Raw genomic sequence first — 40,588 nt, 5'->3', positions numbered from 1 at the left:
TTGGCCTCCCGGGGCGAGATCAAGGGCATTTTTGCCTTTGATTCGGCCGGTTTGGCCTCGCGGAGCGAGATCAAGGGCACTTTTGCCTTTGATTCGGCCGGTTTGGCCTCGCGGGGCGAGATCAAGGGCATTTTTGCCTTTGATTTGGGCGATTTGGCCTCGCGGGGCGAGATCAAGGGCATTTTTGCCTTTGATTCGGGCGTCCGGCTGTAGATGCGACAGCGCTACGGGCAAGCCGACGAGGCGGGCCATAAAAAAAGCGCCCCACAAAAGGCGCTGAAGTAAGGACGATTGTACTCGTTCTTAGCTTGTTCTTTGCTTGTTCTTTACTCGTTCTTTGCTCGTTCTTTGCTCGTTCTTTGCTCGTTCTTTTCTTGTTCTTTGCTCATTCTTTGCTCATTCTTTGCTCGTTCTTCACTTACTCTTCAATTACTCGTTAATTGCTCCTCATTACTCTCCCGCAACTAAAAGGAATATCCCGCGTACTTCTCCGCATTGCTGATACTGGTCCAGATATCCGGGCTCTCCCCGCCGATATGCCAGTAGGCGATGCCGGCCAGCTTTTGCTCTGCGGCCAGATTAAACTTGGCGGTCAGCGAACGGCCATCCTCGATCCAAACCGTATGCTTCAGTGACTGCCGGGTATAGCTGGCTACATACTGTCCAAGCGTGCTGTTCCAGACCGGACGCAGGCCGTAGCTGCTGATGAGCTGATTCTGCCCGGTAAGGGAGAGCTCGACCGAAGAGGGCTTCACGGAGCCCTGCTTAAGCGTCCAGTCCCGGGTATAGAGCGGCATGGCCAAAATGGCTTTTGAAGCCGGCACAGCCTGCAGCAGCCTGGTCACCGCCTGGCGGACATACGGCAGCGAAGCATTTGAGCCGGGGCTCATACTCCCGCTGTAGTGCTCATCATAGCCCATCATCACCATGTAATCAGCCTGCTTGCCAAGCGCCGCATAGTCAAACGCCTCTGTCCAGTCAGTCCCGAGATCCGGGGACACATCCACCGACAGTACAGCACCCAGCGTATGCAGCTTACTAGCCAGCTGTGTGACGAAGGTAGTCAATCCCGCCTTGTCAGCTGCGGCCACATTCTCAAAATCCAGATTCAGCCCGTCAAGGCCATGCTTGCTGACAAGCGCTCCCAGCTGATTAACAGCTGCCGTTCTCGCTGCCGGGCTGGACAGCAGCTGATGCGTCGCAGCCTGATCAAAGCGGTTACCGACCAGCGGCCATATGCGCTTGCCGTTGTTCTTGGCCCAGGTAACCATTGAGGCAGCTGTCGAGTCCGAGACGGTTCCGGTGCCCCCTACAAAGTACCAGCGGGGCGATAAGACATTCACATTGGACTGCATAACGCTTGCCTGATACTCCGCCACTGTCTGGCCGTACTGCCAGCCTATTACAATCCGCTCGTCCTTGTCCCCCTCCAGCTCTGCTGCCCACTTCTGCTGCTGGAGCACCCGGTAGATCAGCACTGCCGTCTCCTGCCTTGTGATAGGCGAAAAAGGCCGGAACGCTCCCCCGTCATCTCCCTTCATTAAGCCCAGGCGGTTAACAGCGGCTACAGCACTGCCGGCCCAGGCAGCAATACTGCCGCTATCCCTGAAAGCAGCCTGCAGTCCGGCGGTATTCCCCGTCTGCTTAAACGCCCGGGCCAGCCAGACGGCAGCCTCCTGCCGGGTCACCGGCTGTGCCGGGGCGAAGGCCGCAGCCGAGGTACCGCCCGCCAGCTCCAGCTGAACTGCAGCCTGAACCCAGCCGTAGTACCAGGCGTTCCGTGCCACATCCTTAAAGGGTGAGACGGGACTCCCTACCGGCTCAAGCTTCAGCAGGCGGCCCAGCATCGTAATGAGCTCCGCCCGGGTCACTGTCCCCTGCGGGGAGAAGCTGTTCTCCGAAGTACCGGTTACTATTTGCCGGTTATATAAGTCTATGATTTCTTCTCTCGCATAGCTGGCTCCTATATCATCAAAAGGCTGCTTACCCCCGGCAGATACAGCTGCGGCCGACGAGTAAGGTATGTACATAACCGCTGCGCATAAGACAGCTGCTGCTCCGGCCGCTACTCTTCCCCATATTCTCTTCACGTGTTAAAAGACGCTCCCTCCAGTATCATTTTGCCGAAGTATACCAGAGCCAGAGTCTATTAGCACCGCTAAAATATTGGTAGAACACAAAAATGTAACAGTTTTCCAAGTCATAAAGCCCGGCAGGAGTTTAATTAGAAACGTGCGTGGTTATGAATGGGATATAGCATCTAAAGACCGTAATGACCACCCTTAGGAGGGACGCGTACATGAAAGAGTCTGATTCACCCGACCGCATAGCCGCAGCAGGCGATTCCGATCTGGCCGCAGAGGCGGTTGATGCCATTGAAGACTTGTCCGGCGTTCATCCGGGCTACCGCCGCGCCCACGCCAGGGGCATCTGCTGCCGGGCGTTCTTCCGGCCCAACGGACTGGCTGCTGCCTTTACCTCCGCACCGCATCTGCAGCAGCAGGAGACAGCGGCGGTTGTCCGCTTCTCCGGGAGCTCCACCGACCCGGCGCTGGCCGATCTTCTATCTCCGGCTAAAGGCATGGCCGTACAGTTCTGTCTTCCCGGCGGCGGCACCGCAAGTCTGGTAGGGGCAACACTGCCGGTCTTTTTCGCCCGTACTCCCGAGTCATTCATCGATATCATCCGCACCGCACACAAGGCGCGTGAAGGAAATCTTGGCCCTCTTGAGCTCATCAAAGAGATTACAACGCACTTCAGCGAGAGTAGGGAGAGCTTTCTCAGCCTTAACAGGCTGAAGCCGCCCGCCAGCTATGCCGAGGCCCGTTACTACTGCATTCACGCCTATTACTTTATTGATCCCGAAGGGATCAGGCGGCCGGTGAAATTTGAATGGGCCCCTGACGCAGGTGTCCGTACTCTTTCTCTTACAGAGGCCAGACAGCAGCCGGACCGCTATCTGGAAGACGAGCTGGAGCTGCGGCTGAAGGCAGAGCCGGCGGTCTTCCAGCTCCATGTTATTTTTGGCGAAAAGGATGATCCCACCGATGACCCGACCCGAGCGTGGCCGGAGGACCGGCGGCGGATCGAGATCGGACGCTTGTATCTGACAGAGACTATATCAGAACCGGCAGGCCTGCTCATGGACCCGGCGGCCGTTACAGAGGGCATTGCCCTGTCGGATGATCCTATTCTTCAATTTCGCCACACAGCCTATAGAGAGTCTTTTTACAGGCGCAGTGCAGAACTATAACCTATGCAAGGAAGGACGAGGTTACTGATGGAGCAGGCTATGATTATTGTAAATCCCACCTCAGGTAAGGAAGAGGGTACGGGCTATGTCCGGATGGCGCAGGAGATACTGGAAGGTCAGGGATATGTAATTACGGTAAAGGAGACACAGCAGGAAGGCGATGCTGCCCGATTCAGCACTGCGGCATGCGAGGAAGGCTACGGAATGGTTGTATCTATCGGCGGCGACGGTACACTGCACGAGGTAATTAACGGGCTGACCGGGCGGCAGCAATGCCCGAAGCTGGGCATTATTCCGCTTGGAACGGTGAATGATTTTGCCCGGGCCATCGGGCTTTCGCTGATTCCCGAGGAAGCCATCCGTACACTGGCCTCCCCGGCCACCCGTGCAGTCGATGTCGGCCAGCTGAATGAACGGCTGTTCATTAATGTCGTAGCTGCCGGTGCCCTTGCGGAATCGGTCTCCTCGGTAACCTCAGAGGACAAATCAAAATTCGGCTCGCTGGCTTATTTCAGGGAGGGGCTGAAGGAGCTTACAGGCAATACACCCAATCACCTGCTGATCAACCATGACGGTGAGGTATGGGAGGGAGATTCGCCGCTGTTTATTGCCGCCCTGACGAATTCAGTCGGCGGCTTTGAGCGGCTGGCTCCGGGAGCGGCAGTAGATGACGGCCTGATCCATTGCTTTATTATTAAGGATCTTACGATTCTAAGCACACTGACCGCCAGCATCTCCCTGCTGCTGGGCAACTTGAAGGACCATAAGGGAGTCGAGTACTTTTCCGCCCGCAGCGTAACGGTACAATCTGCGGCCCCGATGCGGACCAATGTGGACGGCGAGGAAGGACCCGCTCTGCCGGTACGGCTCAGCGTGCTGCCCCGCCATGTCCGGGTTGTCGTACCGGAGGGGGAAAGCCGCTAGACAGCAGATGCTTCATTACTGCCGCAAGCGACCCGGCGCCTGCCGGCCTCTTACCCGGCAAACGGGCTTTATGCCTGCTGCTGCAGCCTGCGGGCGTAGACAATCTGGCCGATATGATAGGCGTTATGCGTCGCGGCATTACTGATAATCTCCCACCACAGCGCAGGTTCCGGAAATCCGGCGACCTGCGCTTCCAGTCTGTCCCCGGCAAGCAGCGTCTGCCAGCGCAGCAGGACATCAAGCAGCCCGCTCTTCAGCTCACCGAACGGCACATTCTCCGGCAGGATGAAGCTGTTATTGTTATCGCCTATAGGCGGTACGGCATTCATACGGCCCGCCTCATAGCGGCTCTGCCAGGTCCTGTTCCAGTAGAGCAGATGCTGGGTCAGCTCGGCAATACTGTGCATACCGGCGCCCGGCTTCCAGAACGCCTCTTCCTCTGTCATTCCTTCCACAGCATGCATGAACGGCAGATACCAGCTTGGATCATTGGCACTGGCCAGCAATTGATTGACTAATACTTCTCTCGCATGAACCATTCTATTCACTCCCCGGCTTATATTGGTTTAATTTACCCTGATAGATGAATTCCAGCCGCTCACTCTGCCGGAAATCATCCGGTGTCACGAGCGCCGGCAGCTTGTTCCACAGCTTGATGCCGGAACGGTCCAGAATCTCGGCAACGAACTGGGAGCAGAAATAGGAGTTGCTGAATTCCACCGGCTCCTTCAATGCGATACCGATGACGCCCAGAATGTTATACAGGTATTTCTGACGGCTGCGGATAAAAATATGCAGCACCCGCTGCATTTTCTCCGCTTCCCGCCCTGTAACCTTAAGCTCATAGATAACACAGGTCGTATTCGGATATTTACTGAATGTCCCTGTGTGCAGATCCTCCTTCACGAACCCCCCGTTCAGAGGATTGCTGGGATGCTTCCTGCCGAAGCTGTACATCTCCGACAGGTCACGGGTAAAAGAGATGGATGCATGGTTATACGGAGCCTTGGTGTAGCCCTGAATAAGCCTGGTGAACAGCGTTCCGGTATTCGTAAGCAATATAAAGACCGATTGGTTACCTTCCATTTACAAATTTTCCCCTTATCAATTTCGGACGTTTCCTTCATAATAACATATGATTCCTTTAATGGAATCTATCCCGGGACAGGCTGGTGATCGGCTCTTGAACAGCTCTTTATTCACGCTACTCCTTATTACAGGCGGCCTTTCGGCCATTCACGTGATCTACCTTGCCGTCAGCAGGCTTCAAAAGGACAAGGATTACACCGGTATCGGCTTCCGCATCAAAACCTGGTGGGGTATGCTGTTTATATTTTGCCTGGCAACCCTGTTTAATGCAGTGGTTTCGCTGCTGTCGCTGATGGTGCTGTGCTTCTTCTCGCTCAAAGAATACTTCTCCATGATCCGCACGCGCAAGGCGGACCGCAGGCTGTTCCTGTGGGCCTACCTGGCGATTCCGCTGCAGTTCTACTGGATCTATATCGAATGGTACGGGATGTTCATCGTCTTTATTCCGGTCTATGTCTTCCTGCTGCTGCCTCTCCCCCGGCTGCTGAACAAGGGCACGCTCGGCTTTCTGCGCAGTGTAAGCTCTACCCAGTGGGGCATGATGCTGATGGTATTCGGGCTTAGCCATCTGGCTTACTTCCAGTTTGCCACCCCGGAATACGGCGCTGGGCTGGTGCTGTTTCTCGTGGTGCTTACTCAGCTTAATGATGTGGTGCACTATGTGGCCTCACTCTATTTCGGCAAGCATAAGGTGGTTCCGACCGCCAACCCGCATCTGACCTGGGAGGGCTTTGTCTGCGGTTTTGTGGTGACAACTGCCGTGTCTTCTCTTATTTATCCCTATCTGACACCCCTCACCCCGCTGTTCGGGTTTCTGTCAGGGGTGCTGATCAGCCTGAGCGGATATTTCGGCAGCCTGACTGTCTCTGTACTGAAGCGGGACCTGCTGATCGGGGACGATGATAAGTTCGCCGCCCTGCAAAAAAGCTATCTGAGCCGGGTCGACAGCCTGGCGTATACCTCGCCGATCTTTTTCCATGTGATCCGTTATTTCTTTGATTTTATGTGAAACCGGCAGGTCAGGCATCCCTTGCTCCAGGGGGTGTCTATTTTTTTATTCCTTGCAGCCGAAAAACACGCAGGGTTTCATAAAAGGCCTTCGTCTATTACACGGGAAGGAGGAGAGCGTTATTGATGAGGAACGCTTGATCAGGCAAATATTGCAGGGCGACCATGCTAAATTCCGCAGCATTATCGACAGCTATGGAAGGCATATCTATCAGGTCACCTATTCCGTGCTGCAGCAGTCCCAGGATGCGGAGGATGCTGCACAGGAGGCTTTTATCCAAATTTATAAATCTCTCCCCCTGTACCGTTCAGAAGGCTTCAAGACCTGGATTACCCGGATTGCCCTGCACAAAGCCATCGATATTAAGCGGAAGCTGAACCGCCGGAAGGCAGAGGTAAGCGTCCCTGAGGATGGAGCCGTTCAGCTTGCCGACCACCGCTCAGACGTCGTCCGCCAGCTGCTGAAGAAGGAGCAGAAGGAGCTTCTGCGGCACAAGATTTCGTCACTCCCCGACCAGCACCGCGGAATTATTGTTGATTTCTATCTCAACGAAGAGAATTATGAGCAGATTGCCCTCAAATCACAAATTTCGGTAAGGACCGTGGAGTCCAGGCTGTATAGAGCGCGGCAATGGATCAGAACCCACTGGAAGGAGACCTCATGGGATGAATAGAGACAATATACAGCACGAATGGAAGCGGTACGTACAGGGAGAGCTGACAGCGCCGGAGCGGGAACAGATGGATAGAATGCTGCTGGAGGATCCTGAAGCGCTTGGCAGCTACCTGCTGGCTCTGGAGAATTTACCGGTACCGACGCTGTCCGATGGGGATGCCTTTGCTGATCAGATCATGGTCCGGATTGCTCCTCCTTCAGCTTCAGCAGTACCGGAGACCGGCACCGGGCGTTCCCGGCTTCAAAGACTGCTGGTTAATCAGTGGCTGCATTATGTTGCAGCGGCCTGCATCACGATGCTGTTCATCTCAGCGGGCATATTCGACAAGATGGCTCCCGGAAATATCGGTGTTACTGCCCAGACCAAGCAGCCTTACAGCGAGATTATGGTGAAAAAAGCAACCGGCTGGCTTGAAGAAATGAAGCCGGCTCCCTATAAACAATAACAAGTGAAAGGACTGAACAACAATGCAGCAGCACCGCAGCAAGATGCTGGCATTCCTGCTTAATATGATTCCTGGCCTGGGGCACTATTATTACGGCAGCCGGCTGAAGGGTTTTATTTACGGCTTTATCTTTTTTGGCAGCCTGGGCGTTGCCTTTCTTGCACTCGTCGCAGGGAATAATGAGGGCTTCGCCGCCCTGTGTCTTTTAGCGGCAGCCGTTCTCTGGTTCATCAGCATGTTCGGTATGGTAATCAGGCTGATCCGGGAACCGGACTATCCGCCATACTATCCTTCCTATCCCCAGCAGCACGCCCACATGCCGGGTGGTCCGGAGGGGCCGTTTGAGCAGCAGCCTTACGGATTCCAGCCTCCGGATGGCTATAGCCATCCGGATCAGGGCAGGGAGCCGCGGCGGGAGAGCGAGCGGTTCTACACGATTCTCCTCTCCTTTGTCCCCGGCCTCGGCCATCTGCATCTAGGCCTGCTGCAGCGCGGGCTGTCGTTCCTGATCGGGTTCTTCGGGCTTGGCATCATGCTGGTGTTTGTGGCCGGCATAACCGGACAGGAGACCGTCCTGGTCTTCCTGCTCCTGCTGCCGGTGCTGTGGCTGTACTGCATGTTCGATGCAGCCCAGCATGTGAACCGCAAGCAGGCCGGAGAGCTGCTTGAAGACAAGACGATCTTCGAGCAGCTTGAGCATGGCAGAGGCACAGGCAAAAAAAGCAAGGTTCTCGCAACCCTGCTGGCAGCCTTCCCCGGAGCCGGACATATGTACCTTGGACTGCAAAAAAGAGGGCTTCAGCTGATGCTCATCTTCCTCGGAAGCATCTATATTCTGGATCTGCTTAATCTTTCGCTGTTCCTGTTCTTTATCCCGATTGCCTGGTTTTACAGCTTTTTTGACGGAATGCAGCAGGCCGCTAAATACGGCAGGGAGCCTCTGTATGACAAACCGGTCATTGAAGGCTGGACCCGGTATCAGGGTTGGATCGGCGGCGCACTTCTGTTCCTTGGTGTCTATTATCTGTTCATCCGGATTGTTGTACCGGAGCTCAACTTGAATTACGGTTTTTACATTGCCCGGATTCAGTCGTACATGAACACCGTCGTCGTTGCTCTGCTGATGATCGGCGGAGGCATCCGGCTGCTGTCCAGCTCACGGAAAAAGAATACCGAAGCAGAGCGGTTCCTCAGAGCACTGGAGCGCGAACCCAAGTAGAAACAGCAAAACAGCACGGTCCCCGGTAAAGGGGAACGTGCTGTTTTGCTGTTCAGTGAACGAATGTCCGGCTTAGATTGCTGCTCTTACATCTGAGTCTCGCCGTCCGTTCCGGCTGGTGCGGTAGTGCCAGCGTCCGCCGGTGCAGTAGTGCCGGCATCAGCAGGAGCAGCGCTGCCTGCGGTTCCGCGGTCAGGTCTTGTTCCACCGCCCATTCCTCCTTGTCCTCTGCCGCCTCCGCCCATGCCCTGGGTTGCTTCGGTAACGCCGGACTCATTCAGCCAGGTCACGCTGCTGGAGAGGTCGAAGCTTACTACTTCAGTGCCGCCGCTGTAAGTGCCGTCCGTGTATACGCCGTCCACTGCGGTGCCTGTAGAGCTTCCGCCGGTAGAGAGCGTGTAGGAGCCGCCTTCTTTCAGGTCAGGTGAGCTGATTACAACCGACCGATAGCTCTTCGTTGGAGCGAAGGTAGCAACGGTGTTGCCGTCACTGTCTTTCAGATTCACCAGCTGCCCGGCTTCCTGCGAATCTGTGAATGTCATGGCAATGGAGTATTGGCTGGAAGCATCACCAGGTGCCTGAAGCATGCCTGCGCTTCCTGCTACGATCATATATCCGCCGGTGATTTCAAAGGTTCCGTCAAAGTCCAGCCCGCCGTTGCCGTCATTGGTCGGTCCGTAGACGGTAACAGTGCCGCCGCTCATTGTGATCGAGCCGTTGGAATCCAGACCGTCGCCTGAAGCATCTACAGTCAGTATGCCGCCGGTGATTGTCAGCGTATTGCTGCCGGAGCTTGCGGACTGGTCCTGCCCGCCTGCTGTTTGTCCGGCATTTGTATCATCGCCGCCCGCTGCGTTAACGCCGTCATCGGAGGCTACCACATCGATGTCACCGCCGGAGATGGTGATATTGGCACCTTCAATGCCTTCATAGCTCTTGGTGATATTCACGGTGCCGCCGGAGATGGCAGCCAGACTGTCAGCGTGAATACCGTCATCGCCTGTCTCAATCTGGAACTCCCCGTCTGTAATCGAGACGCTGCTGTTGCTGTGCACCGCATCATCCGCGGAGTCGATCGTGAAGCTGCCGCCGTTAACGGTAAGATCGCCGCCGGCCTTCAAGCCCTTCATGCTGGCTGTTTCTGTCTCAGTAGTGGTTGCAGTGCCGGCAGATGCTGTACTGCTGCTGTCTGCTGCAGGAGCTGCCGCTGTTCCATTCGCTGCATCACCTGTTGGCATTTCCGGCGGCGTCCCTTGGCCGGCTCCTGCATCACCCGTCGGCATTTCCGGCGGTGCCTGACCCGTTGTTCCGTCCGCTGACGGAGCCTGGCCGCGCATTCCGCCGCCGCCCATGCCGCCTCCGCCAAAGCCGCCTCCACCGAAGCCGCCTTGATCGCCTGTCTTCACTTCTGCGTTCGCACTGCCGCCACCGGTAACCAGCTTGTACGTGCCGCCGTCGATGACAAGGGCCGTTTCACCCTGAATGCCGTCGTTGGCAGCTGTAATATCAAAGGTCCCTCCGGAGATTGCGATGAAGCCCTTCTCGGTATCTTCATCATTGGTCGACTTGATGCCGTCGCCCTCTGCCTTAATCGTAATGCTGCCGTCCTGCACGGCTACCAGGTCTTTACCGACCAGACCGTCATCCGCTGCCGTTACTTCAATAGTACCGGAGACAATTTTCAGATCATCTTTGCTTGTAATCCCGTCATTGTTGTTACCGTTAACCTTCAGTGTGCCTGTGCCATTAATGGTCAGATCCGCCTTGCTGAAAATCGCTGCACTCGGCTCATCTGTAGCTGCATCCGGGTATACATATTCTGCCGCATCGGTTACTGTGTTCACCGTGCCGTCTTCCAGCGTCATGATGACCTTGCCGGCTTCCTTGATGTAGACCGGTGCGCTGCTGCTGTTCGCAAGCGTAACCCCGTTCATTACGAGATGAACGCTGCTGTCATCCTGCACATCGATAATAAGCTGACCGTCGCTCAGTGTGCCGCTTAGCACATAGGTTCCGCCGGCTGAGATTGTGACTGTGCTGCCGGAAGCCGCTGCTCCCGAGCCGGTTACAGTACTACTTGTTCCACTTAGCACAATCGCGGTGGCGCTGTCAGCGCTCCAGGCTGTAGCCACATCCTCTTCATCAAAGCTGACGAGATCCGCCGCCTTCACACTTGCCAATTCTACATCTGCCGCAGTCCCGCCCGTCACTGCCGCTGTAGTCACGGCTGCTGAGGCCGCTGGTGACGGGGTCGAAGCACTGCTGGTTGTGCCGCAGGCTGACATGACAGCTGCGAGCAGCAGGATCAGCCCCGCCTTACTTGCCATTATAAATTTACTCATATCTGATCAATCCTTTCATTTTGTGTTAGTAATCCGTGGTTGTAGGGCACATCGTCAGGGACAGATCCAGATTGCCGTTCCGGGTGCGGATGGCATCGAGGAATTCCTTCTGGCTCGTATGCTCATCAAGAGTAACGTTGTACACCAGCTCGTACAGGCTGCCGAGCTCGGTGGTTCTGATCTTTTTCAGCTCATAAGCGACATTGAATTTGTTGAATACTTCGTCAAAAGCTTCCTCATAGCCCAGATTCTCAGGAATCGTAACCTTCAGCGTTTTTTGCATAGACTTTCTTACACCAAAGCCGGTACGGTTCAGGATAACCATGATGATGCAGAGGATGATGGTGAACAGGACCGCATAACCGTAGGCGCCGACGCCGCAGGCGAGGCCCGAGGCCATCGTGAACAGGACAAAGGTGATATCTTTAGGATCGCCGGGCGCGCTGCGGAAGCGGATGATCGAGAATGCTCCGGCGAGGCTGAACGCTCTGGCTACGTTGCTGCCGATTAAGAGAATGATGATGGCTACAATGACCGGCAGCAGCACCATAGTGAGCGTGAAGCTTTGCGAATAGCCGGCAGGGCTTGTTCTCATATAAGTGAAGCTGATTAGCGCACCCAGCGCCAGGGAGATCAGAATTGTCAGTACCGCATTACCGAAGGTTAAAGCCGTACTGTCAGAGACGGCGGTAAAAATGGAATCAAGCATACAATACACTCTCGCTTTCTACTTTGCTGTTTCTCAGCATTTTTTTATATTCGTTGCCGTATTTGGAGAAGCTGGTGCGGTACATCTGGTGCTCGGAGAGCATTTTGGACACCCAGACCGGAATCGTCTTCTCCGCCTTGACTTCCATCAGCCACTGGCCCGGCTCCATCAGCTGCTCGCCGTGTGTGCCGTGCTCCATCTTCAGGTCGTACCGCCGGCTTCTGATATTCGTATCAAAGGTAATGCGGAGATCCCGGTTATTTTTGCAGAACAGCGCTTTACGGTCATACGACAGGTACACCATCGGCTTCAGATCATAGCAGCTCAGGAAGTATTTGATTTCCTCAACCACCTGCTTGTTCATGTAATCCTTGTACTCTGGCGCAATGCCTGTGCGGACAAATTCGTAAGCTTCGTCCAGCTTGAGCGAGGTTCTTCTTTTATTGACGAGGCCGAAGACCTTCTTCTTAATCTCCAGGTATACCCTGGAATCGCCATTCGGGACACCGTACGCCCGGAGGCGCAGCTTCTCTTTGTATTTCGGCTTGGACAGGCTGTTGCGGATCAGCGTATTGCTCGGCGTGTCGTAGTACAGATTAGTAATGGAATAAAACTCATGCTGTTTGTTGTAATCATCCGGTTCCATATATTCGAGCAGTTCGTTATAGAGCTTCAGGTAGGCTGCATGATCGAACAGGTATTTGTTTTCGTAGCGGTTAAAAACCTCAATAGCCATCTGGGATCAAATCCTTTCTCAATTTAGAGTGTTTCGTGTGTCTCGCTTGCCTATGAATGTATCTTAGCTGGCAAACCTTTAATGAATCTTAAATGGATTTTACATTGCGTTAATTTTTTTACACCGGCTTTACAAAGGGCCTCTGCGGCACAAGATCACCCCCGCTATATAGTAGAAGCTTTGAATTCCGTCTCCGCAATTAAGGTTGATTAAAGGTAATCTTGCTATAATGACGTAAGTTACAAGGGCAGACATTAAGCTAAACTGGGGATGATGACTGGGTGAGAATTTTAATAGTGGAGGATGAGGTGCATCTGGCCGAGGCCGTGACCCAAATTCTGAAAAAGCATAACTATTCAGCGGACGCCGTACATGACGGCAGAACGGGGCTCGATTACGCGCTCAGCGGGATTTATGATCTGCTGCTGCTCGACATCATGATGCCGGAAATGGATGGGATTAGCCTGCTGCGGGCCCTGCGCAAAAAGAGTATCCCGACCCCCGTCATTTTCCTGACGGCCAAAGGGGACACGACCGACATGGTAACGGGGCTCGATTACGGTGCGGATGACTATATCGCCAAGCCCTTCTCCTCGGAGGAGCTGCTGGCCAGAATCCGGGCGGTGCTGCGCCGCAAGGGTGAGGTGCTGCCGGATGATGCGCTGAAATTCGGGGATCTGGAGCTGAATACGGCTAACCTGAAGCTCACTGTGGGCGGCAAGGACATGAAGCTGAACCTGAAGGAAAGCGAGCTGCTGGAGCTGCTGATGGTGCGCAAGCAATCGGTGACTTCCAAGGAGCAGATTATTGAGAAGCTGTGGGGCTTTGATTCGGAGGCCGAGCATAACAATGTGGAGGTCTATATTTCTTTTCTCCGCAAAAAGCTTACGTTTCTCGGCGCTTCTACGCGGATCAGTACGCTTCGGGGTGTAGGTTATGTACTAGAGGTGGATGCCTGATGTTCAAAAAGCTCAGAAACCGCTTCCTGATCGTCAATCTGGTGACCATCTCCGTGATGATGCTGGTCGCCTTCGCTACCATCTATACAATCAACTATCTGAATGTGCAAAATGACATCAGCTTTGATCTTCAGCGGATTACAGAGGCTTTCCAGAAGCCGGGCAGCGGGGAGCACCGCGGCGGAGGAATGATCGGCGGAGCTGCCGGCGGGATTGAGGGTGCGCCGGACGGCACCATAGACAGCGGAACACAGCGCCCGGACGGCGGCGGCACCTTCGGAAGGATGGGCGACAGTCCGCCGCCGGAGCGTTCGATTTCCTTTATGATTGAGACCGATAACGATTGGAAGCAGACGGGTACGCCAACCTCACAGCTCAGCATGGATGATGAATTCTATGCCCAGGCGCTGCAGACCGCTGTTGACATGAATAAAACAACCGGAAGATTTGAGCTGGACGGGAGCCTCTGGGCGTTTGAAACCAAGCCGACCGCCGACGGGCATATGCTTGTTTTCCTGGACATCACCTCCCAGCAGAAGATTCTCACGAACATGGTCTATATCTTCTCGGTTGTCGGTATCGCGATGCTGATCATTCTGTATTTCACCAGCCGCTACTTTGCGAACCGCTCCATTAAGCCGGTGCAGGAGGCCTTTGATAAGCAGAAGCAGTTCATTGCGGATGCCTCTCATGAGCTGAAGACGCCGCTGGCCATTATCAATACGAATACCGATGTGCTGCTGTCAAATCCCGAGGATACGATTCTGGAGCAGTCCAAATGGCTGCATTATATTAAATCGGAGACCGAGCGGATGGCTAAGCTGACGAGTGACCTGCTCTATCTGACCGAAATGGATGATTCCCGCACCGGGATGGTTCATGCCCCCTTCAACATCAGCGAAGCGGTCGAGAATATTATCCTGACGATGGAAGCCGTCATCTTTGAGAAGAATGTCGCGCTTGAATATGACATCGAGCCTAATCTAACCGTGCACGGCAACAGCGAGCAGATCAAGCAGGTTGTCATGATCCTGCTGGACAATGCCGTCAAGTATACCGGACCGAAGGGTGAAGTCACCCTGTCTCTGCACAAGCAGCATAACGACGTGCTGCTGTCCGTCACCAATACCGGCGAAGGAATTGCCGCCGAGCATCTCACCCGGATCTTTGACCGGTTCTACCGCACGGATACCTCCCGGGCCCGCAAGCAGGGTGGCTACGGCCTTGGCCTCGCCATCGCGAGGTCCATTGTCGAGCAGCAGCATAAAGGCAAGCTCTATGCCAAAAGCACGGTCGGCGAATCGGCTACATTTTATGTGCAGCTGTCTTAATTATTTCGAATTTTAAATAGATGGCTGAAACCAGGTGGAGGATGCCTCCGTATCAGAGTTATTACCGATAAGGAGGAGATTCACAGCATGTCCATGTTCAAAAGAATGCTCGCAAGCGCCGGAATCGGCGCCGCTGAAGTAAACCTCATGCTTCATCAGGATGTAGTAAAAGCCGGGGATACACTCAGCGGTATTGTCCGCATCCAGGGCGGACGTGTGGATCAGAAGGTGGATGATGTGTATGCCTTCGTCAAGACCCGTTACGTGAAGGAGCATAACGATTCCAAGAGCCATGTAGAGGCTACCATTGCCAAGTTCCTGCTGGCCTCCGGCTTCACCGTGGAAGCGGAGCAGGTCTATGAGTTCCCGGTATCCTTCCAGCTTCCGCCCGTAACTCCTGTGACCATGGGCAGAACTCCGGTATGGATTCATACCGGACTTGATATCAAAGAAGCCGTCGACCCGAAGGACGAGGATTATCTCCAGGTGCTGCCTCATCCGCATTCGGCACTTGTCCTGGATGCTGCAGCCCAGCTCGGCTTCCGGCTCCGCGAGGTCAGCTGTGAACACGCTCCTTATTACGGCAAAAGAAACGGACTCCCCTTCGTCCAGGAATTTGAATTCCAGCCTTCCAGCCAATTCCGCGAACGGCTGGATGAGCTGGAAATCATGTTCTATCCGGATGAGCAGGGTGTTGAGCTGCTGCTGCAGATCGACCGCAAGGCGCGCGGCTTATCCGGGCTGTTGGCTGAAGCGCTTGATGCCGATGAGAAATTCGTGCGGCTGCGGCTCGACCGTGCCCACCTGGCAGCAGGCACCGGCCATGTTGCCGATCAGCTGCTCGCGACGATCAACAAATACGCATAACGGACTTTTTAATAGAAACAGGCTGGGCGGATTAGTATCCGCTCAGCCTGTTTTTTTTATAATCGGGTCCGCCTGTTCATTTATAAACAACGTGCTGCAGCAGCTCTTTTAAATAACTGCTTAACGCCTGAGCCGCCTGCTCGTGTGCTAATCTCCCCGGATGGCTTCGTGCGCCGGTGCTTTCCGGGGTCATATCAGGCAGCTGAAACACGGACGCTCTCTTGTCTCCTGATCTGCTTACATAGCGGTCCACAGCACGGCAGATTGCCGGCATCATCGAAGTCCCCAGCATGCCGTACGCCCAAACCAGCTGAGCCTGCGGATTGTAGTATCTGAGCTTCACAAGAAAGGCTTCTGCCGCCTGCTCGAAAGCCTCCAGATCGTGCTCATTAAAGGAGCCGTCTTCGTTAAGCCGCTGCTTATAGGCCTTGCCGCTGAGCGGATCATTCCATTCCGGTGAATAGAAGGCGCCGCCGTCATTGGTGCCCAGATTGATGACCACTGCATCCGGCTGCCAGGCATCAAAGTCATTGATCTGCAGCGCGCCAAGCGCCTCATTGCGCTCTCCGCCCAGCAGACCGCATACCTGGCTGTAATACTGGGGAATATTACGGCTTGGATTGTTATCCCAGCTGGTCAGCACCCCCCAGCCGCTCTGTGAAATAACGCGATAGTCTGCATCCAGCAACTCAGCTGTCATTGACGTATAGTTGACAGTTGCGCTGAACCACACCGGAATCCAGTCCTCCTCCGGCTTGGCGCCGATAACCCCTTCACCTGAGGTAATGCTGTCCCCGATGAATTCTAGCTTCAGCGCTTTATCCGCAACGGGCAGGAATTCCCCGCAGGACTTAACCGCATGTATCTGCAGCAGACATCCCGGATCATCGCTCATGGCCTGCAGTTCCCTGACGATCCGGACGTTTTTCACGGCATTCCCGTTCATTCCCCGGAATACACAGATCCAGCGTCTGCCTGCAGTAATCATCTGTCTGCTGACAGGAACGTTGTTGATCATCATGCTGATCCAAGGCTCGTGCTGATTATAATCAGCATGAGCCTCAATCCACAGCTCTGATCCCCTGATATTAAATTCAACTGCGCTGCCAGTCCAGAACAGCGTAAGGGGGGACAGGCTCCCTGTTGTTCTGCCGTGAACCTTGAGATGTGCAACCTCAGACAAGGCTGTGGCTTGCAGCTTTCCGTTCTCTTCCATTCTTACGTTCCTCCCGGCTTTCTCCCAAGCTTAACTAGCCTTGCTTGATTGGTGCCGCCAGTACAATCTGTCCTCTTGGTGTTTCTCCGCCTGCATCCGGCTCCAGTGTGATGGCAACCGTATCGTACTGCTGCGGCTCAAAGGTATAGTACAGTGCGCCGTTGCCTCCCTGGGCTACGAAGGTGCCCGCATTCTGCGGAACATCCCCTTTAATCAGCCATACCTGGTAGACTTCAGTTCCTGTAAGCTCCGGCAGCCCCTCCGCTTGTACGACAAGATGCGTACCGCCGTTGTCAGCAATAATGGTTGCCAGTCCTTTGGCATCAGCTTCCGCTGCCGACGGACTCAGCACAACCGCTTCATTCACCTTGGCTTCCTGAAGCTGCCCGGCGCTGATATCTGCCTGGCGCTGCAGCTGACCGATATCCTGGCGCAGCTGGCCTGTATAGATGAGCAGTCCGACAACCGCTGCTGCAAGCCCTGCGCTGAGATAACGCAGGAGCGGCTTCTTGCGGGGTACAGGTACAGTCTTCACTGTAGTTTCCCGCTCTGTCCGGACAGGTTCCGGCACCGCGCTTACAGGATCCCGAGCCTTCTGCACCGTAGCCTCGGCTTCGGTTACCCGGGACAAAATACGTTTCTTCATGCCTGAAGGCGGCTGAACAGGCTCGGAAGCAAGAGGGAGCAGCTCAATTACCTGGCGGTATTCTTTTACCAGTTTCTCACATTCAGGGCATTCCTGTAAATGAACCTCGAACCGCTCCATTTCATCATCCTGAAGTGCGCCCAGCGCATACAATTCAGCCCATTCACACAAATCTGTATTCTCCTCAGTCATGAGCCTGATCCCTCCTTCCCCAATGGATTAACCGCTTCTGCAGCTGCCTCATAGCCAGCCTCACCCTGCTCTTAACTGTACCCAATGGAACAGCCACATGATACGCTGCCTCTTGCTGCGTAAGCCCCTGATAATAGATAAGATCTACCACCTGCTGCTGATCCCTGCTCAGCTCCAGCAAGGCTTCTCTTACCTGTTCCCCCGCCAGCAGCATTTCTACCATATCCTCAGTCATTGCCCCGGTGTCACGGAGCTGCTGTACTTCCTCTGAATCTGCGGACTGCTGCGCAGGCCGTGAATTCGTCTTGCGCAGCTGGTCAATCGCAATATTGCGTGTAACCGTAAACATCCAGGTCGGCAGCTTGCCCTTAGCAGAGTCATACTGCTCCGCATTTTTCCAGATCCGCATAAATAATTCCTGCATGACTTCCTCGGCGGCCATTGAATCCTTCACAATCCGGTAGGCAAAGCTGTAGATCATCTGCTCGTACCGGTCATAGAGCTTTTCGAGGGCATCCGGGTCCTTTTGCCTGATCTGCTGCATTAATTGTACGTCGTCAGCGACTTCGTTCAATTGTTCCCCCCCATTTCCCCAGCGTAGTTGGATATATAGTATTTTAAAATTTATATTCTAAAAAGTGATCCAACTTCAGAATACTTACGTTCCACTGAGTATAACCGCTTTTGATTAGCGGCTCAACTTTGAATGAAGGAGTGAACACAAATGAAAAAGCTGCACAGTAAGCTGGCCATCTTAATGCTTTGCCTGAGTTTATTTATACCCGCACTTGCAAATGCCCACGAGGTGGATACGAATGGTGCTGCACCGGAATTGCAGACGGCTCTTGGTGAGCTGCTGGGTGAGCATGCCCTGCTGGCCGTAATTGCGATGCAAAAGGGCTACGACGGTGCTGCAGATTTCAATGATGCCGCCGCCGCACTCGGCAAGAACACAGATGACCTGTCCGCCGCGATTGCTTCGGTATACGGCAGTGCCGCCGGCGAGGCATTCAAGCCGATCTGGTCCTCCCATATCGGATATTTTGTAGACTATGTGAAAGCGACCGCTGCCAAAGATGAGGCCGGACGGCAGAAGGCGGTTGCCGAACTAGACGGCTACCGGATGAAGCAGGCGGAATTCTTCCACAATGCCAACCCGGCCTATTTTGAAACGGCTGCCCTTGCAGACGGGCTGAAAATGCATATCACCCATCTGCTGGACGCCTTCAACAGCTATGTTAATAAAGATTATACGGCTGCCTACGAGGATACACGGACTGCCTATGCACATATGTTCATGACAGCCAAATCACTGGCTGCCGGCATTCAGGCCCAGTTCCCTGCCAAGTTCCCTGCAGGCACCACAACATCACCGGGTATTGACCTGCGCGCTGGACTGGGACAATTGCTGGGTGAGCATGCCACACTGGCAGCACTCGCCATGCAAAAAGGCATCGACGGTGCTCCGGACTTCACCGCAGCAGCAGCTGCCCTGAACAGCAACACGGATGACCTGTCTGCGGCGATTGCCTCCGTATACGGCGCAGCAGCCGGCGACGCCTTCAAGCCCATCTGGTCTTCCCATATCGGATATTTTGTAGACTATGTAAAAGCTACAGCCGCTAAAGACGAAGCCGGACGCAGACAGGCTGTTGCCGAACTCGAGGATTACCGGATGAAGCAGGCCGTATTTTTCAATGCAGCAAATCCGGCCTATTTCGAAACAGCAGCCATTGCAGAAGGCCTGAAAATGCATATCGGCCACCTCCTTGATACCTTTAACAGCTATGTAAATAAAGATTATGCCAATGCTTACAACCTTGAGCGCACTGCCTATTCCCATATGTTCATGACCGCAAGCGAGCTGACGGGCGGCATTGTTGCCCAATTCCCGGACAAGTTCCACGGATTGACTTCAGCTGCTGCCGGAGAAATGACAACCATCTCAATGAAAAAAGGCAGCAAAGCTGTAACGGTTAACGGTATGACCAGCCAGATGGATGTTACTCCGGTCATGAAAAACGGCAGTCTCTTCATTCCGCTGCGTTACCTTGGTGAAGCCATCGGCGTCAAGGTTACCTGGGATAATGCCAAGAAAACACTCTGGATCATGGACGGTGACAATACCGCGGTGTTCTGGGCCGGACAGTCCTACATGGAGCTGAACGGGGAGCGTAAGAACATTGGAGCCCCGGTCTTCCTGGACAGCGGCCGCGTGCAGGTTCCGGTCCGGTTCATCGCCGAGCTGCTCGGCTGGAAGGTGAACTATGCCCCTGCTGATGGAACGGTTACCCTGACGAAAGCAATGGCAGCGGCTGCCGCAGCGGCGGAGCATAGCCATTAATGAATTAGTTTAAGCAAAAATAAAGGGCCATCCCGTGCCGGGATGGCCCTTTATTGCTTATAAGCTTATTCCACCGAGTATTCAATCAGTCTGCCCGACACACCCAGCATTTTCTCACTGGACAGATGCAGCCGCTCAATCACCTGGGTAAAAGCTTCAACCAGGGAAGCCTGTTCTGCCGCCGAAGCGGAAATCTGGCTGATTTCGTACTCCATCTTACGGATAGACTCCTGGACTTCCTTCAGAGCAGCCTCGTTGCCTGTTGTCGCCTCTCTGGAATGAACAGAAAGCTAAGATTTTTAGTAGTTCTCTCCGCGATAATAACGCTCAAGCTTATGCTCCAGATGAACGAGCTGCGCCTTCTTTTTCTCGATGTCATCCAGCAGCACCTGCTTCTGCTCCTCAATCATCCGGGTTCTCTCCGGCAGGGTTGATGTCCCCGTCTTAACCATATCGTAATACCGCTTAATCTCCTCCACACTCATCCCCGTTTCCCGCAGACATTTCAGGAACTCCAGCCAGCCGATATCCTCTTCACTGTACAGCCGGTTATTCTGCTCATTGCGTACCGCCGGCTCCAGAAGCCCCTTACGTTCATAAAAGCGGATCGCCCCGATGTTCAGCCCTACCCTCTTCGCAATCTGTCCTATTGTAAACATGCTGCCTGCCTCCCAAAAATTCATTGTTGACCTACACTTAGTGTAGCATATTAAGCTTCAAATTATAGATAGATACCCCTTAACAGAAAGAAGGATAATAATCATGATTAAAACAGCTTTGGTAACAGGTGCGAACAAAGGAATCGGACTCGAAACCGCCAGACAGCTTGGCTCAGCGGGATGGAAGGTGGTGCTCGGATCACGCAGTACGGAACGGGGCGAGGCGGCAGTTGCCGAATTAACCGGCCAGGGGCTGGATGTGGAGCTGTTGCAGCTGGATATGACGAATCCGCACAGTATCGCACAGGCTGCCGCTACGATTCAATCGCGTTACGCTGATCTGACGCTCCTGATTAACAATGCCGGTATGCCGGGGGCCTTCTCCAGCTCTTTTAGCACTACCCGTGAGGAGGACCTGCGGCAGGCCTTTGAGGTGAACTTCTTCGGTACCTTCCGGTTAAACCAGCTGCTGCTGCCCCTAATTAAACAGAATGAGGGATCGATCATCAACGTATCAACCGACATGGCTTCCTTGCAATTCATGCAGCATACGGAATATCCGCTGAACTGCTTCGACTATAATGCCTCCAAAACAGCCAGCAACGCAATGACCACCGCAATGGCTATAGAGCTAAGAGACACCAGCGCTCAGGTCTTTGCCGTTACCCCGGGATTTACGAAAACCGACCTGAACCACAACGCCGAGGGCGGCAAGTCCAAGGAAGCGGGAGCAGCTATTATTGTCGGCTACGCCACCGACGGCAAGCGGCATAACGGGGAGTTTCTGGATGTGAATGGAATTTACGCCTGGTAAAATCATATAAATGGCTGAACGCCTCTGATAAAATAATTAGAATCGCTTTTGCTATTATCTGCGAATTTAATCTTATCTAAGGAGCGCTCAATTTATCGCCTGTAATGCTGCTCAGGTGAAGATCGGGGTCTGATTCTATTAAAAAAAAAGCAAAATCCGGCCGCTTTATGTAGAATCATAAGGCGCTGCTAATCTCGGCTTTGCTCGCAATACCACTTTGTTTAGCGAACCGGCACCACCTTTGTCAGCCGTGCAGGGAGTCGCTTCTGGGGAGCGAATAGGTATATCACCAAATACCGAAGCGGAGGAATGGAAAATGGAAATGTTTAAAACAAAGGAAGCTGCAGAGCAATTGTCCGTCAGCCAGACCACGATCAAACGCTGGGCCGCGATGTTCCCTGCCAGCTTTCCCAAGGACCGGTACGGTCATTATATATTCACCACGCAGGAGGTCAGCCTGCTTAAATTCATTAAAGATCGGCTTGAGCAGAGGGAATCACTGGACAGCATTACGCTGGCCGAGAATCAGCTGCAGGCAGAGCCGGTGCCTATTATCCGGGCATTACCCGTAACGGAGCCCCCTATGCAGGAGGTCTGGTCCAGGCTCGTCCGTATTGAGCGCTCGCTCGACCAGAAGGCTGACGAGGTGGTCTCCGTGCAGTTGCTTCAGCAGCGCCAGGAGCTTGAGGAGCTGCGGCGGATGATCCAGCAGCTCGCCGTATCTATTGAGAGCATTCAGCAGCCGCGGCTTCAGGCAGCTGCTGCCTATGAGGAGCTGCATCCCCTTGCCGCTATGAAGCTCAAAACCCCGCCCAAGAAGCGCGGGCTGCTGCGCACTTTTTTCTCTCTGTAGGCTGTACAGGCCTGGGTCCGGTAAGGCATTGCCGGGCTCAGGCTTTTATTTTCTTATCTGCCACATATCAGAGCCCGCGCCGCAGCCGCTCCTGCCAATCCAGCCATCGGCGTTCTTCCCAGCCCGGCCAGATCTTCTTTGTCCTGTCTAACAGCCACTCACCCGCTATCGTGATCGAATTCTCATGCGAAGCATAGATGACCCAGTCCATATCGGCAGCAAACCAGTAGCCCTCGCCGTTGATTGAGTAAGCCGGGTTAAATCCTTCTATATCAAGCTGATACTCCGGTGAATGATCGAACTCCCGCAGCTCAAAAATCCGCTTTATCCCTTGGGCACTTAATATTGCCTTAAGTGCCTCAATCCCCACCTCTGCCGCAAAATAGTCAGCCATAAAAGCTTCTATGTCCGCCGTCTTGGCATCAGAGAGCGGGTACCACAAATCACGGATACCCCACTTTTCCCTCAGGTCCTCCCACAGTAAGGTCCGCTCTACCTTTGACAAGGTGCGCCGGTAAGGCAGCTTAGATACGCCCACTTTTCCTTCCACAGCTTTTCTATCCAAATAATCCGCTAACGCTTGCCGCTCAGCCGCCGCAGTCTGCTGAAATATCCCCTCTTTATTCTCGGTAAACAGGCTCTGGGCGTTCCAGACAGCCGATAGAATGTTCTTATGCGCTTCTTCCATAGCCGCAAATTCTGTTCCGTCAGACTGTTCGAGCTGGGCAAGGATCGCATCCAGCACTAAATAACGGGGGAACAGCTTTTCCGCTTCTAACGTGTAGCCCCCGTCTTCTGTCCTGTCCCTTCCGGCATTCATCAGCCGTGAATAGGTTCTCCCCCAATACCGGGACATAATCATGCAGTAACGCCTTGCGAGGGTATGAAGCTGTTCTGCCTGATTCATAGTGCACATCCTCTTTATATGAATTTGGTTATATTGAATTAAAAAAAAAAGAGCCTGAACCCCATCATTCGGGTCCAAGCTTTCATTATATTACTTCTGCACTAAACTCTCAGCTGCCTTAATCAGCTGCTCTTTCGTCACCACTGCAGAATCAGTCTGTACATGATAGGCAATCCCCTGATTCCCGGCTTCGCTAATCCAGGTCACATCCTGGTGGATACTGCTCTGTCCGAACAGCGACTGGTCATTCTTGAGATAATGTGCAGTCAGTCCGCCGATCGCGGCATCTTCAGCGGTTATCCCGGGCGGGCTCAGCTGGAGGATCGCAGGATTTACATCTTCCCCGGCAATTTGCCAGGTAACGTAGATCGTATCATTGGATGCATTCCGGTAGACTGACGTGTAGGTATCCATAAAATCATTGGCTGTGTCAGTGAGGCGCCACAGCATCTCACTTCCTGAAGCCGTACCTTCAGTCTTCAGCTCATCAAAAATGGAGTCGGCACCAATCCCCAAAGCGACTTGAAAAGGGGAGGCCTCCATCCCTTCTTCAAGGCTATAGGTTCCAAGCAGGTTGTCTGGAAGCTTTTCCTGAACTCCCTGCTGCTGAAGCAACGTTCTCCATTCTTCTGCCGGTACCTTCACCGGGTTATTGATACCATAAATGATCGGTGTCTCCCCGACAGTAAGGTCAAAATCACGAAGATATACGACCGCCGACTCTCCGGGTTTTAGCTGTTCTTGTACCTTTTTCAGCTCACCGCGGATTGCCGCCACATCCTCCTGCTTGAACTGCAGCTGCTGCTCCGTCCGGTTACTGACGGACAGCTTGCCTTCATAAGAATACAGCAGCCTGCTGCCGGCATAACCGAAGCCGCACAGCATTACCACAATAAGAGCAGTTAAGAGATATACGGACTTTTTTCTTTTCCTGGACATAAATGAGACTCCCCTTTGCTGCATCATCTGCTGCCTGTATTCCGCCGTAATCCGGTTATTAAGGCCCTCCGGGCTTCTCCGGGAATCGTGCTTGAACTCCTTTGTCAGCTGCTGCTCAATAGACAAAGCCATCACCCTCCTTTTCCATACCCTGCTCAGCGAACCGGCGGCGTAACTGCTTAAGCGCATGATGATGCCTCGATTTGACGGTACCTAACGGAACCTTCAGCAGCACGGCAATTTCCGTCAGCGGACAATCCTGATAATAGCGGAGTACGATAACCTCCCTGAGCTTAAGCGGCAGCGTCTGGAGCAGCGGAAGCAGTTCCAGCTGGTCATCCAGAGCAGTGAACGGCTGTTCAGCCGCCGGGTCTGCAGACCTGCCGGTGCTGAGCTTCAGCTTTTCCGTGATCCGAAAAAGACGCCATTCCCGCCGCTTCCAGTTCCGCACCTGCCTGATCATCAGACCGCTGAACCATGCGCCAAAGTTTTGCTGCGGATCATACGTATGCACGCTTCTGTATAGCTCAAGGTAGACCTCACTCATAATATCTCCCGCATCCTGCTGGCGGGGCGCAAGGTAGCTGATGAAGCGGTACGCGTGATCCCGTGTAGCTTCATATACAAACTGGAATGCTTCTTCCTCGCCCTGGCTCATCCGGATAAGCCATGGGTGTAAATCTAAATCCTTCATAGGACCGGCCTCCATTCAGGCGTTACAACGGATATTGGTCCGCTGGGGTTCAAAAGGTTCAAAGGGGTTGAAATTTATTATTGCTCAGTCCCACCATGCGTGATGCCGGGGTCTGGCAGTGAGTTCATCGGCTGAGGCACAAAAGCTGAGAAACTCCTGCCCGGTATCAAAATATAATTAGTATAATAACCCTGCTAGTGATTTTTCTCTCTATATTAAAATCCTATATATGTGCTACATTAGCAACAAATACATATTTTAGGAGGAAGTCTGATTGAAATTAAAACGGCTCTTATCACTCTTTTTATGCTTATTACTACTTTTTCCCGGGTTGCCTGTCCGGGCATCGGCACAGGGGATTCCGGATGTTGCAACATTTAGCGGAAACGGATTTGACGTGGAATTCCAGGTCATTTCTGATTGGGGAAGCGGCTATAATGGCCAGCTTTCGATTATCAATACGGGAACCTCCGCTATTGAGAATTGGTCCTTAGCGTTTGATTACAGCGGCTCTATCTCTGCATTTTGGACAGCCGATATTGTCCAGCATGACGGTAATCATTACGTTATTAAGAATAAAGAGTGGAATGCCGACATTGGGCCAGGGCAACGAATCGATTTGGGGTTCAGCGGTACCCCCGGGAGTGTAACAGAGGGGCCGTCAAATTATGAAATGGTCAGCCAGCAGCAGCACGCTGCACCGGCAGAATATAATATAGACTTTAAGGTCACAAGTGATTGGGGCCAGGCATTTAATGGAGAAGTTACTGTTACCAATCTAACCTACAGTCCGATTGAGGACTGGGTACTAGAGTTTGATTTTGATCGTACAATCGAGCAGTTTTGGACGGCAGAAATGCTGAGTAACAACGACAACCATTATATTGTTAAAAATGCAGGCTACAACGCAATTATCGGTCCAGGACAATCGCTGACTTTAGGTTTTCGGGGAAGCCCGGGCACAGTGTCCTCGAAGCCGGAGAATATTTCCGTTCTAAAATACGGGGCACTTCAGGATAAACTAACCGAAGCCCCGGCTCTTGCCATTACCACTAATCAGGCAGGACATTTCATCCTTTCCTGGAACGCAGACCCGGACGCATCCAAGTTCAGTATTATGAGAAAATCGGAAGAAGCCGCTTATTTACAGATTACAGACCTTCCTGCAGCTACTTCCTATGAAGACAGCAGTATCAATGATCCCGGCATATACAGCTATCAGGTCATAGCCCGGGACAGCCTGGGAACTAGCCTCGCTTCTAATGAAGTGAAAGTATATGTCACCGAGGAAGGTAGCGGTGTGCTGAACCCCGATACAAAAGATTCAGACGGAGACGGAATAACGGATCTGGAGGAGAGCTACTACGGAACCAACAGCAGCCTCGCCGACACCGACGGCGATGGCCTGACCGACGGTGAAGAGATTATGAAGCTGTATACTAGCCCTTTACTGGCAGATAGCGACAGTAACGGGATTACAGATGACCAGGAGGATTTTGATCATGACGGGCTGACCAACCTGGAAGAAATGAGTCTGGGTACGCTTGCCTGGGTTGCAGATACTGATGTAGACGATTTAAGCGACGGCGATGAGGTTCATTTATATCTGACGGACCCGAATAATGAAGATACAGATGGTGACGGATTTTTGGACGGATATGAGATTGCCTATGGAACAGATCCAAAGGCAGCAGACACTGATCAGGATGGAATAAAGGACGGAGATGAGCAAATCTCCGTGCAGGTAGAGGTGGCCGAAGCGGATAAGGACGCACAGGTTGAAGCATCAGCAACAGTTGAGACCAGTGGAGCAAACGCCGGGCTGATATCCATCACAAATGCCGGCGACGGAAATCCTTACCTGAACGCTGAGGTTCCGGGATACATTGGTGCTCCCTATGAGTTCCGTTCTGCTGGGACCTTTGACACCGCCACTATTCAATTCACTGTTTCTCCGGACAAATTTGCTGATTCTAGCTTTACACCAGCCATTTACTATTTCAATGAGACAACTAAAATGCTGGAGTATGTACCGAATCAGACCACCAATCAGACAGACGGGACTATATCAGCGACAGTTGAACATTTCTCCACTTATATTCTGCTGAACAAAAAAAGCCTGGATGAGGTTTGGGCAAAGGAAATGAAGCCTCCACATGAGGGAGATATCGAAAATGTAGAGCTTGTTATCGGCTTTGCCATTGACTCTTCCGGGAGCATGTCGTGGAATGATCCGAGCGGTCTCCGCAAGGTTACAGCCAAAGAATTTGTGGATAAACTCGATGACAACGACAAGGCAGCAGTAATTGACTTCGACAGCTCAGCTACAGTGCTTGCACCACTTACTGATAATAAAACAACCATTAAGAATGCAATCGACCGGATTGACGACTCAGGAGGAACAAGTCTGACCGCAGGAATGACGGCAGCCATAAACCAGCTTAAGAATAATAACTCCAAAACCAAATATGTTATTCTGCTGACCGACGGCGTAGGTGATTACAATACAGCACTGACGAAGCAGGCTGCCGATCTGGGGATTGTTGTCTTCACCATCGGGCTGGGCTATGATATGGATGAAACCCTGCTTAAGCAGATTGCAGCAGGAACAGGCGGCAAGTATTATCATGCATCAACTAATGCCGATTTGGGTGAAGTTTTTGAGCAGACTTCACAGGAGACAGTAGATCTTGGCAAGGATACCGATAATGATGGCCTTTCCGATTACCACGAGAAAAGAGGCGTGCGGACCAATGTTGGCTGGATTTATACTGATTACCAAAAGGCAGATACCGATGGGGATGGGGTTAAAGACGGAGCGGAACTTATCTATCAAAATGGCTACTTCCTTATGGTATCCAACCCGCTGAATGCTGACAGCGACGGAGACAGCATCAGAGATAACAAAGATCCTCAGCCAATGACTTACAATATCACCGATCGTACATTGGCGCTGACAGCGGGACTTAGCTACACCAACCTGGAATCCAAGAAAACCAAAACGGTAGGCAATGTCATAAACAGCGGGACTATCTTCGACAATCTGGAAAAGGATGATGCCCAGACGCTTAAGGACTGGAAAATTATTAACGCCAACGACTCCGGATTTATGAATGAAACCTGGGATGCACTCAATCCTTTCGCAGTATTTGATCATGGCTTGGGTACAATAGCAGTCAAGCTGCCTCGGACAGGAAAACCTGATGCAATTATATTGTCCTTCCGGGGAACAGAGCCCTCTGCCGATTGGGGACATGATCTCCTAGATGCAGATCTTTCAGGAGGATTATCCAAATTCACTTCCCAGTCTGACTACGCTTTTACCGAATATAAAAAGCTGCTTAAGGATTATCCGAATGCGGAGTTCTACCTCTCCGGGCACTCTCTGGGAGGAAGAATCGCTCAGGACGTATTGTACAAAATTTATGCCCGTAATCATCACATTTTCAAAACAGATATTCAAGAGCCTGAGCATTCAGCCACCTTTAATGCACTAGGCTATAATAAAATTGTATATTACTCTCTGCTTAGTCCTAATGTACTGAGCGATCTTAAGCCTAATTTGAATAATTACTCTTATAACTATGATTTGGTTGGCGGAGGATTAGGAATAAGTACGTTATTTAAGCGCATAGGAAATGATATTGGACCCTGGACGGCGCAGGATAAAGACGGTAACGTAATCGCAGCAAACAAAACCTGGTTTACGTTTGGGAATTATGATTTTTCAGGTTTACATGCGATTACGCTGTTCCATGATGATCCTTCCCTGCAATATCCGAATACCTCATATATCAACTAAGCAGGGGAGGAATGATCTAACTGTCCGACTATTTTAGACTATTTTTTAGAATCCATCTGAAGTTCTGGTATTTATCTGCCGCTACCTTAGTATGGGGTATCGCAGTCTTTGGAATTATCCTGCCGCTCATGGCATTCGGATTGTCCTATCATCTCAGTGATACAGCTACGGGTGTAATTCTGGCAGCTGTCGCACCATTTCCGGCGACAATGCTGCTCATTTTCCCAAATCATACGATTGCCCGGGAATACGCTGTAACCCATAACAGCAGGGGAGCAGGCAAGCTACTGGCACTGGGCCAGCTGCTGACAATGCTGCCACTGTATGCTTTAGAGGCCTCAGCATTTCTTTATTTTATTTACAGGTAAGTCCGGTTTGTTGTAATCTATAAGCCCTTGGCAGTCTGTTAGACAGGCCGCCAAGGGCTTATTTGTTATACTGGTGATAAGTGATATATTCTATAATTGGACAAAAAGCAAGCTACAAAGGAGCCCTATGCCCATCATTGAAATCATTTCCTGGATAATTACATTCGCCCTCCTGCTGTCCGTACTCTGGATTGTGCTCATAAGCTGGAAGAACGGGATCTCGCCGATGCCCGCCTCCGGTCCTGTCCGGCTGGCAGTGGCCGCAGAGGTACAGCGGATTCGGGGCTACGGCAATATAATTGAAGCCGGGTCCGGCTGGGGAACGCTGGGGCTGGAGGTGATCCGCCGTTGTCCCGGCAAGCGGCTGACCGGAATCGAGAATTCCGGCATTCCCCTGGTGTTCTCCAGGCTGCTTACCCTATTGTACACCCGCATGCTGCCGGACAAGGGTGCCGGGGAGGAGCTGCGCAAACGGGTTGTTTTTACGCGAGGGGATATTTATAACTACTCTTACAGGAATGCCGACATCGTGCTCTGTTACCTGTTTCCGGGAGCCATGGTGCGTCTGGCAGAGAAGTTCAGGCAGCAGCTGCCGCAAGGCGCGACGGTAATCAGCGTCTGTTTTGCCTTGCCGGACAGGCAGCCTGTGCGCGTTATTACCTGCAAGGACCGTCTGCGGACTAAGGTTTATGTATACCGGTATTAGAGGCTTTTATCAATCTCCCAGCTGAGTGCGTTCAGCAGGTAAAGTCCAGATTGGTGCCTAACCTGCCAACCGAGATTAGCCGTTTGAAATCCTCAACCAAGTCCATATGATATTCCTTGTCAAACACAAACCCTCCGGACAGGGTTGTGTCAGGCAAGCCTAAGCTATATTGGTATTTGGTAAGTGAATGCAGGATCGCAACGTCACCCCTTTTATTCGTACGCTTAACCGAGATCTTCAACTCCTCGGGCGACATTGCATTTAGGTCTGCATGTTCTAACGTATCCAAGTGTTCCAGCTCATGAACAAAACGCTGAAGCTGCTCCAGCTCGAACCAGATATTAAGACTACAACCAATAAACTTATTATTTACAACCTCAATACTGCAAGCCACACTGGGTAACCGTTCATGCATGTACTGTTCAAGATAAAAGGTGATGTATGACGCTCTATCGGATGAGTATATCCTAAAATCATAATCGGTCTGTCGGTTAAACATGGCTCCCCCTAGCGAATAAAATGATTTGAACTCCCAAAATGCTCCAAACCCGCTAATTTCATTCTAATCGCTAACCTCCTCGCAGCCAATACATCCTAACGGACTTAGCAGACCTCATTCTCGCAATTTCAGTCTACCGGCAGGTTTAACGGACTCCAGCGGCGTTATTTTCTCCGTATTCACCCTTATGGGCGCATTTTTGGCTAAATATCGTCATCTGATTCCGTTAGAATGTCCAAACGCCGGTAAATCAGCAAAGAACGACTCCTGGGTCTGTTAGAGCATCCCATACGCTACAGCTGCTACAAATGCCCCGTTAGAGCACCCCGGGTGCTGCAGTTGCTAAATGCCCCTTCTGCGCAAGTGCCCGCTTGCTACCCACCTGCTCCATCTCGCCACCCGCACAAAAAAACAGAGCAGCGTCCCCCAATAAAGGGAGACCGCTGCTCTGCTCTTTTACAAACACACTATTTCTTGTTCGCCAGGAATGCATCAATCTGTGCCTGCAGCTCGGTCTGGATCTTCTCAAGACCTGCGGATTGCAGCTGCTTGTTCAGCTCAGCCAGGCCTTTGTCGATGTCTTCGATTACGCCGTATTCCAGCGGAATGGCGTAGCGCAGCATCACGTTGCCGACGTTAGCGATTTCTGTCTTCACTTTGCTGTTGTCGAACACGAAGGTTTCCAGATCATAGTGGTACACGCTGGATTCCCAGCTGTTAACCAGATCGGAAGCTTCCTGCGGGAAGGCTTCATTGTCGCGGTTCAACGGCGAGTTGAAGTTCCAGTTGGAGAAGCCGGTATAGTTCGGGTTCTTCTCAAGCGCTTTGTATTTGTTGTCACCAACCGGCTCGTAGTGCACGCCGTTGATTCCGTACATGATCAGGTCGTGAAGCTGCTTGTCATTTTGCATCAGGTCGATCATCATCAGGGAGCGCTCCACATTTTTGGAGGTTGCATGGATGGATGTACCGTTCTGTGTCGAGATAGCGATCGATTTTTTCTTACCCTGGTTGATGTCGGCCAGTGCTACCTCGTAAGGGGAATTTTCCTGGCGCATCAGGGCCATGAGGGCACCCAGCGTACCATTGTTGTGCGTTATCGAAGCCGTTTTTCCTGCTTTGAAGTCAGCCTGATGATCGTTTTTGCTGTTCAGCACGTTCTTGGACCAGGCGTTATTGTCGGCGAGATCCTTGTAGTACACCAGCAGGTCCTTGAATTCCGGTGTTTCATAGACGTTGAATACTTTACCTGTCGGATCATCCAGCTTGAAGGCGAAAGGCAGGTCGAGATCGAACATATTCCATTCATTCTGCTGCTTCAGCAGAACGCGGTCCAGGTTATGATATTTCCAGTCTCCGGTCTCCGGAGTGAACGGGGCAACGCCCTTTTCGTTCTGGGCAATAGTTTTCAGGTAAGTCGCATAGGACTCAGGGCTGTTGATCTCCGGCAGATTGTACTTTTTACGCAGATCTTCGCGGTAGAGAATCAGCTTTTCAACAGACTCTCCTCTGTTCTGCGGAACCATGTACAGCTTGCCGTTCACCTTGGCCTGATCCCAGCTTACCTGCGGCATAACCTTCATAGTCTCCGGCATGTACTTGTTCAGCAGCTCGTCGGTCAGCTCCAGGAAGCCGCCCTTCAGAGACTGGTCATTGTAGCCGGCCCAGTTCGCCGAATAGATCAGGTCGAAATCCTCGTTCGCCGCCAGCTTCAGCGGATATTTCTGTGCCCAGTCAGACCAGTCCAGGAACTCGCCATCGATTGTGGCATTAATTTTTTCCTTCAGCACTTTATTGATTTCTGCGAACACGCTGTCATAATCGACCGGCTTAGGGCCGACAAAAATCATTTTGAGCTTCACTTCTTTAGAAGTATCGATAGCACCCGAAGCTGCAGGATCTGTTGCAGTCCCGGTATCCGTGCTGCCGCCTGCCTCTGACGCGTTATTAGTAGGCTCAGCCGGTGCATTGGCATTGTTATTGCCTCCGCCGCACGCACTTAGAATTGTAACGAAGGTTAAAACGAGCGCCAGCAGCATCATTCTATTTCTTTTCAGCATCTCAAGCCTTCCCCCTTGTAGTTGAATATGAAATCTATTGATAAACCGGATAACTCCGGGTTCATCCTTTGACAGCACCAATCGTTAGACCTTGGACGAAATACCGCTGCACGAACGGATAAGCCAGCAAAATCGGGCCTGTGGCTACAACCGTCATCGCCATTTTGAGACTTTCGGTCGGAATGGACGTGGTCACAACAGCACCTGCACCCATCATTGCCTTCCGCATACCGTCCATGTTGCCCAGCATTTTGTATAAATAGTACTGGAGCGGCATCAGATTCTCATTGGAGATGAACAGCAGCGCATTGTACCAGTCATTCCAGTAAGCCAGAGCGAGAAACAGACCAATCGTAGCCAGTGCAGGCTTGGACAGCGGCAGGATCAGGCGGACATAAATCTTGAAGTCGCCGGCGCCGTCAATTTTGGCCGATTCCACAATGGCTTCCGGGATACTGCTCATAAAAGACTTCATGACGATAATATAGAACACATTCAGCATCATCGGCACAATCAGAGCCATCGGTGTATCCTTCATATCGAGATAGTTAACGATCAGCAGGTACCAAGGAACGAGTCCGCCGCTGAACAGGGTAGTGAAGAAGAAGAAGAACGAAAACTTATTACGCCATTTGAAATCCCTGCGGGACAGCGCGTAAGCGGTCATCGAGGTCAGGAACAGCCCCAGCAGAGTGCCGGTCACCGTAACCCCGATAGTCACCAGATAAGCATTAATCATTTCCTGCGGGTATTTGAAAAGAATGCTGTAAGCCTCAGTGGAGAAGGCCGTCGGTATAAACTGATAGCCGTCCGTTACGATTTTGGTCTCTTCGGTCAGGGATGAGGAGACGACCAGAATGAACGGGAAGATACATAGCACGGCGAGAAGGATTAGTGAAACATAACCTATGGCTGAGAAAATTTTACGGTCAAGCTGCTTCATATCGTTACCTCCATTTCCTGTTTGTCCCTAGAACAGGGCGCGGTCTTTGTCGTATTTGCGGACAGCGTAGTTCACCGTCATGATGGTTGCGAATCCAAGCACCGACTGGAACACGCCTGCTGCAGCCGACATTCCGATGTCATTGGAAGTAATCAGTGACCGGAAGACAAAGGTATCGATAACATCCGTCGCGGAGAACAGCAGACCGTTATTACCGACCATATTGTAGAACATCCCGAAATCACCGCGGAATATGTTCCCGACCGCCAGCAGCACCAGAATAATGACCGTAGGATACAGGTTAGGCAGGGTTACTTTCATAATCCGCTGGAAAATATTAGCGCCGTCAATTTCGGCCGCTTCGTACATTTCTGTATCGATACCCGAAATCGCCGCCAGATACATTACCGTTCCGTACCCGAGACTCTTCCAGGCCGCTACAATCACCAGGATGTAAGGCCAATAGGCCGGCGTATTATAAATATCTACAGGCTCAAGGCCAAGTCCTCTAAGCAGCGCATTCACTGTACCGATATCATAATTGAGCAGGTTATAGGCAATCGCGCCAACTACGACCCAGGAGATAAAGTAAGGCAGGAACAGTGCCGATTGTGTGATTTTGCGGAACCATTTGCCTCCAACCTCAAACAGCATAATGGCAGCGAAGATCTGCAGGGCATTGTTTACCGTAATAAAAGCGATGTTATAAAGTGCTGTATTCCGCGTAACCCGCCAGGCATCGCCTGATTCGAAGAAAAAGCGGAAGTTGTCCAGCCCGTTCCACGCACTCCCGAAGATGCCGCCGGCGTAATCGTATTTTTTAAAAGCAATGATGATACCCGCCATCGGGATGTACGCGAACAGGAGGAAGAAGGCAACCGCCGGCAACAGCATCAGCAGGATAACCTTATAGTTTTTCAAATCACTCCAGAATGTATGCCCTTTCATTTCTGCACCCCTCTCTCTTCTATATTTCACATTATAAGCAGGACGGGCCTTTGGCATAATTCAGCGAAACAACTAAACTTAATACTAATTCAACGATTTAGTATAAATTGAACTTACGGTTTATTACGGTTGGCCGTGACTCCAGAGAATGTTTGGACTTCCGGCCGCTGTTGTCTGCAGATTTCATGATTTATACCGTTTCTAACGGTTGAAATCCGCAGACAGCCTATGCTTCCGATGCTAGCTTTTCTACGAAAAGCTTTCAGGCGGTCGCTACCGCTCCTCCAGTTCCAAAATTCCCCTCCGCCACTTCTCTCTTAATGTTTATTTAGGTTCAATTTATACGATCAAAAAAAAGCCCCCATCCCGTCAGGACAGAGGCTGCAACATTATATTTTATTCTGCTTCCGGTATTCGCCCGGGGACATACCCATGTACTGCTTAAATTGCCGGTTGAAATAGATGATATTTTTGTAGCCGGCCTGCTCGGCAATTTCATAGACTTTTTTGGTCGGGTCCTCCAGCAGCTCACAGACCCGCTTCATCCGCAGCTCGCCGACATAGTCGCTGAACAGGCTGTTCGTCTCCACCTTGAACAGGTGGCCCAGGTAGTTAGGCGAAAAATCGAAGTGGGCAGCTACCTCGTTCAGTGTAATCTTCTGATCCAGCCTTGCCTTCACATAGTCTGTAATTTCATCAATCAGCTTGCGCTTCTGCCGCTGGCGCTTCAGATAGAGCCGCTCCGAGAGCTCGAAGAACCGCCGGCGCAGCCAGGAGAGGATATCATGCACCGTCTCGAACTGGAACAGCACGAACGGCTGATGGGCATCCCAGTTCAGAATTTCATACAGATGCTCATTCATCTGCCGCAGGTCGGCATGCAGCTTGGAGGTGATCCGGATGATGATATCGTAGATATCATTTTTCTGCGAAATCGGGCTGTCTCCCGCAAACAGCTGCAGCAGGCAGTCATCGACGGTCGTAAGATCATATTCGAGCATCGCCTTCAGCATCCGGTCTACAATCTCCTCCAGATCAGAGGCGATTTTCTCCTTCGGATGCCATTCCGAGGCGTCCTGAATAAGCCTGTTTTTGCCGACAATCCATTTAATGCTCAGTGCAGCCTGAGCCTGCCGGTAGGAGTCATGCAGCTTGTCCGGCTCGGCCGCGTACATCCCCTTGCCTATGGTAACAGAGCTGGAGAATTTCTGATAAAAGGACCGGATCAGCTCCTCCAGCAGGGCAGTGAAATGCTGCTCCTGAACCGCAGCCAGAATAATAAAGTGATAGTCATAGCCGGTAATGACCATGCCCAGATTATGCTCCCGGGCAAACCCTCGGATAAAGTCTCCGGCGCTGGCGCTCCAGGCATACCGCTCTTCCTCGCTCCAGCCGCGGATCTTCCAGGCGATATCGTCCAGCTCAACAATTGCAACAGCCGACATTACCTGCAGGTACGGTGTAAGCACACCGAGAATATGGGCCTGCGCCGGACCCGGGGCAGCTTCACTGAACCAGCGCAGCAGCAGCTCCTGATTGACCAGCGACAGCGTCTCCGTAAGGGAGGTATGCTGCCTGCGCTCCTGCTCAATCTTGGCGCAGAGCCGGACCAGCATACCGTCCAGCTCCCCGTCATCCACAGGCTTCAGCAGATAGTCGGAGGCATTTAGCTGAATGGCCTCCTTGGCATAGTTGAAATCCTGATGGCCGCTGATGAATACAATCTGAACCTCCGGGTTCATTTGCTTAGCCTTGCGGGCGAACTCCACCCCTGTCATAATCGGCATCCGGATGTCAGAGAGAATAATATCTATAGGGTGCTGCTCCATTACTTTAAGGGCGGCAAAGCCGCTGGAAGCCGTTATGACGCTATGCAGCGGCAGATGGCTGCTTCCGGCCACGCGCCGTCTAAGCCACTCCAGATCAACAGCCTCATCATCCACCAGTAGTACATTTATCTCCACTGCCATAGTCCTCTACTCCCTCACTTCACGGATTTCCGCATTTTCTACCGGCAGAACAATCTGCACAGCCGTTCCGGCGCCGTAATGGCTGCCGATCTGAATTCCGTAATCATTGCCGTATCTCAGCTTGATCCGCTCCTCTACATTCCTCAGGCCGTAGCTGCCCGGCTGGAAGGAGCCTGAACGCATATTCCGCAGCGTATCCGGGCGCATGCCAATTCCGTTATCAATAACCTTCAGCTCAATACGGTCGCCCAGCTTCCTGCCGGTAATCCGGATGGCAATGCTCTCGCCGAACCAGGCATGCTTGAAGATATTTTCCACGAACGGCTGCAGGATCAGCTTAATGACCGGAACCTGCAGAATCTCAGGATCAATATCATAATAGACCTCAAAAGCACCGGCATACTTAACCCGCTGGATTTCCAGATACATCCGTACCTGCTCCAGCTCATTCTCAATGGAGATATAGACCTTTCCTTCGTTCAGGGTAAGCCGGTAAAATTTAGACAGTCCCCGCACCATCTTGGTGACCTTCTCAACCTCCCCGAGATTAGCCAGGCTCACGATTGCCGACAGGGTATTATACAGGAAGTGCGGGCTGATCTGGGCCTGCAGCACATCGAGCTCGGCCTGTTTTTTCTGGAGACCCTGGACATAGACATTACGGATCAGCTCCTGGATGCTGGCCGCCATCTGATTGAAGCTGTTGGCAATATACACAAATTCATCGTTCCCGGGGAACCCGATCCGTTTGTAGAAGTTGCCCTCCTGAAAAGAGCGGGCCAGGTAGACGATACGCTTGATCTTTTTGCCGGAGATACGGGCCACCAGGAACCCAATCGCCGCCATGACCACGAAGCTGATCGTGCAGACTGCACCGATGGCCCTCTGCATCCGGCTTGCATCCTTGTTGAGGTAGCTGTGGGGCACGCGCGCTTCGATCACATAACCCGGTATCGGAATATCCTCGCTGATAATCAGATATTCGTCCGGCTTAGCCGGCTTGTCCGGGGTGCCCTGCTCATAAATGGTAACGCCCTGAACCCTGTCCACCAGCCGCAGCTCCAGTCCCTGATCGACAGGAAAAGTGTCGAAGTTGCCGAACAGCTCGTCTATTCTGGCCGTAACCCGGATATAGCCGATCACCGACGGGGCAGCGTTGGAAGCAACGAGCTTGCGGAAGTACGAAATGTTGCCCAGCCTGCTGTCACTGTCCGCCTGCATCCACAGGCTGTCCTGGTTATTCGTAAGGATGGACCGGAACCATTCCTTATTCTCGATGACCCGCTCAGACATCACATAATAATCGCTTCTGCCGATCGGCTCAGACATATCATCTCCGGTAATCTCCAGCATAGCCTCATTAGCGGTATACAGTACAAGCCGCAGCTTGTTCCCGTACAGTTGCAGAGGCGCTTTCATATAAGGCACGATGTCATCGCGCATCTTGAGCATATTCTCAAGCGTATTGCCCCGGAACTGCAGCGCATTCTGAAAGTTAGTATTAAGAAACAGCGAATTGCTCATCCGTTTGATCTCATCGGTCTGGTATTCAATATTGCTCCTTGTCTGCTTCAAGGCTGTCCGTACATTCGTCTCCGCCATCTCGGTCCTTGACTCAACAAGCATTGTGTAGGCTATATAGCCGACCAGAAGATCAGTCAGGAGAACCAGGATCAGATAGGGGATCATCATTTTGTAGGTGAACGGAATGTACTTTTTATCCGGTGAGAATTTCTCCATACCTGGTGCTCCCTTGCAAAGGTGTAACAGCAGCTGGCCGCTGTTTGCATCCATTCTACAACGAAGTGAAAACGGTTACTACTGTTTATGTGCAAAAAAAGAGGCAGGAAGCTGCCTCTCGCCGGTATCACCTTAGAAGAATGTTGTCTATATCCTTTTGCGGAGTGCCGCTTTGCCTCGTGATCTGATAGAATTATTATTGATGGCCTTGTTTATCCAGTCTTCCGGTTGATGACGCTTCAGCGCTTACGGCTGCATTCCGTCCTCAATCCGTTTCATAAATTCTTCAACAGCGCTGTAGCCGAGCTGCTTCAGATACCAGTTGTTGGCGGCAGCCTCGATTAAGCCGGCTACATCGCGTCCCGGCTGAAGCTGAACCTCAATATGCGGGATCTTCACGCCGAGATATTCGGTGAACTGGGGCACCAGCTCCAGCTCATTGTTAAGTGCGTTCTCACGCCAAGGGCATAGCTCAATATCAAGTACAATCCGGGTCTCATCCTGGAAGGCCTTGCGCCCGTACTGGCGGACCACATTGATCAGGCCGATGCTGCGCAGCGCCAGGAACTCGCGTGTGGTCTCGTTGTGGGTGCCAAGCAGTGTAGCCGGACCCAGCTTTTTGAGCACGACAATGTCGTCGGCTACGAAGCGGTGGCCTCTGCGGATCAGGGTGTGTGCCGTTTCGCTTTTGCCGATGCCCGATTTGCCCCGCAGCAGAATGCCTATACCGGACACGTTCACACAGACGCCGTGTATGGACAGCTCAGGCGCCAGCGCCTTGACCAGATAGCTGTCCAGCTTGGCGATGAACTCGTTGGTCGTTTCTGCTGTCCGCAGCAGGGGAATCCCCTCCTGGTTACAGAAATGCGTAAGATAAGGGATCTCCTGCTGTCCTGTCGTGACAATAAAGCACGGGGGATGATATTTGACGATATTGCCGATATGATGCACGCGGTCCTCTACACTCAGCGTAAGCAGATAATTAATCTCCTTGCGGCCGAGCACCTGCACCCGCTCCATCGGAAAGAAATCAAAATAACCGACAAATTCCAGGCCTGGCCGGTGTGTCCGCGGCCGCGTAACCTGGCGGTCCATCCGGCTCGCTCCAGCAAGCACCTCCAGGTGGAATTTATCAGTTAGGCTCTGAACGGTGATTGACTTCATAGGGCTCTCCTCCTGCAGCTAGGGCGTATCCCGGATACGCCTGACATTTATTAGATTAGTTGTCGGTAATATTCAACGGCCGGGGCAGCTCTACCTTCTCTTTGTTATAGATTCCTCTAAAAATCTTGTAATCTTCATAACCTGATTATATATTAAAAATATTACCTAAGCCTTAAGACCCACAGAAATTCATAATATACCAATAAATGCAAGAGGGTGCGGCGTATTGGATTTGGGATCGTGGATTGATCTGATCATGTGCTTTATTCTGTTCCTGCTGTTCATATACATTTTTGTCTCTGTCACTATAACCAGACTGCACAAGGTATACCTGGGCTTTCATTTCTCGATGATGCTGTGGCCGTATTGCCAGTTCGCGATCAAAACGGTCGATGATCCGGTATATCAGCTGTTCTATGTGAAGCTAGCCTTTGTCGATGCGTCCATGCTGGTTGCCGGCTGGATCTTTTTCACCATCCTGATCTCCGGCCAGACACAGTTCCTTAAGCGCAAAATATTAATCCTGCTGTTCCTCCCTGCGGTCTTCTCCTCGCTCGGAGTAATACTCAATCCGTACGGCTGGTTCGTTACTCCGGTTAACGGAGGATACGTCGAGCGTATTTACGGGCCTATTTTCTGGATTAACATTGTCATTCTAGTTATTCACGCTCTCGTTTCCCTGTACATTATTTATGTTGCGCTAGTCTCCGACCAGGCGTCCCGGATTAAGAACCAGATTATGTATATGCTCAAAGGCATAATTGCAGTAACGGTGTTTCTGCTGCTGGATGTCCTGCTGAATGTTGTGCTTGACGACTATCTGCCGGTCATACCGGGATTCACTTCGCTTGGTATTGTCATCTCTGCCGTGTTCTTTGTCATTACCATTCATCAGGACAAGGTATTCGATATTGTGACCATTGCCCACCAGGATATTATTGATACGATGGAATACGGTATTCTCGTGCTGGATGATCAGGAGCGGGTGATGGAGATGAATCAGGCTCTGCACCCTTACTCCCGGCTCAAGGCCGGTGAACGCTTTAACATGGAGGCTTTTCTGCCGGACAAGACAGATGCCATTGCACAATTTCTGAGACAATACCGGGAACGGCCGGAGGAGATTGCCGAAATTGAATGCCTGCATCCGGACGGCCAGCTCTATATTAACATTCATGCTGCGCCCATCCTGGTAAGCTCAGTCCGGGCGGGGCGGACTATCACCTTCCAGGATATCACCGAGCTCCGCCGGCTTATTGATGAAACGAATCATCAGAACGCCATCCTGCAGGAAAAGAATGAATCCCTGATCAAGGTTCAGGAGGAGCTGTCCCGGACGAACCGCAAGCTGACGAAGATGGCCATTACCGACAGCCTCACCGCCTGCTATAACCGGCACTATCTGACACAGCAGCTGGAGCGTGAAGTGACCGAGAAGCGCGGGCTGCATGCTCAGGCAGCCGTTATCCTCATTGATATCGATTTCTTCAAAGCGGTGAACGACCGTTACGGCCATCTGGCCGGTGACCTGGTCATCTGCAGTACGGTAGAGGTGCTGCAGCGCG

The 40,588-nt window shown here is 52.2% G+C and carries 37 protein-coding genes (1 of these 37 running past the window's edge); 16 read left to right on the top strand and 21 right to left on the bottom strand.

The genetic code is table 11. From position 1 onward, the window contains the following. On the top strand, positions 1-213 hold a 213-nt coding region (locus tag BN3772_RS03230), incomplete at its 5' end, for a hypothetical protein (RefSeq protein ID WP_157643533.1). A 251-nt stretch (positions 214-464) separates the two neighbouring features. On the opposite strand, the gene BN3772_RS03225 is transcribed toward BN3772_RS03230, so the two are convergent. Then, on the bottom strand, positions 465-2,090 hold the full coding sequence (locus BN3772_RS03225) for an S-layer homology domain-containing protein (protein ID WP_052380358.1): 1,626 nt from the start codon (positions 2,088-2,090) through the stop codon (positions 465-467). 209 nt (positions 2,091-2,299) lie between these two features. On the opposite strand from BN3772_RS03225, the gene BN3772_RS03220 reads away from it, so the two are divergent. Next, a complete protein-coding gene (locus tag BN3772_RS03220; RefSeq protein ID WP_042196589.1) occupies positions 2,300-3,253 on the top strand; it encodes a catalase in 954 nt (317 codons plus the stop codon). Positions 3,254-3,292: 39 nt separating this feature from the next. After that, positions 3,293-4,177, top strand: a complete 885-nt coding sequence (locus BN3772_RS03215; protein WP_341872562.1) for a diacylglycerol/lipid kinase family protein — start codon at positions 3,293-3,295, stop codon at positions 4,175-4,177. Positions 4,178-4,245: 68 nt separating this feature from the next. On the opposite strand, the gene BN3772_RS03210 is transcribed toward BN3772_RS03215, so the two are convergent. Further along, entirely contained in the window at positions 4,246-4,716 is a 471-nt protein-coding gene (locus BN3772_RS03210; RefSeq protein ID WP_042196586.1) for a DinB family protein, read from the bottom strand. 1 nt (position 4,717) lies between these two features. Then, positions 4,718-5,263: a hypothetical protein gene (locus tag BN3772_RS03205; protein ID WP_042196584.1), complete on the bottom strand. Its 546-nt coding sequence runs from the start codon at positions 5,261-5,263 to the stop codon at positions 4,718-4,720. 97 nt (positions 5,264-5,360) lie between these two features. Here BN3772_RS03205 and BN3772_RS03200 point away from each other — a divergent pair, with 97 nt between their 5' ends. The 4 genes from BN3772_RS03200 (at position 5,361) to BN3772_RS03185 (ending at position 8,615) form a co-directional block, all read left to right on the top strand. Beyond that, positions 5,361-6,275, top strand: a complete 915-nt coding sequence (locus BN3772_RS03200; RefSeq protein WP_042196582.1) for a phosphatidate cytidylyltransferase — start codon at positions 5,361-5,363, stop codon at positions 6,273-6,275. A 136-nt stretch (positions 6,276-6,411) separates the two neighbouring features. Beyond that, on the top strand, positions 6,412-6,948 hold the full coding sequence (locus tag BN3772_RS03195; protein WP_231576377.1) for an RNA polymerase sigma factor: 537 nt from the start codon (positions 6,412-6,414) through the stop codon (positions 6,946-6,948). Then, complete coding sequence (locus tag BN3772_RS03190) at positions 6,941-7,396, top strand: anti-sigma factor (protein WP_052380357.1); 456 nt, start codon at positions 6,941-6,943, stop codon at positions 7,394-7,396. The genes BN3772_RS03195 and BN3772_RS03190 overlap by 8 nt, the downstream gene beginning before the upstream one ends. 22 nt (positions 7,397-7,418) lie before the next feature. Then, positions 7,419-8,615, top strand: coding sequence for a hypothetical protein (locus tag BN3772_RS03185; protein ID WP_042196580.1), 1,197 nt, complete (start codon positions 7,419-7,421; stop codon positions 8,613-8,615). Positions 8,616-8,701: 86 nt separating this feature from the next. On the opposite strand, the gene BN3772_RS03180 is transcribed toward BN3772_RS03185, so the two are convergent. Genes BN3772_RS03180 through BN3772_RS03170 form a run of 3 tightly spaced genes read right to left on the bottom strand, consistent with a single transcriptional unit; the run spans position 8,702 to position 12,402 of the window. Then, a complete protein-coding gene (locus tag BN3772_RS03180; RefSeq protein ID WP_042196578.1) occupies positions 8,702-10,957 on the bottom strand; it encodes a carbohydrate-binding domain-containing protein in 2,256 nt (751 codons plus the stop codon). Positions 10,958-10,982: 25 nt separating this feature from the next. Continuing rightward, the gene (locus BN3772_RS03175) at positions 10,983-11,666 is read right to left on the bottom strand and encodes a DUF4956 domain-containing protein (RefSeq protein WP_042196575.1); all 684 of its coding nucleotides are present in this window, start codon (positions 11,664-11,666) and stop codon (positions 10,983-10,985) included. Beyond that, entirely contained in the window at positions 11,659-12,402 is a 744-nt protein-coding gene (locus BN3772_RS03170) for a polyphosphate polymerase domain-containing protein (protein ID WP_042196573.1), read from the bottom strand. The genes BN3772_RS03175 and BN3772_RS03170 overlap by 8 nt, the downstream gene beginning before the upstream one ends. A gap of 281 nt (positions 12,403-12,683) precedes the next feature. Between BN3772_RS03170 and BN3772_RS03165 the strand changes: the two genes are divergently transcribed. From BN3772_RS03165 to BN3772_RS03155, 3 genes are all read left to right on the top strand, one after another. Further along, positions 12,684-13,361, top strand: a complete 678-nt coding sequence (locus tag BN3772_RS03165; RefSeq protein ID WP_042196571.1) for a response regulator transcription factor — start codon at positions 12,684-12,686, stop codon at positions 13,359-13,361. Beyond that, positions 13,361-14,692: a sensor histidine kinase gene (locus BN3772_RS03160; RefSeq protein ID WP_042196569.1), complete on the top strand. Its 1,332-nt coding sequence runs from the start codon at positions 13,361-13,363 to the stop codon at positions 14,690-14,692. Before BN3772_RS03165 ends, BN3772_RS03160 begins: the two co-directional genes overlap by 1 nt. 87 nt (positions 14,693-14,779) lie before the next feature. Continuing rightward, positions 14,780-15,559, top strand: a complete 780-nt coding sequence (locus BN3772_RS03155; protein ID WP_042196566.1) for a sporulation protein — start codon at positions 14,780-14,782, stop codon at positions 15,557-15,559. Positions 15,560-15,635: 76 nt separating this feature from the next. Here BN3772_RS03155 and BN3772_RS03150 read toward each other — a convergent pair whose 3' ends face one another. Genes BN3772_RS03150 through BN3772_RS03140 form a run of 3 tightly spaced genes read right to left on the bottom strand, consistent with a single transcriptional unit; the run spans position 15,636 to position 18,187 of the window. Then, complete coding sequence (locus tag BN3772_RS03150; RefSeq protein WP_042196564.1) at positions 15,636-16,775, bottom strand: SGNH/GDSL hydrolase family protein; 1,140 nt, start codon at positions 16,773-16,775, stop codon at positions 15,636-15,638. A gap of 34 nt (positions 16,776-16,809) precedes the next feature. Continuing rightward, entirely contained in the window at positions 16,810-17,613 is an 804-nt protein-coding gene (locus tag BN3772_RS03145; protein WP_042196562.1) for an anti-sigma factor, read from the bottom strand. After that, positions 17,606-18,187 (bottom strand): RNA polymerase sigma factor, encoded by a 582-nt coding sequence (locus tag BN3772_RS03140; protein WP_042196560.1) that lies wholly within the window; start codon positions 18,185-18,187, stop codon positions 17,606-17,608. The genes BN3772_RS03145 and BN3772_RS03140 overlap by 8 nt, the downstream gene beginning before the upstream one ends. A 150-nt stretch (positions 18,188-18,337) precedes the next feature. Here BN3772_RS03140 and BN3772_RS03135 point away from each other — a divergent pair, with 150 nt between their 5' ends. After that, a complete protein-coding gene (locus BN3772_RS03135) occupies positions 18,338-19,957 on the top strand; it encodes a copper amine oxidase N-terminal domain-containing protein (RefSeq protein ID WP_042196558.1) in 1,620 nt (539 codons plus the stop codon). 65 nt (positions 19,958-20,022) lie between these two features. Here BN3772_RS03135 and BN3772_RS30500 read toward each other — a convergent pair whose 3' ends face one another. Beyond that, positions 20,023-20,172, bottom strand: a complete 150-nt coding sequence (locus tag BN3772_RS30500; protein ID WP_157643532.1) for a hypothetical protein — start codon at positions 20,170-20,172, stop codon at positions 20,023-20,025. Positions 20,173-20,256: 84 nt separating this feature from the next. Beyond that, positions 20,257-20,616: a MerR family transcriptional regulator gene (locus tag BN3772_RS03130; RefSeq protein ID WP_042196556.1), complete on the bottom strand. Its 360-nt coding sequence runs from the start codon at positions 20,614-20,616 to the stop codon at positions 20,257-20,259. A 103-nt stretch (positions 20,617-20,719) separates the two neighbouring features. Between BN3772_RS03130 and BN3772_RS03125 the strand changes: the two genes are divergently transcribed. Next, on the top strand, positions 20,720-21,430 hold the full coding sequence (locus BN3772_RS03125; protein ID WP_042196555.1) for an SDR family NAD(P)-dependent oxidoreductase: 711 nt from the start codon (positions 20,720-20,722) through the stop codon (positions 21,428-21,430). Positions 21,431-21,746: 316 nt separating this feature from the next. Next, positions 21,747-22,283 (top strand): MerR family transcriptional regulator, encoded by a 537-nt coding sequence (locus tag BN3772_RS03120; protein ID WP_052380356.1) that lies wholly within the window; start codon positions 21,747-21,749, stop codon positions 22,281-22,283. 67 nt (positions 22,284-22,350) lie between these two features. Here BN3772_RS03120 and BN3772_RS03115 read toward each other — a convergent pair whose 3' ends face one another. The 3 genes from BN3772_RS03115 to BN3772_RS03105 all read right to left on the bottom strand — a co-directional run bounded on the left by BN3772_RS03115 (position 22,351) and on the right by BN3772_RS03105 (position 24,823). Next, entirely contained in the window at positions 22,351-23,190 is an 840-nt protein-coding gene (locus BN3772_RS03115) for a hypothetical protein (protein ID WP_042196553.1), read from the bottom strand. Between the two features lie 90 nt (positions 23,191-23,280). Continuing rightward, positions 23,281-24,255 carry a hypothetical protein gene (locus tag BN3772_RS03110; protein WP_042196551.1) on the bottom strand — a complete coding sequence of 325 codons (975 nt, stop codon included), beginning with the start codon at positions 24,253-24,255 and terminating at the stop codon, positions 23,281-23,283. Next, a complete protein-coding gene (locus tag BN3772_RS03105) occupies positions 24,245-24,823 on the bottom strand; it encodes a sigma-70 family RNA polymerase sigma factor (RefSeq protein ID WP_042196549.1) in 579 nt (192 codons plus the stop codon). Before BN3772_RS03105 ends, BN3772_RS03110 begins: the two co-directional genes overlap by 11 nt. Before the next feature lie 274 nt (positions 24,824-25,097). On the opposite strand from BN3772_RS03105, the gene BN3772_RS03100 reads away from it, so the two are divergent. Both BN3772_RS03100 and BN3772_RS03090 read left to right on the top strand, forming a co-directional pair. After that, positions 25,098-28,625 (top strand): cellulose binding domain-containing protein, encoded by a 3,528-nt coding sequence (locus tag BN3772_RS03100; protein ID WP_052380355.1) that lies wholly within the window; start codon positions 25,098-25,100, stop codon positions 28,623-28,625. Between the two features lie 495 nt (positions 28,626-29,120). Beyond that, the gene (locus tag BN3772_RS03090; RefSeq protein WP_042196545.1) at positions 29,121-29,699 is read left to right on the top strand and encodes a class I SAM-dependent methyltransferase; all 579 of its coding nucleotides are present in this window, start codon (positions 29,121-29,123) and stop codon (positions 29,697-29,699) included. A gap of 31 nt (positions 29,700-29,730) precedes the next feature. Here the strand turns inward: BN3772_RS03090 and BN3772_RS03085 are convergent, their stop codons facing one another. The 7 genes from BN3772_RS03085 to hprK form a co-directional block, all read right to left on the bottom strand. Beyond that, positions 29,731-30,198 (bottom strand): hypothetical protein, encoded by a 468-nt coding sequence (locus BN3772_RS03085; protein ID WP_042196543.1) that lies wholly within the window; start codon positions 30,196-30,198, stop codon positions 29,731-29,733. 467 nt (positions 30,199-30,665) lie between these two features. Next, the gene (locus tag BN3772_RS03080) at positions 30,666-32,258 is read right to left on the bottom strand and encodes an ABC transporter substrate-binding protein (RefSeq protein ID WP_042196541.1); all 1,593 of its coding nucleotides are present in this window, start codon (positions 32,256-32,258) and stop codon (positions 30,666-30,668) included. Between the two features lie 61 nt (positions 32,259-32,319). Then, complete coding sequence (locus BN3772_RS03075; RefSeq protein WP_042181733.1) at positions 32,320-33,201, bottom strand: carbohydrate ABC transporter permease; 882 nt, start codon at positions 33,199-33,201, stop codon at positions 32,320-32,322. Positions 33,202-33,228: 27 nt separating this feature from the next. Further along, positions 33,229-34,149, bottom strand: coding sequence for an ABC transporter permease (locus tag BN3772_RS03070; RefSeq protein WP_042181735.1), 921 nt, complete (start codon positions 34,147-34,149; stop codon positions 33,229-33,231). A gap of 389 nt (positions 34,150-34,538) precedes the next feature. Continuing rightward, entirely contained in the window at positions 34,539-36,119 is a 1,581-nt protein-coding gene (locus tag BN3772_RS03065) for a response regulator (protein WP_244444668.1), read from the bottom strand. Positions 36,120-36,125: 6 nt separating this feature from the next. Next, on the bottom strand, positions 36,126-37,859 hold the full coding sequence (locus tag BN3772_RS03060) for a sensor histidine kinase (protein ID WP_042196539.1): 1,734 nt from the start codon (positions 37,857-37,859) through the stop codon (positions 36,126-36,128). A gap of 246 nt (positions 37,860-38,105) precedes the next feature. Next, positions 38,106-39,023: an HPr(Ser) kinase/phosphatase gene (gene hprK / locus BN3772_RS03055; RefSeq protein WP_042181739.1), complete on the bottom strand. Its 918-nt coding sequence runs from the start codon at positions 39,021-39,023 to the stop codon at positions 38,106-38,108. Between the two features lie 226 nt (positions 39,024-39,249). Here hprK and BN3772_RS03050 point away from each other — a divergent pair, with 226 nt between their 5' ends. Beyond that, positions 39,250-40,588: the 5' portion of a histidine kinase N-terminal 7TM domain-containing diguanylate cyclase gene (locus BN3772_RS03050; RefSeq protein ID WP_042196537.1), read on the top strand. 320 nt of this gene lie beyond the right edge of the window; only the first 1,339 of its 1,659 coding nucleotides appear in the window; it begins with the start codon at positions 39,250-39,252; its stop codon lies beyond the right edge, outside the window.

The sequence above is a fragment of the Paenibacillus camerounensis genome, assembly GCF_000723885.1.
In the GTDB taxonomy this organism is placed as follows: domain Bacteria; phylum Bacillota; class Bacilli; order Paenibacillales; family Paenibacillaceae; genus Paenibacillus_AQ; species Paenibacillus_AQ camerounensis.
This window is presented reverse-complemented; position numbering and strand designations above follow the sequence as displayed.

What these genes read in the sequence shown, in the direction of transcription:
- BN3772_RS03075 (WP_042181733.1), bottom strand. Translation starts at nt 33,201, where the DNA reads ATGAAGCAGCTTGACCGTAAAATTTTCTCAGCCATAGGTTATGTTTCA.
- BN3772_RS03060 (WP_042196539.1), bottom strand. Translation starts at nt 37,859, where the DNA reads ATGGAGAAATTCTCACCGGATAAAAAGTACATTCCGTTCACCTACAAA.
- BN3772_RS03080 (WP_042196541.1), bottom strand. Translation starts at nt 32,258, where the DNA reads ATGCTGAAAAGAAATAGAATGATGCTGCTGGCGCTCGTTTTAACCTTC.
- BN3772_RS03090 (WP_042196545.1), top strand. Translation starts at nt 29,121, where the DNA reads ATGCCCATCATTGAAATCATTTCCTGGATAATTACATTCGCCCTCCTG.
- BN3772_RS03085 (WP_042196543.1), bottom strand. Translation starts at nt 30,198, where the DNA reads ATGTTTAACCGACAGACCGATTATGATTTTAGGATATACTCATCCGAT.
- BN3772_RS03155 (WP_042196566.1), top strand. Translation starts at nt 14,780, where the DNA reads ATGTCCATGTTCAAAAGAATGCTCGCAAGCGCCGGAATCGGCGCCGCT.
- BN3772_RS03145 (WP_042196562.1), bottom strand. Translation starts at nt 17,613, where the DNA reads ATGACTGAGGAGAATACAGATTTGTGTGAATGGGCTGAATTGTATGCG.
- BN3772_RS03160 (WP_042196569.1), top strand. Translation starts at nt 13,361, where the DNA reads ATGTTCAAAAAGCTCAGAAACCGCTTCCTGATCGTCAATCTGGTGACC.
- BN3772_RS03220 (WP_042196589.1), top strand. Translation starts at nt 2,300, where the DNA reads ATGAAAGAGTCTGATTCACCCGACCGCATAGCCGCAGCAGGCGATTCC.
- BN3772_RS03150 (WP_042196564.1), bottom strand. Translation starts at nt 16,775, where the DNA reads ATGGAAGAGAACGGAAAGCTGCAAGCCACAGCCTTGTCTGAGGTTGCA.
- BN3772_RS03180 (WP_042196578.1), bottom strand. Translation starts at nt 10,957, where the DNA reads ATGAGTAAATTTATAATGGCAAGTAAGGCGGGGCTGATCCTGCTGCTC.
- BN3772_RS03185 (WP_042196580.1), top strand. Translation starts at nt 7,419, where the DNA reads ATGCAGCAGCACCGCAGCAAGATGCTGGCATTCCTGCTTAATATGATT.
- BN3772_RS03170 (WP_042196573.1), bottom strand. Translation starts at nt 12,402, where the DNA reads ATGGCTATTGAGGTTTTTAACCGCTACGAAAACAAATACCTGTTCGAT.
- hprK (WP_042181739.1), bottom strand. Translation starts at nt 39,023, where the DNA reads ATGAAGTCAATCACCGTTCAGAGCCTAACTGATAAATTCCACCTGGAG.
- BN3772_RS03215 (WP_341872562.1), top strand. Translation starts at nt 3,293, where the DNA reads ATGATTATTGTAAATCCCACCTCAGGTAAGGAAGAGGGTACGGGCTAT.
- BN3772_RS03120 (WP_052380356.1), top strand. Translation starts at nt 21,747, where the DNA reads ATGGAAATGTTTAAAACAAAGGAAGCTGCAGAGCAATTGTCCGTCAGC.
- BN3772_RS03105 (WP_042196549.1), bottom strand. Translation starts at nt 24,823, where the DNA reads ATGAAGGATTTAGATTTACACCCATGGCTTATCCGGATGAGCCAGGGC.
- BN3772_RS03135 (WP_042196558.1), top strand. Translation starts at nt 18,338, where the DNA reads ATGAAAAAGCTGCACAGTAAGCTGGCCATCTTAATGCTTTGCCTGAGT.
- BN3772_RS03210 (WP_042196586.1), bottom strand. Translation starts at nt 4,716, where the DNA reads ATGGTTCATGCGAGAGAAGTATTAGTCAATCAATTGCTGGCCAGTGCC.
- BN3772_RS03125 (WP_042196555.1), top strand. Translation starts at nt 20,720, where the DNA reads ATGATTAAAACAGCTTTGGTAACAGGTGCGAACAAAGGAATCGGACTC.
- BN3772_RS30500 (WP_157643532.1), bottom strand. Translation starts at nt 20,172, where the DNA reads ATGGAGTACGAAATCAGCCAGATTTCCGCTTCGGCGGCAGAACAGGCT.
- BN3772_RS03190 (WP_052380357.1), top strand. Translation starts at nt 6,941, where the DNA reads ATGAATAGAGACAATATACAGCACGAATGGAAGCGGTACGTACAGGGA.
- BN3772_RS03175 (WP_042196575.1), bottom strand. Translation starts at nt 11,666, where the DNA reads ATGCTTGATTCCATTTTTACCGCCGTCTCTGACAGTACGGCTTTAACC.
- BN3772_RS03070 (WP_042181735.1), bottom strand. Translation starts at nt 34,149, where the DNA reads ATGAAAGGGCATACATTCTGGAGTGATTTGAAAAACTATAAGGTTATC.
- BN3772_RS03115 (WP_042196553.1), bottom strand. Translation starts at nt 23,190, where the DNA reads ATGAATCAGGCAGAACAGCTTCATACCCTCGCAAGGCGTTACTGCATG.
- BN3772_RS03065 (WP_244444668.1), bottom strand. Translation starts at nt 36,119, where the DNA reads ATGGCAGTGGAGATAAATGTACTACTGGTGGATGATGAGGCTGTTGAT.
- BN3772_RS03205 (WP_042196584.1), bottom strand. Translation starts at nt 5,263, where the DNA reads ATGGAAGGTAACCAATCGGTCTTTATATTGCTTACGAATACCGGAACG.
- BN3772_RS03130 (WP_042196556.1), bottom strand. Translation starts at nt 20,616, where the DNA reads ATGTTTACAATAGGACAGATTGCGAAGAGGGTAGGGCTGAACATCGGG.